This is a genomic window from Blautia stercoris (genome assembly GCF_054657695.1).
In genome coordinates this window covers 1,262,844-1,320,514 of sequence record NZ_BAAHYF010000002.1, presented here as the reverse complement: position 1 = coordinate 1,320,514, position 57,671 = coordinate 1,262,844, and the positions used below count along the sequence as shown (strand labels likewise).

At 39.6% G+C, this 57,671-nt stretch carries 52 protein-coding genes and 1 riboswitch (2 of these 53 cut by a window edge); of the genes, 8 read left to right on the top strand and 44 right to left on the bottom strand.

Features of this window, described 5'->3' with window-relative positions:
• The 13 genes from purD to ACYQ2D_RS15800 form a co-directional block, all read right to left on the bottom strand.
• Nucleotides 1-1,086, bottom strand: partial view of a phosphoribosylamine--glycine ligase gene (purD, locus tag ACYQ2D_RS15860; protein ID WP_459786137.1) — the 5' portion only. 189 nt of this gene lie to the left of the window's left edge; 1,086 of the gene's 1,275 nt are visible here — the first part of the coding sequence; its start codon is at nucleotides 1,084-1,086; the stop codon falls past the left edge of the window.
• Between the two features lie 25 nt (nucleotides 1,087-1,111).
• On the bottom strand, nucleotides 1,112-1,735 hold the full coding sequence (purN, locus tag ACYQ2D_RS15855; protein WP_459786136.1) for a phosphoribosylglycinamide formyltransferase: 624 nt from the start codon (nucleotides 1,733-1,735) through the stop codon (nucleotides 1,112-1,114).
• Between the two features lie 148 nt (nucleotides 1,736-1,883).
• Nucleotides 1,884-2,909, bottom strand: coding sequence for a phosphoribosylformylglycinamidine cyclo-ligase (gene purM, locus ACYQ2D_RS15850; RefSeq protein ID WP_022303654.1), 1,026 nt, complete (start codon nucleotides 2,907-2,909; stop codon nucleotides 1,884-1,886).
• A 15-nt stretch (nucleotides 2,910-2,924) separates the two neighbouring features.
• The gene (gene purE, locus ACYQ2D_RS15845) at nucleotides 2,925-3,431 is read right to left on the bottom strand and encodes a 5-(carboxyamino)imidazole ribonucleotide mutase (protein ID WP_022303653.1); all 507 of its coding nucleotides are present in this window, start codon (nucleotides 3,429-3,431) and stop codon (nucleotides 2,925-2,927) included.
• 88 nt (nucleotides 3,432-3,519) lie between these two features.
• Nucleotides 3,520-5,577 carry an aminopeptidase gene (locus ACYQ2D_RS15840; protein ID WP_459786134.1) on the bottom strand — a complete coding sequence of 686 codons (2,058 nt, stop codon included), beginning with the start codon at nucleotides 5,575-5,577 and terminating at the stop codon, nucleotides 3,520-3,522.
• Nucleotides 5,570-6,160, bottom strand: coding sequence for an HD domain-containing protein (locus ACYQ2D_RS15835; protein ID WP_459786133.1), 591 nt, complete (start codon nucleotides 6,158-6,160; stop codon nucleotides 5,570-5,572). The genes ACYQ2D_RS15840 and ACYQ2D_RS15835 overlap by 8 nt, the downstream gene beginning before the upstream one ends.
• A 10-nt stretch (nucleotides 6,161-6,170) precedes the next feature.
• Nucleotides 6,171-6,491 (bottom strand): DUF6142 family protein, encoded by a 321-nt coding sequence (locus tag ACYQ2D_RS15830; protein WP_117457822.1) that lies wholly within the window; start codon nucleotides 6,489-6,491, stop codon nucleotides 6,171-6,173.
• Entirely contained in the window at nucleotides 6,472-6,960 is a 489-nt protein-coding gene (locus tag ACYQ2D_RS15825; RefSeq protein ID WP_459786132.1) for a VanZ family protein, read from the bottom strand. Before ACYQ2D_RS15825 ends, ACYQ2D_RS15830 begins: the two co-directional genes overlap by 20 nt.
• Before the next feature lie 94 nt (nucleotides 6,961-7,054).
• Nucleotides 7,055-7,207, bottom strand: a complete 153-nt coding sequence (locus ACYQ2D_RS15820) for a hypothetical protein (RefSeq protein ID WP_022303648.1) — start codon at nucleotides 7,205-7,207, stop codon at nucleotides 7,055-7,057.
• A 55-nt stretch (nucleotides 7,208-7,262) separates the two neighbouring features.
• Nucleotides 7,263-7,943: an orotate phosphoribosyltransferase gene (gene pyrE, locus ACYQ2D_RS15815; RefSeq protein ID WP_022303647.1), complete on the bottom strand. Its 681-nt coding sequence runs from the start codon at nucleotides 7,941-7,943 to the stop codon at nucleotides 7,263-7,265.
• A 191-nt stretch (nucleotides 7,944-8,134) separates the two neighbouring features.
• A complete protein-coding gene (locus ACYQ2D_RS15810; protein WP_459786131.1) occupies nucleotides 8,135-14,065 on the bottom strand; it encodes a DUF4430 domain-containing protein in 5,931 nt (1,976 codons plus the stop codon).
• Between the two features lie 90 nt (nucleotides 14,066-14,155).
• A complete protein-coding gene (locus tag ACYQ2D_RS15805) occupies nucleotides 14,156-15,031 on the bottom strand; it encodes a hypothetical protein (protein WP_459786130.1) in 876 nt (291 codons plus the stop codon).
• Between the two features lie 290 nt (nucleotides 15,032-15,321).
• A riboswitch (cobalamin riboswitch) is annotated at nucleotides 15,322-15,518 on the bottom strand.
• Nucleotides 15,486-15,656 (bottom strand): hypothetical protein, encoded by a 171-nt coding sequence (locus ACYQ2D_RS15800; protein WP_459786129.1) that lies wholly within the window; start codon nucleotides 15,654-15,656, stop codon nucleotides 15,486-15,488. (Overlaps the previous riboswitch by 33 nt.)
• A gap of 122 nt (nucleotides 15,657-15,778) precedes the next feature.
• Between ACYQ2D_RS15800 and ACYQ2D_RS15795 the strand changes: the two genes are divergently transcribed.
• Nucleotides 15,779-16,969 carry a tyrosine-type recombinase/integrase gene (locus ACYQ2D_RS15795; RefSeq protein ID WP_459786127.1) on the top strand — a complete coding sequence of 397 codons (1,191 nt, stop codon included), beginning with the start codon at nucleotides 15,779-15,781 and terminating at the stop codon, nucleotides 16,967-16,969.
• 160 nt (nucleotides 16,970-17,129) lie between these two features.
• Here the strand turns inward: ACYQ2D_RS15795 and ACYQ2D_RS15790 are convergent, their stop codons facing one another.
• From ACYQ2D_RS15790 to ACYQ2D_RS15780, 3 genes are read right to left on the bottom strand one after another with little or no spacing between them, the layout of a single operon-like run.
• A complete protein-coding gene (locus ACYQ2D_RS15790; protein WP_022303435.1) occupies nucleotides 17,130-18,818 on the bottom strand; it encodes a [FeFe] hydrogenase, group A in 1,689 nt (562 codons plus the stop codon).
• A 13-nt stretch (nucleotides 18,819-18,831) separates the two neighbouring features.
• Complete coding sequence (locus ACYQ2D_RS15785; RefSeq protein WP_459786126.1) at nucleotides 18,832-20,712, bottom strand: NADH-ubiquinone oxidoreductase-F iron-sulfur binding region domain-containing protein; 1,881 nt, start codon at nucleotides 20,710-20,712, stop codon at nucleotides 18,832-18,834.
• Nucleotides 20,709-21,188, bottom strand: coding sequence for a complex I 24 kDa subunit family protein (locus ACYQ2D_RS15780; protein WP_022303433.1), 480 nt, complete (start codon nucleotides 21,186-21,188; stop codon nucleotides 20,709-20,711). The genes ACYQ2D_RS15785 and ACYQ2D_RS15780 overlap by 4 nt, the downstream gene beginning before the upstream one ends.
• 321 nt (nucleotides 21,189-21,509) lie before the next feature.
• Here ACYQ2D_RS15780 and ACYQ2D_RS15775 point away from each other — a divergent pair, with 321 nt between their 5' ends.
• From ACYQ2D_RS15775 to hydF, 3 genes are all read left to right on the top strand, one after another.
• Entirely contained in the window at nucleotides 21,510-21,758 is a 249-nt protein-coding gene (locus ACYQ2D_RS15775; RefSeq protein WP_022303432.1) for a TM1266 family iron-only hydrogenase system putative regulator, read from the top strand.
• 30 nt (nucleotides 21,759-21,788) lie between these two features.
• A complete protein-coding gene (hydG, locus tag ACYQ2D_RS15770; protein ID WP_117457816.1) occupies nucleotides 21,789-23,216 on the top strand; it encodes a [FeFe] hydrogenase H-cluster radical SAM maturase HydG in 1,428 nt (475 codons plus the stop codon).
• A gap of 136 nt (nucleotides 23,217-23,352) precedes the next feature.
• Nucleotides 23,353-24,567, top strand: coding sequence for a [FeFe] hydrogenase H-cluster maturation GTPase HydF (gene hydF, locus ACYQ2D_RS15765; RefSeq protein WP_459786123.1), 1,215 nt, complete (start codon nucleotides 23,353-23,355; stop codon nucleotides 24,565-24,567).
• A gap of 123 nt (nucleotides 24,568-24,690) precedes the next feature.
• Here the strand turns inward: hydF and ACYQ2D_RS15760 are convergent, their stop codons facing one another.
• The 10 genes from ACYQ2D_RS15760 to ACYQ2D_RS15715 form a co-directional block, all read right to left on the bottom strand.
• Nucleotides 24,691-28,404, bottom strand: coding sequence for a penicillin-binding Tp47 domain C-containing protein (locus ACYQ2D_RS15760; RefSeq protein ID WP_459786121.1), 3,714 nt, complete (start codon nucleotides 28,402-28,404; stop codon nucleotides 24,691-24,693).
• A 68-nt stretch (nucleotides 28,405-28,472) separates the two neighbouring features.
• Nucleotides 28,473-28,982, bottom strand: coding sequence for a Gx transporter family protein (locus ACYQ2D_RS15755; RefSeq protein ID WP_330600472.1), 510 nt, complete (start codon nucleotides 28,980-28,982; stop codon nucleotides 28,473-28,475).
• A gap of 24 nt (nucleotides 28,983-29,006) precedes the next feature.
• Nucleotides 29,007-29,879 carry a 4Fe-4S binding protein gene (locus ACYQ2D_RS15750; protein WP_459786120.1) on the bottom strand — a complete coding sequence of 291 codons (873 nt, stop codon included), beginning with the start codon at nucleotides 29,877-29,879 and terminating at the stop codon, nucleotides 29,007-29,009.
• 5 nt (nucleotides 29,880-29,884) lie between these two features.
• Entirely contained in the window at nucleotides 29,885-30,376 is a 492-nt protein-coding gene (locus tag ACYQ2D_RS15745) for an FMN-binding protein (RefSeq protein WP_117457813.1), read from the bottom strand.
• On the bottom strand, nucleotides 30,373-32,220 hold the full coding sequence (locus ACYQ2D_RS15740) for an FMN-binding protein (RefSeq protein WP_459786118.1): 1,848 nt from the start codon (nucleotides 32,218-32,220) through the stop codon (nucleotides 30,373-30,375). Before ACYQ2D_RS15740 ends, ACYQ2D_RS15745 begins: the two co-directional genes overlap by 4 nt.
• A gap of 9 nt (nucleotides 32,221-32,229) precedes the next feature.
• Entirely contained in the window at nucleotides 32,230-33,336 is a 1,107-nt protein-coding gene (locus ACYQ2D_RS15735) for an FAD:protein FMN transferase (RefSeq protein WP_459786116.1), read from the bottom strand.
• A gap of 197 nt (nucleotides 33,337-33,533) precedes the next feature.
• Nucleotides 33,534-34,436, bottom strand: a complete 903-nt coding sequence (locus tag ACYQ2D_RS15730) for a dihydroorotate dehydrogenase (protein WP_444139237.1) — start codon at nucleotides 34,434-34,436, stop codon at nucleotides 33,534-33,536.
• On the bottom strand, nucleotides 34,436-35,212 hold the full coding sequence (locus ACYQ2D_RS15725; RefSeq protein WP_022303422.1) for a dihydroorotate dehydrogenase electron transfer subunit: 777 nt from the start codon (nucleotides 35,210-35,212) through the stop codon (nucleotides 34,436-34,438). The genes ACYQ2D_RS15730 and ACYQ2D_RS15725 overlap by 1 nt, the downstream gene beginning before the upstream one ends.
• A 12-nt stretch (nucleotides 35,213-35,224) precedes the next feature.
• Nucleotides 35,225-36,154, bottom strand: coding sequence for an orotidine-5'-phosphate decarboxylase (gene pyrF / locus ACYQ2D_RS15720; RefSeq protein WP_022303421.1), 930 nt, complete (start codon nucleotides 36,152-36,154; stop codon nucleotides 35,225-35,227).
• A gap of 39 nt (nucleotides 36,155-36,193) precedes the next feature.
• Nucleotides 36,194-37,498 (bottom strand): dihydroorotase, encoded by a 1,305-nt coding sequence (locus ACYQ2D_RS15715; RefSeq protein WP_459786113.1) that lies wholly within the window; start codon nucleotides 37,496-37,498, stop codon nucleotides 36,194-36,196.
• Between the two features lie 396 nt (nucleotides 37,499-37,894).
• Between ACYQ2D_RS15715 and ACYQ2D_RS15710 the strand changes: the two genes are divergently transcribed.
• Complete coding sequence (locus ACYQ2D_RS15710; RefSeq protein ID WP_022303419.1) at nucleotides 37,895-38,095, top strand: cold-shock protein; 201 nt, start codon at nucleotides 37,895-37,897, stop codon at nucleotides 38,093-38,095.
• A gap of 133 nt (nucleotides 38,096-38,228) precedes the next feature.
• Here the strand turns inward: ACYQ2D_RS15710 and ACYQ2D_RS15705 are convergent, their stop codons facing one another.
• From ACYQ2D_RS15705 to ACYQ2D_RS15635, 15 genes are all read right to left on the bottom strand, one after another.
• Entirely contained in the window at nucleotides 38,229-38,495 is a 267-nt protein-coding gene (locus tag ACYQ2D_RS15705) for a hypothetical protein (protein WP_459786110.1), read from the bottom strand.
• Between the two features lie 103 nt (nucleotides 38,496-38,598).
• The gene (locus tag ACYQ2D_RS15700) at nucleotides 38,599-39,543 is read right to left on the bottom strand and encodes an AEC family transporter (RefSeq protein WP_459786108.1); all 945 of its coding nucleotides are present in this window, start codon (nucleotides 39,541-39,543) and stop codon (nucleotides 38,599-38,601) included.
• 4 nt (nucleotides 39,544-39,547) lie between these two features.
• Nucleotides 39,548-40,057: a flavin reductase family protein gene (locus tag ACYQ2D_RS15695; RefSeq protein ID WP_022303416.1), complete on the bottom strand. Its 510-nt coding sequence runs from the start codon at nucleotides 40,055-40,057 to the stop codon at nucleotides 39,548-39,550.
• A gap of 45 nt (nucleotides 40,058-40,102) precedes the next feature.
• Complete coding sequence (malQ, locus tag ACYQ2D_RS15690) at nucleotides 40,103-41,581, bottom strand: 4-alpha-glucanotransferase (protein WP_459786106.1); 1,479 nt, start codon at nucleotides 41,579-41,581, stop codon at nucleotides 40,103-40,105.
• A 10-nt stretch (nucleotides 41,582-41,591) separates the two neighbouring features.
• Nucleotides 41,592-42,332: a tRNA pseudouridine(38-40) synthase TruA gene (gene truA / locus ACYQ2D_RS15685; protein WP_117457804.1), complete on the bottom strand. Its 741-nt coding sequence runs from the start codon at nucleotides 42,330-42,332 to the stop codon at nucleotides 41,592-41,594.
• 92 nt (nucleotides 42,333-42,424) lie between these two features.
• Entirely contained in the window at nucleotides 42,425-43,225 is an 801-nt protein-coding gene (locus ACYQ2D_RS15680; protein ID WP_459786104.1) for an energy-coupling factor transporter transmembrane component T family protein, read from the bottom strand.
• Complete coding sequence (locus ACYQ2D_RS15675; protein WP_459786102.1) at nucleotides 43,222-44,079, bottom strand: energy-coupling factor transporter ATPase; 858 nt, start codon at nucleotides 44,077-44,079, stop codon at nucleotides 43,222-43,224. The genes ACYQ2D_RS15680 and ACYQ2D_RS15675 overlap by 4 nt, the downstream gene beginning before the upstream one ends.
• Nucleotides 44,070-44,915: an energy-coupling factor transporter ATPase gene (locus ACYQ2D_RS15670; protein WP_022304761.1), complete on the bottom strand. Its 846-nt coding sequence runs from the start codon at nucleotides 44,913-44,915 to the stop codon at nucleotides 44,070-44,072. The genes ACYQ2D_RS15675 and ACYQ2D_RS15670 overlap by 10 nt, the downstream gene beginning before the upstream one ends.
• A gap of 3 nt (nucleotides 44,916-44,918) precedes the next feature.
• Complete coding sequence (locus ACYQ2D_RS15665) at nucleotides 44,919-46,130, bottom strand: GNAT family N-acetyltransferase (RefSeq protein WP_444147541.1); 1,212 nt, start codon at nucleotides 46,128-46,130, stop codon at nucleotides 44,919-44,921.
• A gap of 247 nt (nucleotides 46,131-46,377) precedes the next feature.
• Nucleotides 46,378-46,971 (bottom strand): ribosome biogenesis GTP-binding protein YihA/YsxC, encoded by a 594-nt coding sequence (yihA, locus tag ACYQ2D_RS15660; protein WP_022304759.1) that lies wholly within the window; start codon nucleotides 46,969-46,971, stop codon nucleotides 46,378-46,380.
• Complete coding sequence (gene lon / locus ACYQ2D_RS15655; protein ID WP_459786198.1) at nucleotides 46,968-49,277, bottom strand: endopeptidase La; 2,310 nt, start codon at nucleotides 49,275-49,277, stop codon at nucleotides 46,968-46,970. Before lon ends, yihA begins: the two co-directional genes overlap by 4 nt.
• 50 nt (nucleotides 49,278-49,327) lie before the next feature.
• Nucleotides 49,328-50,623: an ATP-dependent Clp protease ATP-binding subunit ClpX gene (gene clpX / locus ACYQ2D_RS15650; protein ID WP_117457798.1), complete on the bottom strand. Its 1,296-nt coding sequence runs from the start codon at nucleotides 50,621-50,623 to the stop codon at nucleotides 49,328-49,330.
• 80 nt (nucleotides 50,624-50,703) lie between these two features.
• Nucleotides 50,704-51,288 (bottom strand): ATP-dependent Clp endopeptidase proteolytic subunit ClpP, encoded by a 585-nt coding sequence (gene clpP, locus ACYQ2D_RS15645; protein ID WP_022304756.1) that lies wholly within the window; start codon nucleotides 51,286-51,288, stop codon nucleotides 50,704-50,706.
• Between the two features lie 40 nt (nucleotides 51,289-51,328).
• Nucleotides 51,329-52,639 carry a trigger factor gene (gene tig, locus ACYQ2D_RS15640; protein ID WP_444139232.1) on the bottom strand — a complete coding sequence of 437 codons (1,311 nt, stop codon included), beginning with the start codon at nucleotides 52,637-52,639 and terminating at the stop codon, nucleotides 51,329-51,331.
• Nucleotides 52,640-52,780: 141 nt separating this feature from the next.
• Entirely contained in the window at nucleotides 52,781-53,326 is a 546-nt protein-coding gene (locus ACYQ2D_RS15635; protein WP_022304754.1) for a DJ-1 family glyoxalase III, read from the bottom strand.
• Between the two features lie 98 nt (nucleotides 53,327-53,424).
• On the opposite strand from ACYQ2D_RS15635, the gene ACYQ2D_RS15630 reads away from it, so the two are divergent.
• Nucleotides 53,425-53,883, top strand: a complete 459-nt coding sequence (locus tag ACYQ2D_RS15630) for a CYTH domain-containing protein (protein WP_372555620.1) — start codon at nucleotides 53,425-53,427, stop codon at nucleotides 53,881-53,883.
• On the opposite strand, the gene ACYQ2D_RS15625 is transcribed toward ACYQ2D_RS15630, so the two are convergent.
• Nucleotides 53,884-54,057: a hypothetical protein gene (locus ACYQ2D_RS15625; protein ID WP_459786099.1), complete on the bottom strand. Its 174-nt coding sequence runs from the start codon at nucleotides 54,055-54,057 to the stop codon at nucleotides 53,884-53,886.
• Between the two features lie 318 nt (nucleotides 54,058-54,375).
• Entirely contained in the window at nucleotides 54,376-55,170 is a 795-nt protein-coding gene (gene proC / locus ACYQ2D_RS15620; RefSeq protein ID WP_459786097.1) for a pyrroline-5-carboxylate reductase, read from the bottom strand.
• Between the two features lie 419 nt (nucleotides 55,171-55,589).
• On the opposite strand from proC, the gene ACYQ2D_RS15615 reads away from it, so the two are divergent.
• Nucleotides 55,590-55,850 (top strand): toxin PIN, encoded by a 261-nt coding sequence (locus ACYQ2D_RS15615; protein ID WP_372555656.1) that lies wholly within the window; start codon nucleotides 55,590-55,592, stop codon nucleotides 55,848-55,850.
• Nucleotides 55,851-55,888: 38 nt separating this feature from the next.
• Here ACYQ2D_RS15615 and pdxR read toward each other — a convergent pair whose 3' ends face one another.
• Nucleotides 55,889-57,289: a MocR-like pyridoxine biosynthesis transcription factor PdxR gene (gene pdxR / locus ACYQ2D_RS15610; RefSeq protein WP_459786095.1), complete on the bottom strand. Its 1,401-nt coding sequence runs from the start codon at nucleotides 57,287-57,289 to the stop codon at nucleotides 55,889-55,891.
• 124 nt (nucleotides 57,290-57,413) lie between these two features.
• Between pdxR and pdxS the strand changes: the two genes are divergently transcribed.
• Nucleotides 57,414-57,671: the start of a pyridoxal 5'-phosphate synthase lyase subunit PdxS gene (gene pdxS, locus ACYQ2D_RS15605; protein WP_117457990.1), read on the top strand. The gene runs 615 nt beyond the window's last position; 258 of the gene's 873 nt are visible here — the first part of the coding sequence; its start codon is at nucleotides 57,414-57,416; the stop codon falls past the right edge of the window.

Genomic DNA, 57,671 nt, shown 5'->3' with positions numbered 1-57,671 from the left:
ATAATATCCGTCTTTTTCTTTAAATGTCTCCAACCCTTCAATCGGGAATCCTTTTTCATAGGAAACCGGATATCCATCAGAAGCTAAAACCACGCACACTGCTGCATTCTCTTCAAACTGTAAATCTACTTTATCAAGTGTTCCATCAATGCAGGCTTCAAATACTTCCACGATATCATTTTTTAATCTTGGAATCACTACCTGCGCTTCCGGGTCGCCAAATCTTGCATTATATTCTAAGACTCTTGGTCCTTTCTCTGTCAGCATCAGACCAAAGAAAATAATTCCTTTAAATTCCCGTCCCTCTGCTGCCATTGCATCTACCGTTGCCTGATAAACATATTTCTCACAGAACTCATCCACTTCTTTTGTGTAGAATGGGCTTGGAGAGAAAGTGCCCATACCTCCGGTATTTAATCCCTGATCACCATCTTTTGCACGTTTATGGTCCTGTGCGGATGTCATTGTTTTGATTGTTTTTCCATCTACGAAAGAAAGCACAGAAACTTCACGTCCCGTCATAAATTCTTCGATTACCAGAGTATTTCCGGCAGAACCGAATTTCTTATCGAGCATAATGGTTTTTACCCCTTCTTCTGCCTCTTCCAAAGTGTTACAGATTAAAACGCCCTTTCCAAGCGCCAATCCGTCTGCTTTCAACACAATCGGGAAATCTGCTTTTTCTCTTAAGTAAGCAAGTGCCTCATCTGCACTTTCAAAATTTTCATAAGCAGCGGTCGGAATATTGTATTTTTTCATTAAATCTTTTGAAAAAGCCTTTGAACCTTCCAAAATTGCTGCATTTTTTCTCGGTCCAAATACACGCAGACCTTCTTTTTCAAAGGCATCTACTACTCCACCAACCAGTGGGTCATCCATACCTACTACGGTTAAATCAATTTCTTTTTCTTTCGCAAAAGCTACAAGTTTATCAAATTCCATTGCGCCGATTGCTACACATTCTGCATACTCTGCAATTCCCGCATTTCCCGGTGCGCAGTAAATTTTTTCTACTTTCGGACTCTGTGCCACTTTCCACGCAATTGCATGCTCTCTTCCGCCGCTTCCAATAATTAATACTTTCATGTATGTTCCCCTTTCACCGCTCTTGTTATTCTTTTATTTTTACAAGACCGTTTACTACTTCCACTTTACCATTTGCAATTAAATCAATTGCCCTTGGCATAATCTTCCATTCTGCCTCTTCCATGACTCTTCTTTGAAGAACTTCAGGAGTATCTTCCTGTTTCACTTCCACTGCCTTTTGCAAAATAATCGGGCCGGTATCTGTTCCCTCATCTACAAAGTGAACCGTTGCCCCTGTCACTTTCACGCCTCTTTTTAAGACACCTTCATGTACTTTCAAGCCGTAATATCCGGTTCCGCAAAAAGATGGAATCAGAGCCGGATGAATATTAATAATTTTATTTGGATAAGCCTTTACCATAATTTCAGGAATCACAACTAGACAACCTGCAAGCACCACCAAATCTACCTGATAAGACTGGATTGCCTCAAGCAGAGCCTGATTAAATGCTTCCCTCGATTCATAACTTTTTGGTGAAACGCATTTTGACTCAATGTGATGTGCTTTCGCTCTCTCTAACGCATAAGCATTCGGATTATTACTGATTACAACCGCAATTTCCGCATTTGTAATTGTTCCACTTTCAATGGAATCGATAATTGCCTGAAGATTCGTTCCGCCTCCTGACACAAGTACCGCTAATTTCACGTGCCTCTTCCTCCTGTTATTGATGTACCTTTGGAGTTTTTCCTCCACTAATTTCGCAATTGTTCTTTGCCAATCACATCCAAATTTTATCCATTTTTACAGCAAAAGGGCTGCGGCATCCAACATGCCACACCCCCGCTCATTTTATTTATACTAATTTTACGCCTTTTTCACCGGCTTCGATTTTTCCGATTACATAAGGAGTTTCTCCTGCTGCTTTGACTGCTTCTACGGTCTTGTCCACATCTGCAGGGTCTACTGCCATAATCATACCGATACCCATATTATAAGTATTGTACATCATGGTTTCTTCTATCTGACCTTTTTCAGCCATTAATTTAAAAATTGGAGGAATTGGATAACTGTCTTTTTCAATCACTGCACATACATCATCATTTAACATTCTCGGTACGTTTTCATAGAAACCACCGCCTGTGATATGACTACATGCTTTTACACGCACTCCTGCTTCTTTCACGCTTCTGAGCGCTTTTACATAGATTTTTGTCGGTGCAATTAATGCTTCTCCAAGTGTTTTTCCAAGTTCATCATAATAAGTATCCAATGATTCTTTTGTCATATCAAATACTTTACGAACTAAAGAAAATCCATTGCTGTGAACACCTGAAGATGCCATACCCACTAAAACATCCCCTGCTTTTAAGTCTTTTCCTGTAATTAAATCTTTTTCATCTACCACGCCAACTGCAAAACCTGCAAGGTCATACTCATCCTCCGGATAGAAACCTGGCATTTCTGCTGTCTCTCCACCGATTAATGCAGCACTTGACATTTCACATCCTGTTGCAACACCTTTTACGATTTCCGCAATTTTTTCCGGATAGTTCTTTCCACAGGCAATATAGTCAAGGAAAAATAAAGGTTCTCCACCTGCACAGGCAATGTCATTGACACACATTGCAACACAGTCGATTCCTACTGTGTCGTGTTTATCCATAATAAATGCCAGTTTCAGTTTTGTTCCTACTCCATCTGTACCAGATACCAGAGTAGGTTTTTCCATGTCTTTAAATTTTTCCATAGAAAATGCACCTGAAAAGCCACCGATATTTGTCAGTACTTCCGAACGCATTGTCTTTTTGATATGTTCTTTCATTAATTCCACTGATTTGTAACCTGCCTCGATATCTACACCGGCATTCTTGTAATCCATTTTGTTATCCTCCAATTATTTGTTGTAATTTTTATATCCTACTTCCTGAAGCTTTGCATCTTTTGCAACGACCTGGTCTTTTAAGTCCTCTTTGTAGTCTTTCAGCTTCTTGAGAAGCTCAGGGTCTGAAGTTGCCAGAATCTTGGCTGCAAGGATTCCCGCATTTGCGCCTCCATTAATTGCTACTGTTGCTACCGGTATTCCTGACGGCATCTGCACAATTGAATATAAAGAATCTCTTCCTCCTAAAGATGTCGTATGCATTGGGATACCAATAACCGGCATTGGAAAGATTGCCGCACACATACCCGGAAGATGTGCTGCCATACCAGCTCCTGCAATAATCACTTTGAATCCTTTTTCCTCTGCACTTTTCGCATATTCAAAGAACACATCCGGTTCTCTGTGTGCAGAAATAATTGTCATTTCATAGTCAATCCCGAATTTTTCTAACATGTCTGCTGCTTTGCTCATAACAGGCATATCTGAGTCGCTTCCCATAACAATTCCAACTTTTGCCATGATTCAATCTCCTTCTTAAATTAATATACAAAATGTCTGGTCTTACACGGACAATTTTACATAGACTTCCAAAACTTGTCAACAGGTTTCAACAGGTTTCGTCAAGAACACGGTTCAATTCTTCCGTTCCGACAAGAGAAAATCTTCCATTTTCAATAATGGAAGCAATTTCTCTTCCCTCTTTTTCTACACGAATAAACTCAATTTCTTCATAAGGAATGGTAATATCCGTATGACATCCAAAATAAGCCTTTCCCGCATCCTCTTTACGAAGCAGGGAAATTTCATTGTCCCTTGCAATAATCTCTTTTCCATCCGGATTATACACAGCCGTATCCTCCGACCAGCTGTAACAGGTATCTCCCAATGCAAAATGCGGACCCGTTTTCTCTGCAATCAAAATCGGAAGTTTGGCTTCGATTCCATATTTTCTTCCCATCCTATAAGCCGTTGTGTTCGTTCCGATTGCAAATTCTCCGATCGGAAGAAACTCATGATGATATAAAATATTACTTTCGATATAAGATTTATTTTCATCTGCGGTTCCAAAATTTTCACAGGAATATTGAGTTGTTTTTCCATCTTCCAAACAGATTTTTAAATTTTTATAATACAAACCGGAAAGATAAACTCCGCTTACATGAAGCACACCATTTGTTCCCTCTAACTTCGGACTGGTAAATACTTCACCCACCGGAATGTTGACATCGGCAACACAATTTTCAAAGTTCGTTTCTTTCTCTGAATTTTTTAAGGTATGAAGCCTAATTCTTAAATCTGTCTCATTTGCTCCCTTTCCCTTAATATGCACCGAATCTCCCTTATCCAGAACATCAATCATTGTCTGCTGAATGTTTTGATATAAATGATAATCCAGATTATTTAAGCGCACGGTCTCTTTAAAAATTTCACGAAAATCTGCTCCGATTTCACAAACCGGATAGGCGATAATCGTAAAACTGCGTTCTTCCCCGATAATATAACGATTTACAATCTGTCCTGCTTCATTGCTGTAAGTCACCTTTAACTTCTGCTGATGCGGATTTAAACTCCACGCTCCTGCTTTCGTTTCCGGTTCAAATGGTTCTTCACCAAATGTTTCAATCACTGCCGGACCTGCATGCGTATTGGCAAGTTCCTTTACCTGTTCATAAGCGACCTGCATCACCCGCAATTTTCTGCAGACAAATTCCTGATTAAAGAATAGCGCATTGTCTTCTTTATGGTCGTAATCATACTGGCGGTTTGGAACTGCCCCATAATAGCCAATTCTATTCTGACCATTTCGATTAACTGCATGGACTGCACTTCGATAGATAGTCGGACGAAGTCCCATCTTGGCAAACTGTCCAACTGCAGATTTTACCATTCTCTCAAATCCAAGCTGATAACGGATATTGACTGTTTTTTTCTTCGATAAATCTTTTTTACCCACTACAAATCCGATTCGATAGCCCTCACTAAAGGTTCTCGCCATTTTATCAATTTCTTCCTGTGAAAACTCACTTAAAAAGCTTGCCATCTCTTCTTCATTTCGAGTGACATATTCTCCAAACCGATATAAATACCGTACATCGCTTAAATCACTGTTTTCAATAATCTCCACAGCAAAATCCAAATCAGGATCTACTGCTTCACGGATTCTTCTTGAAACCATTTCCTCACTGTAATCACTGACATACCAATATAACGATTCCCTGACTTCTTCTGCCGATACAGACGGCTCTTCTAACAGATTATAAATCTGTACAAACAGTTCTAAAATCACAGTCATATCAAACAGACGATTTTCATAGACAAATACAATAAGCCCTCTTATCTCAGCCTCTAGAAAACAAATCAGCGGTCCAAATTCTTTTCCTAACAGCTTCTCGGCATAAGCAGGATTTGCATAGGAAGTCTCATAGTGTTCCGGCAGAATATCCTGGTACAACCGCTCATTATTTTCCCTTAATTCTTCTAAGGAAGCTGTTTTTAGCCAGCCATCCTGAATTTTTTCATGTAGTCTGATTAAGTATTCAAGAAAATTGGCTGTTTTCTTAAAATATCCTAAAAACTGTTCCGGCAGTTTCTCCTCGTCTTTTATCTCAAAAATTCGGTCCGTAACCAACGAAAAACGTTCTTCTAAATATTCTTCTCTACTCATCTTTTAAATTCCCGTTTTTTACATTTTTTTCAATAATCTGAGTCACCACTTCCATCAGCGTATCCGAACCCATCTTTGTTCTTTTCTGTCTTTCTTCTACCTGAGAACGTTTAATCTGACGCTCTCTCCAGGATTTTCCTCCTGTTTTATCATTTAACAGAATCGGCTGTAAATTGTCCATACAGCGGGCAAACTTTGCTTCCGGCGTCTCGCAGGTCTCAAATTCTTCCCATAAATCTCTCATACTCTTTGCCTGGTCTTTCGGTAAAAGATTAAAAATCCGGTCTGCCGCCTTTACCTCACGTTCCCTCTGGCTTAATTTTCCTTTTTCATCATAAGCATAAGTATCCCCGGCATCAATTTCCACAATGTCATGAATCAACACCATAAGCATTGTCTTTTGTACATCTATTTTCTCTTTTGCATACTCAGACAAAAGTGCTGTCATAAGCGCCAGATGCCAGGAATGTTCTGCATCATTTTCTTTTCGGATTCCATCAGAAAGGTACGTCTGACGCCCGATAAATTTACTTTTATCTGCTTCTAAAATAAATTCAAGCTGTTTTTTCAACCGTTCTTCCATAATTTCTACCTCATCCAATTCCAATCAAAAACATCGTAATCCAAAGTACTGTTAACAGCCCGTTTGCCACTGCGCCTACTTTGCTGTACAATACATTCCTGTTTTCCTCTGAAAAACTCTTTAAGCCAAGAATAAATCCATATACAGAAAATCCGATTGCAATGAATCCTGCTGCTCCGAGATATAATCCGCCTTTTCCACCCATCATCATCGAGCAGATAGCAGAACCTACAAACAAAAGAAACGACGCAAATGCCAAAATAGAGGATAACTTTCCGCCTTTGGTATGTTTCTTTCTGGTAAACGCATATTTATATCTCTTTCTCGCCATATTTCTTCCTCCTGGTCTGGTCATCTATCAAATGGCAGACAGCAAACAGGATATACCCGACTGCCGCTCCCAGTGTATTCAAAATCAAATCATCTACATCAAAACATCCAACTTTCGTTATCAGCTGAACTACTTCCACAAACAAGCTCAAGGCAAATCCTAATAACGTAATCAAGAAAAAGCCTCTCGCCCGACGGACAATTAAAGGAAGTATAAATCCAAAGGGAACGAATCCTACCACATTTCCTAACAGATTCGTAACGACTGCAAATACTCCAAGTTGTTCTCTGTAAATCCAAAATCGTTTTATTTCCCGAAACGGAACCACATTATAATGGTATTCACGCTCTGCGAACCCTGCTCTTCCATATGATTCCGAAAAAAACAGGAAATAAATCAGTGCAGCAATATAAAGCAGAAACGCAACTGTTCCCGCTTTCTTTATTTTATTTTTTATTTCCCTGTTCAATTTATACGCTCCTGTACTGAAATAAAGAGGGCATTTTCTTAAATATGCCCTCTCTTTCTGACACAAGGCATACTCCTGATAAGCCTGTCATGCCTTAAATTGTCAGTTCATATTTCTTTTTTATTAATCTTGCTCCATTAATAATCAGCATAGTGCCACTTACAATTCCGGTCACTAATACCACAATTCCAATTGCCAGTGTACCACCGCCTATGCCTGCCATTGTTTTATATACTTTTTCATTCATAAAATCCTGCGTCCTCTTGATTCATTTCATACAACTGACTTTTTCATTTTCTAATCTATTTTACGCCATATTCCTCATAGTATGCGTCAATTGCGGATTTTAATGTATCATCAATTACAACTTTTCCATTACATTCTTTGTTGTAAAGACATTCCACTACTTCTTCCATTGTTACGATTGCAGCAGTATCAAATCCATAAAGGTCTTTGACTTCATCAAGGGCGCATTTTTCTCCACCCTTTCCGATTTCCATACGGTTTAAAGAAACCATCAGACCAACGATAGTCACATCTGCTGCCCCTCTTACCTTCGGTACCGTCTCTTCCATAGATTTTCCGGATGTCGTAACATCCTCAATCATAATCACACGGTCACCATCTTTTAACTGGCTTCCAAGGAATTTTCCTTTATCTGCACCGTGGTCTTTTTCTTCTTTTCTGTCAGAACAGTAACGTACTTCTTTTCCATATAATTCACTGTATGCGATTGCGGTTACTACCCCAAGCGGAATTCCCTTGTAAGCCGGTCCAAATAATACGTCAAAGTCATCTCCATAAGTATCGTGAATGGCTTTTGCATAATATTCACCTAATTTCTTTAACTGTGAACCGGTTACATAAGCACCTGCATTCATAAAAAACGGAGATTTTCTTCCACTCTTTAAAGTAAACTCTCCAAATTTCAGTACATCACTTTCTACCATAAATTCAATAAACTCTTTCTTGTATGCTTCCATTTTTACCAAAGCCTCCATTATTCTCTATCTTTTACAGGCATCTGCCTTTTTTTCTAACTGTATCATTGATATTTTAGCACACTATTTTCTACTTGACAATTCCTTTCACTTCTTTACCAAACAAAAAGGCCAATGAAAGCCTTGCCTTCATTGACCCTTTCGCATTTCATTTCGAGTATTGATTCAAAATTTTATTTTTCTTCTTTTTTCTCTACTCCTGTGTCTTTTCTTCTCTTCTTGTAATAAAGAACCACTCCTGCAAATACACCAGAAGCACTAATCAGTCCTGCCATTGGAAGAAGGAAATCGGTTTCATCCCCTGTCTTCGCACTCTTTGCACTGCTGCTGCCTGTTGTCTGGCTGCTGCTTGTCTGTGCCTGAGTTCCTGTTGTCTTATTCGTGCTTCCACTTTGCGTTCCTTTGTTGGTTGCTGTACCGGTTGTGGTATTTGAGCCTTTGTTTGTTGTACCAGTTGTTGTGCCAGAACCCTTGTTGTTATTCTTATCGGTCGTTGATGTGTTATTATCTTTGTTGTTATCCTTGTTGTCGTCTTTCTTATTATCATCTTTGTTGCCCGGGTCCGGTTTATCGGTATTATTTGCCAGCTCTTCTAAGCGTTTGATTTCTGCTTCTCGCTCCTCAAGTGCCGTTTTTGCATCTTTAATCATTGCTTTCTGGCTCTCACTTAAAGCATCATACGCTTTTCTTGCCTGTTCCACTGCGGTCTTGTCTGCCAGTTTCAGTTCTTTTACTTCCGGAAGACTGTTAATCTGCTGTGCCACTTTTTCTGCTTCTTCTTTTTCTCTCTCGAGTAAGCTGATCTGGTTTTCAGCGGTTAACAGTGTATCCACTACTCCACTTTCTGTCAACTGACGTTTCTGGTCTGCATTTAATGCATCATAAGCACTTCTTGCCAAAGATACTTTTTCTGCATCCTCCAGTTTCAAATCTCCAACTGCCGGAAGTTCCTGAATCTGTTTTGTTACCGCTTCGGCTTCTGCTTTTAATGCTTCGAGTTTCTGTTCTGCCTTTTCCAGTTTGTCATACGCTTCACCGGAAACAAACTTCTTCTGGTCTTCACTCAGAGCATCGTAAGCTTCTCTTGCCTGTTTCAGTACTGCTTCATCCTGGAACATCACATCCTCTTCGGACGGAAGGGCATTGAGTTTTTCTGTCACTGCATCGGCTGCCGCTTTGTCTGCCGCATCCTTTTTCAGTTTTTCTAACTGCGTTCTTAATTCACCAAGTTTTGCAACACTTTCCGGTGCTTTTCCATTCAGATATTCTTTCTGAGCATCACTTAATGCATTGTAGTGTGCCTCTGCACCTGCAAGAGCCACTTCATCATCCAGCGTCAGATTGTCTTTGGACGGAAGCGCATTCATCTCTTCTAATACCAAATCCGCTGCCTGCTCTTCGAGTAACTGTGCAATCTTCTTCTCTGCACTTTCCAACTTGTCGGTTGTTTCCTTAGAAACCAGTTTCTTCTGGTCATCCGTCAGCTTGCTGTACGCATCTCTTGCAGCGTCAACTGCTTCCTGATGTTCCAGAGTCACATTTTCGGCTGTCGGAAGCGCATCAATCTGAGCAATGACTGCATCCGCTGCTTCTTTGTCTGCCTTTTCTTTCTTAAGGGCTGCCAGTTGTTCCTCTGCTTTTAAGAGCACATCGTAATTGCTTACATATCTCTTTTCCTCACGGGTAAGGGAATCATAAGCCTTACGTGCTGTGGTAATCTTTGCTTCACACTCATCTGTAAGCTCAATGGTTTCATCAATCTGCTTGATCTGATTTTCGACCTTTTCACCACGTTCTCTTGCACCAGGTGTTTCATCCAACGCTTCTAACCATTTATTCCAGGTAGATGCATTGCCACTTGATGCAAATCCGGACTCGTCTTTCATATCAGACTGTTCTACTTTGTAGTCATCGATGTAATGCCATACGATTTCATCACCTGTGGTTACATACCATTCATTTAAGCCTCTGTCCGGGTGTACTCCGTTTACGGTATACATCCAGCCGGAATTTTTACCGTTGTCCATTTCCTTTAATTCATAACCACCATAAATTTCCGGTGCGGTAATGGAACTAATGTAGTTGTTTTCAATTCCTACATAAGAAAGTCCCGCTTCCTCTAATGCAGTCTTAAACACTTCACCAACCGTTACTTCTGACTGGTCAAAACTGTAAGTACCGGTTGCAATCCATGTCGTATAAGCATGAACGGCTTCGTTGTCACTTCCCTCTTCTCCGTGTTTGGTATCACCAATCAGACGGAATGTAACAACTGTCTTGTTCGGGTCTGCGGATGGGTCACTTACTTTATTTACGGTAATCGAACTCATCACTGCAGTTAAGAGATTGTGACCGTCTTTATCTTTCTTGACAGCTGTAAAACGATGCGTTCCTAAAGAAAGGGTATTGGTTTCTACCTGAAGCTGTCCATTTTCATCGGTTGTTCCAATCAGTTTACTTCCTTCATAAATCTCTGCATCGGCAATGGCTTCTGCCTTTGCATCATTTTCGGAAACACCTGCTCCTGCTAATGTCAAGGTCAGGGTTTCTCCACGGTTGACACTCTTTGTTTCCGGTGTCAGATGTGCATCTTTCATGCCATCCCATCCAGAACTATAGAAGAATTCAACCTTATCTCCGTCGGATGCTAATGTATTGGCCGGATCATCACATACCACACCATTTACCTTGCAGATCCAGCTGGCTTTCTTTCCGTTACTTTCTGTAATAGAATCACCGGTAAGTACAAATTTACCTCTGTAACACTCAAAGCCTGCTCTGCTTGCATCGGCTGCATCTAACAATGCATGAAGTACCGTGTAACCGCCATGGTTATATAAGACATAACGATTTGCTGCCAAATCTTTTGCTTCCTGTGAAATGGCTACATCCGTTGTCGGGCAGAATACCGTACTCTGACCTGCAAGCTGTACCGATACGGTTCCAGACTGAGCCGGAACTGCCTCTAAGCTTTCTATACGGATAACCGGATTGGTTTCTTCATCTGTTACTTTGAAGCTGTCTGTCTTGGTCAGGAATCCACTCTTAGATACATAGTAAGTATAAGTTCCGTTTTCAAGCGTGTAAGTTCCATCCTCGTTGGCTTTCATGGTCTTACTGCCCTGCATTACAAGTACGGATGCACCTTCTGGAACCTCAAAAGTTGTCTGTTTTGAAGGAGAACGACGAGTCACGTCGATGGTGTAACTACTGTCTTTTCCGATTGCTGCTTTACAGTTTACGGTTAATTTGTTGACACCAACTTCCAGTGGGATAGCTTCATCGGATTGATATTCTGTTCCATTCAGGGAAATGGTATAACTTTTTATAACTTCTTGATTATTCCATATAGCACCTTCAACATTTACCTGAATCTTGTCTGTCTCATTTGGCACAGATGTATTAAAATGCTCTTCTGTTCCAATAAATCCATATCCCAAATCTTGTGTAACGATATTACCTTCAGAATCCTTGTACTCAACATCATCTGCTTCTAAAATTCCATCCCAACGTCCAAGTGAACCACTTCCTTCTGCTGATGAAATTTTTATGTCATTCAGAATAAATGTTCCTCTTTTTTGTTTTCCACCTTCATATAAATGTCTGGCATAAGTCATCGGACTTCCATTCTCAGGTATTACAATGACTTCTACCTGTATATCTTTTGATTTTACTGCAGATATATCATCACATGAATATATCAATGGATTTCCAACTATTTGCCAAAATTTCCCTCCGAAGCTATTTGTTTTTAGATGCGCTTCAGAAAAATCCATTTCCTGTACAATTGCATTCTCTTTCTCTGTTCCTAACCAATATCTAACCAGCAATTTAGCCTTATCATCTTTTTGAAGTAAATCAGCGCCCACCTGTGCATAGATTTGTCCTGTTCCAAAATCATCATCTAACGATACTCCACAGTTTCCATTTCTCCCAACTTCTTTTGAAGTTGTCGCAAACCATGCTCCTGCACCATCAACTATAGGACTTCCATTTTTATCTACAGTAGCAGCCAAAGCTTTTAACAAACCTGCCGAACGATTTGCACTTTCTTCAGAATCTTCATTAGAATTAACTTCAAAAGAAATTTTTGGAATATATGCCATCTTTCCATAATCAATGTTAGGATTATCTCCACCGTTCCAATATTTTCCCATAGAATTTCTAGTTAATTTACGATGCGCACCATCTACTGTTCCCCAAGCACTTGTTGTCAACGCACCATCTGTAATCTGGTAAGTTCCTACATCTTCATCCTGTAGTCTCACTATAAAACTACTACCTGCCATATATTGTCCAAACGAAGTTGTATAATCCACTCCATTTGTCTTACATACAAACTGCACACCACTCGGATTATAGATTGCCGACATTTTAAATAATGGAGGAATCATATTTTCCATTGTTATCTTTGCAGTATCTCCAACTTCCAGAGTTTTTCCAGGACGATACACGTTATTAATTGTAATGTCCAATCCTCTGGCAAGAATCACATGATAGCTGGTTGCATCTCCTGCTTTTATCTCCACAATATTTCTTCCTTCGGACAATTGAATTGTATAACTCTGCTTTCCATCCTCTGTTTCATTTGCCTGATAAGTTTTCCAGGAACTATCTGCTAACCATTTCGTCGGATTTTCACTGAGTTTACCATCTGTTACAGTAATTGGTTTATGAACACGCACAGAAGTAATCTTTTCTGGATTTTCTCCTGTTGTTGCTGTAGGAGTAAACGTATATTCCACGGAATCACTTATCTCCTGCGTAACGCCATCTGCTCCTGTCTGACTTTTAAGATAATAAACGGTACGTCCCTCTATCATATCGATATTAGAAGTTATCTGTGTTTGTGTCTCCTCTTCTCCAACATGCACAACTGCAATTCCAGTCAATTCCGGCAGTAATGCACTATAAATATAACTTCCTGTTCCACTTGTAATAGAAGCAGTCTCTACCGCATCATAATAAAAAGCAACCAGAACCGTGCCTTCCCCATTTGCATGAATTCGACCAAACTGTCCAATTTTATCATCTTCTGTTACTTCAACAGACGCAACACTTTCATCTCCACCAATTACCACATAATGCCAGTCTGGATCGTTATGAGCATTTGCTACACCATTTTCTACTGCCTGCCATGCACGTAACGGTACTAAATCAAAATATTCACCTACATTCAAATCAATCTCACTATTTTCTGGAAGATTTGTTAACATGCTGGCATAGATTCCCGATTTTTCCTGTTCCCTGTGTATCTGTGTCGGCTTATCTTCAAGTGAAGCAACCGTTACTTCAGTATGGTCATCATTCCATTCACCATTCAGATTCTTGGTATAACGAGTTACTTTTCCTTCCTGACGCATCATATAGGTAAAGCCTTCTGGAATTTTGTAATAATTATACCCATCTTCTGTCCTAAAAGGAGTATAGGACTTCCAGTTTCTAGCTGTATAAAACTTTAATTCCCAGGTAGTATAAACTTCCATATCTACTGGAGCTTTGACTGTGATATAACTCTTTTTTAAATAAGGAATTTTCCCGTTATCTGAAAGATTTAATGGTTCAAATGTTGCCTCTCCATAAACATAAAAATGTCCTTCAATAGGAAGATAATTTTCATCAAAAGGTGTAAATTTAAAATTATAATAACTGTCGCCGCCACAATCAAGAACAATATAATTATACACATCATCCGTGGCATGCCAGTATTCCTTCTGTTGTTTTTCATCATGCAATGTCAATGTACCAAGGTCAGGAAGATATCCCCATCGATATTCTTCATCCAGCCAATGCTGTGGAGATACTTGTTTAAATGTAACAAATGCAAGTTTCAATTCTGTTGTATCTTCTGTTACTGTAAAATATCCGCCAGCTCCATTTGAACTCGTATCCCCAACATATTCATAACAATATTCTCCTGGGGCTACGATAAAACTCTTATCTTTTACCTCAATCTCCTGTTTTTTATCAGCTGTATATATTTTTACATTACTGATACCTGTAAGATTAATTATCCTATCGGTATTTTCTGCTGCATAAACATTTACTCTCAATATTCCCAACAAACACATTACAAATAGTAGATATCGGAGTATTTTTTTCATTTTCATATTCTCCATTTATTTATTTCTAAAAAAAGATGGTTTAGGCGTATTTTCCGCCCAAACCATCTCCGTACCCAATTATTATTTTATTTAGTTTAATTTATCAAAATATGCATTTGCCTGGTTCATTGTTCCAAATGCCCAATAAACACTATCTCCTTCTTCTACTTCAAGAACAGAAGCACTTACGATATCACCCTCTGCTACTTTTTTACCATCACGAACAACACAATAATTCCAGCCATAATAAGTCCAATCTTCAGTTGTATATGCTTTAAGAGTACTTTCATCTGCATTTGTTACTGACTGTACATATCCACCATTTTGTTCAAAGCTCATCTCATTTGCTTCTGCCAGACTATATAACGCATCACCTGCTGTCGGATAACTCTGTGCAGCTCCTTCAGAATCTTTAAATGGATTATCTGCGTCTTTAGATGCAGCTGCTACATTTACATTCTTTGCTGTCTCATTTATAACTTTATCACTTCTCAAATCAATAGCTCTAACTAACGAAGCTTTTACATCCTTCTGCGTCTCTTCTGCCTCTACATACACCGTCATATCGATTCCGGCACTTTCATTATTGGTATTTACGATGTGTAAGCTTGCTGGACCATATTGACCAGCTGCACCAGTAATTGTTACTGTACCAGCCCAACCATCTGCTGTCTCCTTAGCACCATACGCATAATTTTCAATAATTTTACCTTTTCCAGCATTAATACTATCAACTTTCAGTCCGCTTTTTGCCGCATCTTCTGAATCAAAACCAGTTCTCTGATAATAAGCGTTTGCTGGCATTAATCCAAGTGTTACGCTAGAATTAGCTTCGATTGGTGTAGAATACAGAGTATCTGATGTTACTACCAGATTCGGGTCACCATTTGCTGCCAATACCGGCATAGCCATAGACAGTGTTGTTACTCCTGCTAATAATACTGAAACTACTTTTTTTGTTTGCATGGTTTTATACCTCCATTTTTTCTCCCTCTTATTAAGTCATCACAGCGTGGGGAGTATTTTATTTTCCACTGTGCGACTGTAAGGTTTCATTATCACGACTTTTTCACTTTCCTTCCTTTTGCTGTCTGTCATGATAATAAAAAAAGCCCGTACAACCGAAAGGTCATACGAACTGATTTCTCATCATCGAACTACAGATATTCCACCTCTATTCAATCAGATAATAAAGGGTACTGTTTATTCTTATGCTTCAGTCAATTCGTTCCTGGCCTCCGAATTTTCTTAAATATCGGGAATGTTTTATTACGCTCCGTCTTCTGGCTCAGGACCAATTAACCTACTCGATGTGTCTTACCAAATCTGATTCATTCAGTGACTTTTTACATCTTTCGTTGTCCTTACAGCAGGGAAAGGATCTGCTCCGGATTCTAACCGGATTCCGTTCTAAGTATTATCAATACTTATAAGCGTACACATTTTCCAACATTTCTGTATTAAATTCTATCAATCCTGTCATAATACTAATAGGATTGTTGCACGGTAATCTTAGATTCTTTCCATCTAAGATGCCTTTACATGTCTTATAATAACTGTAATTCATAATTTTGTCAATGTTTTCTGACATTTTTCTTAAATTCTTAAGCTATTTGCAAAGTTTTCTTATGCACTTTTAACGATATCTTAACATTCTCACTTCTAATCACCGTCAGAAAGCTTGTCAAATTTTCACAATCAAGGAGGTCTCTTATGAGAACAGGTCAAAACATCTATAAACGAAAAGACGGACGTTGGGAAGCACGAGTCTTTCTTGGAAAAAAGTCTAATGGCCGTCCACATTTCAAGTATCTGTATGCATCGACTTACAGAAAAGTTCTTTTTCTGAAAAACAATTATGAAAAAATGCTTACTTTGTCAAATGAAACAACGATTTCTACTGCTTTATTTTCGGATTCTGCTTACAAATGGTTAGCAGATTCTTCCAGGCGTTGGAAGCCAGCGACCTATATCAAGTATAAAAATTTTCTGGAGAAGTATATTCTTCCTGAATGGAACACGCTCTATGTACATGAAATTCATCAGGATACTTATAATAAACTGGTGGAACATCTGGCTCAAAGTCTTTCTGGAAGTTCTCTGCATACCATCAATACGATTATTAACGGAAGCTTAAAGCATACAAAAAATAGTCTGCCGATTTTATGTAAAAATCCGATTTCTAATCAGGAGAAGCATCCTCTCGATGTTCTTTCTGACAGTGAGTCTTATGATTTTCTCTTATATCTAAAATCTAAGGATTCCTTAACTACTGTCGGAATTCAGCTTGCATTGTTCAGTGGAATTCGTCTTGGTGAGCTGTGTGCTCTTACCTGGGCGGACATTGACTTGAAAGAACAGGTACTTCATATCCGTCACACTCTTCAGCGAATTCAAAATAGAGAACAATATTTCGGAGAACCTAAGACGGTATTATATCTTGGTTCACCCAAAAACAAACGAGAACGGACTATTCCTCTGCATCCTCAGATGATTCCGATTTTAGAAAAACTTGAAAAAAGTTGTTATCCATCAGACTATCTTTTATCCGGAAATTCGTCTCCCATAGAGCCTCGGACGATGACCAGCCGTTTTAAAAAGGTTTTAAAAAGTTGTGGCATCCGGGATTTTCATTTTCATACATTGCGTCACACGTTCGCAACTCGCTGTGTGGAATCCGGGATGCAGATTAAGGCTTTAAGTGAGATGCTTGGACATTCTTCTGTCAAAATCACAATGGACCGCTATGTTCATCTGTCCATGAGTTTCAAGCAAAGCCAAATCACTATCCTGCGGTTTCCGGATTCGGAAATTATAAATCGTCAGGAAACTAGTCAAAATTATCCGAAACGACAGGAAAATATGGTAGAAACAGGGGTAACTTCTTGGATGGAAAGAATCTAAGATGTCTCTTTTTATTAATATATGCAACAGGTCGAATTTTAGAACCAAAAAATACTATTTTCGTCTTTTTTTAGGAGAAAACAAAGAGGCCGACAAAAGCTTTCACTTTCATCGACCTCTTCGCATTTTATCTTACTTCACTTTATTTTATTTTATTTTTTTAATATCCTTCATTATGGAGCAGTTCATGTGTCTTTCCATTTAAGAACTCTGCATACAATTTCTCCATATCCGCATTATCATCGGATACTTTAATCGCAGATTCGGTATCTACTTCATACAGTCCTTCGGTTCTTACAGATTTTACACATTCTCCTGCTTTTACAGGCTGTCCGCCACCCATAACGCATCCGCCTTTACAAGCCATCACTTCAATTAAATGATAGTTTGCTTCTCCTGCTTTCATACGGCGGAATACTTCGTGTGCATTTGCCAGTCCACTTACAACACAGATATTGATATCGGTTCCTTCATATTGAATTGTAAATTCTTTGATTGCTTCTTCTCCACGCATACCAAATTCAGAAATTGCTTTTAAGGTTTCGGTATCGTGTGCCGGTACAAGGTGACGAAGCACTGCTTCTGTTACACCACCGGTAACACCAAAGATTTTACCACCGCCGGAAGCCATTCCAAATGGAATATCCGGTTCTTCGCATTCCATATTTGCAAAGTCGATTCCCGCACTCTTAATCATACGAACGAGTTCGGTTGTAGTCAGCACATGATCGGTATCCTGTTCTCCTTTTGTAAAGCTGTTCGGACGTTTGATTTCCATCTTCTTTGCGGTACAAGGCATGAAAGATACCATCACAGTACGTTTGCCTTCTGCTCTTTCCGGATCACGGTACCATTCTTTTGCAACTGCGGATAACATTCCCTGCGGGGAACGGCAGGTAGAAATATTGTCTTTATAATCCGGATACTGGTCTACCACAAATTTTACCCATGCCGGACAACAGGATGTCATAAGTGGAAGTTTTCCACCGTTTTTCACACGGTTTAAGAACTCTGCGGATTCTTCCATAACCGTTAAGTCAGCAGAAAATCCGGTATCGTAAACTTCGTCAAATCCCATCTGGTGAAGTGCACTTACCACTTTACCCATAGAACTCTTTCCTTTTGGAAGTCCAAATGCGTCTCCTGCTGCCACACGCACTGCCGGTGCAATCTGTGCAATCACTCTGGTATCCGGGTCTTCGAGTGCATCCCATACTGCATCGATATCGGAACGGATGGTAATTGCGCCTGTCGGACAGACTACTCTACACTGACCACAGCCTACGCACATTGTTTCTCCCAGACCTTTGTTAAATGCCGGCATAACCGTTGCTTCTGTTCCACGGAATGCGATTCCAAGTGCTTCCACACCCTGAAGTTCACGGCAGGCACGTACGCAGTTTCCACATAATACGCACTTGTTCGGGTCACGGATAATAGAGTAAGAACTGCAGTCTAACGGCTGTTCTTCTTTTGTATTTTCATAGCGTACTTCTTTTACGCCAAGGCGGTAAGCCAAATCCTGAAGCACACAGTTTCCACTCTTGTCACACAACGTACAATCTCTGCAGTGTGCTCCGAGCAAAAGCTCTACAATCATTTTTCTATATTTTTTTAATCTCTTGGTATTAGTATAAATTACCATACCATCTCTTGGTATTTCTGAACAGGAGGCAAATAATTTACCTCTCTCATCTTCTACTGTACACAAACGGCACGCTCCATAAATGGAAAGCTCCGGCTGATAGCATAAAGTAGGAACATTGATTCCAGCTTTTCGAATGACAGAAAGGACATTTTTCTCGTCGGTAAACTCAACTTTTCTGCCGTCGATTGTCATAATTCCCATATACCTTGTCCTCCTATCTGATTTCAATTGCGTCGAAGCTACAGTTATCTTTACAGCTTCCGCACTTGATACATTTTGCATTGTCGATTACATGTGGTGCTTTCTTTTCTCCTGAAATTGCAGATACCGGACAATTTCTTGCACACTTGGTACAGCCTTTACATTTATCCGGATTAATATAGTAATTCTGCATTGCCTTACAGGTATGGGAAACACATTTCTTATCTACGATATGTTCTACATATTCATCACGGAACATACGAATGGTACTCAGTACCGGAAGTGGTGCACTCTTTCCAAGACCGCAGAGAGACATACTTTTTACCATCTCTGCAAGTTCTTCGAGGCGCTCTAAGTCTTCCATTTCCCCTTTTCCTGCTACAATCTTTTCAAGGATTTCCAACATTCTCTTGGTACCTTCACGACAAGGAGTACATTTACCACAGGATTCACGCTGGGTGAAACTCATAAAGAAACGGGCTACTTCTACCATACAGGTGTCGACGTTCATAACAACCAGACCACCGGAACCTACGATAGCACCGAATTTTTTAACGGAGTCAAAGTCAAGTGGTTCGTCTAAGTGTTTCTCGGTCAGACATCCACCGGATGGTCCACCAATCTGTACCGCTTTAAATTCAGAACCGTTCTTTAATCCACCACCGATATCATAAATGATTTCACGAAGGGTTGTTCCCATCGGTACTTCAATCAGTCCTGTATTTTCGATTGAACCGGTTAAGGAGAAGGTCTTTGTTCCAGGGCTTCCCTCTGTACCGATCGTGCGGAACCATTCATGTCCCTCTAAGATAATCTTCGGTACGTTTGCATAAGTTTCTACATTATTTAATACGGTTGGCTTTGCCCACAAACCTTTATCTACGGTTCTTGGTGGTTTTGTTCTTGGCATACCACGATTTCCCTCGATGGAAGCGGTCAGCGCACTACCTTCACCACAAACGAATGCACCAGCTCCACGGTTGATATGCATGTGGAAGCTGAAGTCTGTGCCTAAGATATGTTCTCCTAACAGATTTTTCTCTTCCATAACATCGATTGCATGATGCAGTCTTGCTACAGAGTTCGGATATTCTGCACGTACATAAATATATCCATCGCTTGAACCAACTGCGTAAGCCGCAATCATCATACCTTCGATTAACTTAAACGGGTCACCTTCCATTACGGAACCATCCATAAATGCTCCAGGGTCACCTTCGTCACCATTACATACGACATAGCGTTCTTTTACTTTCTGATTTGCGACCTGTTTCCATTTTTTACCGGCAGGGAAACCACCGCCTCCACGACCTCTAAGACCGGATAAATCGACTTCTTCTACAACCTGTTCCGGCGTCATTTCAAACAATGCTTTTTCGAGAGCGCTGAAACCGCCGGCTGCCATATATTCATCTAAAGATTCTGCATCAAATTTTCCACAGTTTTCCAAGACGATTCTGGTCTGTTTTGCAATAAACGGAATTTCATCCGGCTGCACATAAGACTGACCTTCTTTTGCATAAAGCAGACGTTCAATCACTTCATCTCCAACAACGGATTTTTCAAAGATTTCTTCACAGTCATCTTCTTTTACTTTTATGTACTGAATGACATGGTCACCTTTCTGGATTCTTACCAGCGGACCAAATTCACAGAAGCCCTGACATCCGGTTCTTTTTACGCCCACATGTTCTTTCTCATCATGTGGTCCAAATTCAATGGTAACACCCGGTGCGCCTTCTGCGATTCCCAGCATTTTTTTATAAATTTTTTCGGAACCGGTTGCAATACAGCCGGTGCCTGAACAGACTAAAATACGGCAGTCATAAGCATTTAACTGCTTTTCTGCTGATTCTCTGCATTTATCAAGTTCCGCTCTATTCGTAATTGTCATGCGCCTTCACCTCTCAATTCTTCCAACAGCTCAATCACTTTTTCAGGTGACATTTTTGGATGAACATCTTCGTTTACCATCAAAGTAGGAGCAAGTCCACAAGCTCCGAGACAGGAAACGGTTTCAACTGTAAACATCATATCTTCGGTGGTGTGTTTCTTTTTGCCTAATCCTAACTGCTTATACAGTTCTTCCAGAATTGGCATGGATTTACGCACATGACAGGCGGTTCCGTCACAGACTTTAATCACATATTTTCCTTTTGGTTCAAAAGAGAAGTTCTCATAGAAAGTTGCAACACTGTAAGCCTTTGCTTCGGTTACTCCAATCTGTTTTGCGGTATAAGTAAGAAGTTCTCCCGGCAGATAGCGGTACTCTGCCTGAATATCCTGCATAACAGGAATGAGTGATGACGGTTTTTTACCATATTTTTCAATGATTTTGTCCGCCACTTCGTAGTATGACTGGTCTAACATACAATACCTCCTTGTTTTTTATATTTTTAAATTTATTATTTCCACCTCTTCTGTGTTACAATGATTATATTATACACCATTTTCACATTTTGCACAATTATTTTCTTAAAATTTATCAATTTGTATTTATTTTCACAATATCATTTACTTTTTCACCAGTTTTGTGTTATACTACTTCTGACATTATTACTGATTGTTAAGGTTTTTCCTGCGCAAGAAGGCATCAATGTGTATAATTCTGTATCATTGACTCGTCTGTCTGCGCTTTTGCGCAGATTTTTTTTTGTTCTTTTATTGTCAAAGAAAGGAGGATTTTTTAACATGCAGGACACCAGAATTGCTTTACTTGGAATTATTCTTACTTCTCATGATTCTGTTGAAAAACTCAATCATCTGCTCAGCCAGTATAGTTCTTATATCATTGGACGAATGGGAGTCCCTTACCGGGAAAAAAATATTTCCATTATCAGTGTCGCCCTTGATGCTCCAAATGATATCATTAGTTCTCTTTCCGGAAAAATCGGAATGTTGCCCGGCGTCAGTAGTAAAACAATCTACACCAAAAGTTAATCACTATCATTTTATATGGAGGAATTAAAAATGTATACTTACAATCCGGCATCCACAATTGCGGATGAATTTATTAACCATGAGGAAATTTTAGAAACTCTTGCTTATGCAGACGAGAATAAAAATAATGAAGCATTAATCGACTCGATTCTTGAAAAAGCGAAACTAAGAAAAGGTCTGACTCACCGTGAAGCTTCTGTTTTACTTGCCTGTCAATCTGAGGAAAAAAACCAGGAAATCTATCACCTGGCAGAGCAAATCAAAAAAGACTTCTATGGAAACCGTATTGTTATGTTTGCTCCGCTTTATCTTTCCAACTATTGTATCAATGGATGTACTTACTGTCCTTATCATGCAAAGAATAAACATATTCCGAGAAAGAAACTGACTCAGGATGAAATCCGAAAAGAAGTTATCGCTTTACAGGATTTGGGTCACAAACGTCTTGCCCTTGAGGCCGGTGAAGACCCAAAAAATAACCCGATTGAATATATTCTGGAATGTATCAAAACCATTTACAGCATCAAACATAAAAACGGAGCCATCCGCCGTGTCAATGTCAACATTGCCGCTACAACCGTAGAAAATTATCGTAAATTAAAAGAAGCCGGTATCGGAACTTATATTTTATTCCAGGAAACCTACCACAAAGAAAGTTATCTGGAACTTCATCCAACCGGACCAAAACATGACTACAACTATCATACTGAAGCGATGGATCGTGCAATGGAAGGTGGAATTGACGATGTCGGTCTTGGTGTCTTATTCGGTCTTGATAAATACCGTTATGAATTTGCCGGACTGTTAATGCATGCTGAACATCTTGAAGCAAGATTCGGTGTCGGTCCTCATACCATCAGTGTGCCTCGTCTGCGTAACGCGGATGATATCGACGCTTCTTCTTTTACAAATGGAATCAGTGATGATACCTTTGCAAAAATCGTAGCCTGTATCCGTATCGCAGTCCCTTATACCGGAATGATTGTCTCCACAAGAGAAAGCCAGAAATGCAGAGAGCGTGTGCTTCACCTTGGTATCTCTCAGATTAGTGGCGGTTCCCGTACCAGTGTCGGCGGTTATGCGGAAGAAGAACCGGAGGATGAAAGCTCCGCACAGTTTGATGTCAGCGATACCAGAAGTCTTGATGAAGTTGTCAAATGGCTGATGGATATGGAATATATTCCAAGTTTCTGTACTGCCTGTTATAGAGAAGGCCGTACCGGAGACCGTTTTATGTCGCTTTGTAAGAACCAGCAGATTCAAAACTGCTGTCATCCAAATGCCTTAATGACCTTAAAAGAATATCTGGTAGACTACGCTTCTCCAGAAACCAAAGCAGTTGGTGATGCCTTAATTGAAAAAGAACTGGTCAATATTCCAAAAGAAAAAATCCGCAATCTCGTAGTGGAACACTTAAAGGATATTGAAAATGGAACAGGAAATGATTTCCGATTCTAACTTTACGTATTTTCCATTTTATTGACGTAGGATGATTCTTCCTATACAAGGCAGCGGAACGAAGCGTAGTGGGTTCTACGGTGAGCGACGCTAACGTATTAGATGGAGAATCAGACACGTCTACAAAGGAGATTTTATGACAACTAATTTAAATCAAACCCCTTCGGCAAATCGTACTCATATCGGCATTTTCGGGAAACGAAATGCAGGAAAATCAAGCCTGATCAATGCCATTACCGGACAAAATTATGCGATTGTATCCGATGTACTTGGCACAACTACCGACCCTGTTTTAAAATCAATGGAGCTGCTTCCTTTAGGTCCGGTCGTTATCATTGATACTCCGGGACTTGACGATGAAGGAGAACTCGGGGCACTGCGTATTCAAAAGGCATATCAGATTTTAAACAAAACGGATATTGCCGTACTTGTAATTGATGCCTCCTTTGGTGTCACAAAAGAAGATTCTGAGATTTTAAAAAGAATCCACGAAAAAGAAATTCCTTGCGTAATTGTAGTAAATAAATCCGATATCTGTCCAAACTGTAACTTAGAAGATTTACCGCTTCCAGATTCAGATTCTGCCATTTTAGTCAGTTCCAAAACCGGGGAGCACATTCATGACTTAAAAGAACTGCTTGCACAACAAGCGTCACAAGATACCATTCAAAAATCTATCGTCGCAGACTTATTAAACCCTCTGGATTTTGTTGTACTTGTTGTTCCGATTGATTCTGCCGCACCAAAAGGGCGGCTGATTCTTCCTCAGCAGCAGACCATTCGTGATGTCTTAGAAGCAAAGGCAAGTGCAATCGTTGTACAGGAAACCGAGCTGGCAGAGACATTAAACTCACTTGGAAAGAAGCCTAAAATGGTGATTACAGACAGTCAGGTCTTTAAAAAAGTATCTGCAGTTACACCGGATGATATTTTACTGACCTCGTTCTCTATTTTATTTGCGCGCTACAAGGGAAATTTAAAGACTTTAGTTGATGGAGCTTCTGCACTGGATTCTTTAAAGAACGGAGACCGCATTTTGATCTCAGAAGGCTGTACCCATCACCGCCAGTGCGATGATATCGGAACAGTAAAACTTCCGAACTGGATTCGCAGTTATACGAAAAAAGAAGTCGAATTTGAATTTACCAGCGGAACAGAATTTCCTCTGGATTTATCTTCCTATAAAATGATTGTTCACTGTGGAGGATGCATGTTAAATGAACGGGAAATGAAATACCGCTTAAAATGTGCCGAAGATGCCAAAATTCCAATTACCAATTATGGAACTTGTATTGCTTATATCAATGGAATCTTAAATCGAAGTCTTGAGCCTGTGAAAGATTTCCTTTAAAATTTTTTTATCTCAAAAGAAAAAGCCGAATGCTCTCTTATCGAGAAAACATCCGGCTTTTTCCTTTACAGAGGTTATTTTATTTGGAGTAGAACAACCTTGCATTTTTAACCGTGTTCTTTTTTACTTTTCTTCTTCATCCTTTCTTGATTTTTTTCTTGCTTTCCAGGAAAATCCGCCAACTCCCATAGAAGTTACTGCAAGACTAATCCATCCCCAGATACTTGTCGGGTCACCAGTCTTTGCATTGCTGCTTGTAGAAGTAGTTCCGGTAGATTTACTTCCTGTTGTTCCTGTGCTTGTTGTGCCTTTGTTTGTTGTAGCAGTTGTACCTGTAGTTCCTTTATTGGTTGTAGATGTTCCTGTTGTAGTACCTTTATTGGTTGTACTGGTATTTGTGGTGTTATTGTTTTTATTGTTATTGTTTTTATTGTTATTATCTTTGTTGTCGTCACCTTTATTAGAATTATCTACTTTTTTCAGTCCATCAATCGCTGTCTGTAAGTCTTTTGCTGCATTATCTACTGCTTCCTGAGACTCTTTCTTTTCCAGTGCACTTTCTGCTGTTTCCAGTGCTGTTTTTAATGCACTCCAGGTTTCGCTTGTGTAATCTGCTTCTTTTAATGCTTTTGCAGATGCAATTACTTTTTCAAGCTCTGTTGTGTTAACTTCTGCCGGTGTTTCTGCTTTTACAAGTGCTTCAATTGCTGCATTTAAGTGGCTGGTTGCTTCGTCAACAGTTGCCTGGCTGTGTTTTGCTGCCAGTTCCTCTTTTGCTTCCTGTAATTCTGTCTGCATGGATGCCCAGGATTCGCTTGTGTAATCACTTTCGTTTAATGCTTCTGCTTTTGCAATTGCTGCCTCTAATTCCGTTGTTGAGATCTCGCCTGCTTCTGGTTTTACAATGTTTTCTTCGGTTGCCTGGAATTTGTAAGTGTAATCTTCATATCCCATTGCGTATACGGTTAATTCCCAGTATCCGGTTCCGTCTGTTCCTGACGGTAACTGGCAACGAAGAGAATCGGTTAAACCAAGCTGGATTCCCATGGATTTATGCATCCAGTTATCTGCTGCAAATTTGGTTCCATAGCTTGCAAGGGCTGTTGTATAAGTACTGTCATTTCCATAATATGTCCAACGGGTTGCATACATTCCTGCTCCCAGTCCACCATAGTTTCTATTTAAGTCTACTCGTAAGAATTCACCATAAGAACCATTTGCTTTTTTTACTTCTGGTTCGATTCCTTCTGCAACTTTTAATGCGTTATCTTTTAATCCGGATTCACTTCCGGTTACTCTTGCACCAAAGCTGAAGCTTCCGTCAGCGTTTTTCGTTGCTTCTTTTAAGCCATTCGTCTTATCAGTTACTTCTGCTGTTTCTGTATAAGCCTGCAAATTCTTTTCAGAGAAACCACCTGCTAATGTTCCGGCATTTTCGACTACCTGATACTGTTTGCTAAATTCTGCATAATCAGAAGCTTTTACTTTTACCGGTACATACTTGATTCCTTTGACTTCATAGTCTTTCATGGTTGCAGTTTTTTCTACACCATTTTCGGTATAAGTAATTGTTCCTTTGCTAAATGTAATCACTCTGCCATCTGTTAAAACTGCTTCAGAAGAACTATTCCAGTAAGATACCGGATATTCTTTTCCGTCTGTATCATAGATAACGGCTGTGCACTGATAACTTCCTCTGTGCAGACCGTGGTTTGTTGTTGCTCTTGATACAGTATCAAATGCACCTTTATCTAATTCACCTTTTTTGTCTGCTACATCAGATGAAGAGGTAAGACTGTTTCCAGCTGCAAGGTAGACTCCTTCAGATGCCCAGTACTCTGCCCAGCTTAATCCTGCATATACATATTTGTATTCCTCTTCAGAAGCTGCTACTGTATAAGTAAACTCTAAATCTTTGTATCCGGTTGCACTTACTACAATCTGATAATCTCCTGTTCCGTTTGCAAATGGTGCTGCATCTGTCTTAATGCTTCCATCTTCATTTACAATGACAGTTGCGCCACGTCCGCTTGCTGCATAGCTTGTTCCATTTACAGATACACTTGTAATACTCTTTACATATTCCTGTAAGTCTTCTGCTTTAAATCCTTCTGCTGTTACAAGCGCTGTCTTTTCTGCATCATAAGTTGCAGGCATGTCTTCTGTCTGAAGCATAAAGTCCGCACTCATATCTGCATATTTTCCTTTTTTATCTTTTACAACTAAAGTGTATTTTCCTTTTGCTGCATTGTTGAATTTCAGCACTCCATTTTCAACTTTGGCATCCAGTCCTTCTACACTGTATTCTGCATCAAAATCAGACGGCAGATTTTCAAAATTCACTTTTGTTTCTCCGCTCTTTACAAAAGCATTATCTACAGATAAAGTGGCAGATGTTTTTACCGGAACATAAATGTCATCTAAATCCATTTCATAGATACCATTTGTTGTATAATAAGTTACTTTATCGATGGTTTCTCCCATCATCTGTGCATAATGTGCAGAGGAAGTCGGGCAGCCATGTACACTTGTAGTAAATCCGGTGCACCATGCAATTTTGTGTCCTTTCCATACATTTTCCAGATGACGCATACCATAGTCATGACCTTCTTTCGTGCTGAATACAACGGCACTGATTTCATCGGTATCAAATGTAATTCCATCTAAATTCAGCTGATAATCCCCATATTTGCTTGTTGTCTTAAATTCTCCTGTTACACCACTTACTTTATTTACGGTGCCCTGTACTTTTCTAAAGCTTACATTTCCGCTTGCATCTACCGTTGCTTCTTTGTAGTAAGCCGGTGCTTCGGAAAGTACATAATAAGAATAGCTTGCATTTTCAAATAATGCATCTTTTCCTGTATAAGTTGTTTCTTTTGTCTGTCCACGGTTTGTTACGGAAATGGTTACAGAGTCAGAATCTGTTACCTGTTTAAATTTAGATAAATCCATTCCTTCCGGAACTTTAACCGGGAATACAATACCCGTAATATCTTCTCCGCCCTGGCTTACATGATAAGAACCGCCTACCATACTGCTTGTTCTTGTCTTGTTTAAGGTTGCGGAAGAAACGGAGTCAACTGCTACACTGTTATTTAATTCGGATGCATAGAAATCAGCATACGGAATGTTCATTAAAACATATTCTACTTTTTCTGTTGGAGTAACCGGTGCTGCTTCCAATCCTGAAATTGCTGTCTCTAATTCACTTACTGCTGTTGTCACTGCATCCTGCGATTCCTTCTTTGTCAGTGCATCTTTTGCTGCTGTTAACTTAGTCTGCATTGCATTCCAGGAAGCCTCTGTATAGCTGTCTTTTTGTAATGCCTCTGCTTTTGCAATTGCACTTTCCAGCGCTGTTGTATCAATCTTTACTTCCGCATCCGCTGCCGGTGCACTCTTAATTGCTGCAAGTGCCGCTTCTTTGATTGCCTTTGAAGTATATGTCGCTCCCGATACAGTGTCCCAGCTGTTAATAGTGCTTTCTGTTGCACTCTGATTCAATAGTTTGGTACGGATTCCCACACGTTTCGATGTATTCGCATCTACTGCCCAGTTTAAGTAAGTTTTACTTTCATCATTGTAAGATGCTGACGGAGTTACAGTAATATCTTTAAATTTTCCGTTCTCTACTGTAAGACTTACATTGACATCATACTCTGACCATCCATCCTCATCACCGTCTTTTACATGTGTTGTCTGAGTATAAGTACCATCCTTTGCCACCTGTTCTCCACTTGCTGCATAAACAGATGCCGGTGCCATTCCTGTTACCATAGATGCCGTCATCACAGCTGCCAGTGCTTTAGTTTGAAATTCATTTTTTTTGCTCATAGGTTCCTCCTTTTAATGTTATAGCATCTATCAAAAGTTAGCATTTTCTAACTTTTAATCAAAAAAAATTAGTGATTAATGGGAACTATTTTTCCTGATAAGCGCAAACATTCCCAGATTTTTGCTGCCGTAATTCCAATTAAAGTGCCGGTGACAGCCCCGCCAATTAATAGTGCCGGTAAATAATAAATCAAATGAACGTTGCTCACTACAAGCATTGCCGCTGCAAGCTGTGCGATATTGTGAGCCACACCTCCGGCAACACTGATTCCTAAAATGGAAAATCCACCGGCTTTTTTCAAAATCAGCATCACTGCCAGACTAAACATTCCACCGGCAATACTGTAAATCAAAGACATTCCATTTCCAAATAAGGTTCCCACAAGAAGGATTCTTAAAACAGAAACCAAGAATACTTCGTGTGGTTTCAAAAAACATAAACCGACTACAATTACCAGATTCGCAATTCCAAGTTTGATTCCGGGAATTCCAAAATTAAATGGAATTAATACTTCCACATAACTAAAAATCATAGCCAGTGCAATTAACATGGCACAAAGTGAAATTTTTTTACTCACAAATTTCCTCCTGTCATCGATCGGTTAAATTCCAAGCCACATGAAAAGGCAAAGTAAAAGAACTGCCTTAAATACAGTAAATCCAATTTCATTTCCTTTTAATATGCCAACACCACAGGTTACATTTCCTTTCGGACAGCCATCAATACATTTCTGGCACTGGAAACATTCACCCTGTACGATACTTGTTTTTGCTTCTCTTAACTCAATCCTTGCAGGACAGCTTCTTGTACATTTACTGCATCCTTTTATACAACTTTCTCTTTTTCTCTCAAGAGAAAAGAACGGTAAAATCGGAAGCAGAGAAAAAATTGCTCCCATCGGACAAAAGAAACGACAGAAAAAGCGTTCTATGAATGCCATTCCAATCATAAGAAGAATCAGCACCGCAATTCCGATTTTATAAGCCGAAAGCCGGAAGTTTCCTGCATGAATCATGGAAAATACATCCCATGGACTTGTTCCTCTTGCATTTCCATAGACGCCAAAGAAGCACGCAAGCACAATCCCTGCCAGTAGTACATATTTTAGTAAAATCAGCCATTGCTCCCATTCTTTTTTCAGGGAAACCGGTTTTTTCTTAAGTTTTTTACAGATTTTTAAATACATCGCATGCAGTGCGTCTCCCAAACTTCCAAATGCACAGGCAAATCCACAAAAGAAACGCCCAAATACAATTGTATACGCACATAAGACAAGTAAAACTGCCACAAAGGAAGTCAACTCAATCTTTGCTTCCACTCCAATCTGCGTAAACATATATTTTACGCCACCAAACGCTGCAGTAAAGGCTGATGGTAAAAACAGGAAATATAACAACTGAATCACTGCCCGAAGCCAGGTATTTAATTGTTTTTTTTGTTTTTTTGAAAGGTTTTTTACATCTATCTTTTTCATTCTACCTACACCGCCTCTTCTAATGCTGCTTCCACCGCATTGATGATTCCGGTAGAACTAAATGTTGCTCCGCTTATCGTATCGACATCGGCTGACTGAGCCTCAATTAAATTTGGAATCACATCCATTGCCATTGTCAGATAAGCTCCATCTTCTTTTTCCGCAGATACCACTTCAATATCCGTAATTTCACCATTTTCCACAGTTACTTTTACTTGAATCGGTCCGCCAAATCCATCCGCTTCTCCTTCATAAGTGCCGTCTTTATAAGCACCTTCGCTTTCCTCTGAAGCATCTGCATCCGCCTGTGTATCTTTTGATTTTCCCTGCGCAACCTGTTCTTCTGCATTTTTTCTTGCAAGTTTCTCACTTTCTAACTGCGCATCTAATTTTGCAATTTCATCAGTTTTCTCTCTGTTCGTTAAAATCCCGTTATAACCGACAATTGCTACGGCAATCACTGCCACATTGATAAATCTGACTAAAAGTGATTTCATGGTGTTTCGTCTCCTGTATTTTCTTCTGTATTCTGATTGGAGTCATCCTGACCCGAATCCTCTCCAGTATCTTCACCGGACTGTACTTTTTTTGCTGTCTCTAATGCAAGGTTACAGCCCTCTAAAATGGAGTTTGAAGAACAGGTTGCTCTTGAAACCGTATCAATCTCTTCCAGCGTTCCTTTTTTAAGGATCTGTGTTACTACTCCAGGAAGTTTGGAAGTTCCCTGTACTGCCCGTTTTATGTAAGCGTCATTGTCTGAACTTCCATCACCTTTAATTTCGGAAATATCTGTAATCTTATCTTTTGAAATCGTAACTTTCATTGTAAGACTATATGCTTCAAAATCTCCATCTTCATTTGGAAGGCACGGTACAATTACGGTATACTCTCCATCGGCATAAATATATTTCGTTTCATCTGGATTTTCATTATCTCCATTATTTCCGCCATTGGTATTGCCGTTATTATCGTTTCCGTTATTGGTATTTCCGTTATTGTTACTGTTGTTTCCGTTATTATTATTGCCGTTGTTATTGTTGCTTCCGCTATTATTGTTGTTGTTATTCTCGCCTTTTGTCGCTTTCTCAGCCTCTTTTAGTGCTTCTTTTACCGCACCGATAATTCCTTTTGAGCTATAAGTTGCTCCCGATACGACATCCACATCTACCGTCTGTTTCTTCACCATATTTTCTGCAACTGCTCTTGCACGCTTAAAGAAGGTCTCATCGTCATTTTCTTCTACAATCACAACTGCTTTTAAGGTCTTATCCTGAATGACAATTGCTACCTTAATATCATCGAGATACCCTTCCGCTGTTCCATAATAAACGCCCTCTTTATATGGGAATTTTCCGGTTACTGCTGTCGTATTATCACTGCTGTTATTATTACTGTTCTGTCCATTTCCGTTTGAAGAGGAATTGGTATTCTGTGAATTTGAATTTCCATCAGAAGAAATTGCTGCCTGACTTAACGCATTTCTGACCGCTTCAATGATTCCCACCGAACTGTAGGTTGCTCCTGATACGGTATCTACATTTGTACTTTGAGTTGCAATAATATTGGAAATCAATCCCGAAGCGCTCTGAATATAACTATCTCCATCGGAAGTATCAATAATCTGTATGGAAGAAATCTTTCCTCCGCTTATCACTACTTCTACTGTAAGTGCTCCGGAAAATCCGGTTCCTGTTCCATAATATGTTCCATCTGCGTAGGCAGATGCATCCTGTACTGTTGAGACAGAAGAAGAACCACCTGCCGGTGAAGAACTTCCACCTGAAGCACCTGCTGATGTTGATGCCGGTGTTCCGCTGTCTGCTGCCCCTGTCAGGGCATTTTTTACTGCACTGATAATTCCATTTGAACTGTAAGTTGCACCGGATACGACATCTACCTCTAACGTCTGTCCGGAGATAATCTTATCAATGACTCCTTTTGCACGACTGAAGAACGCATCATCATCGGCTTCATTTTCAACGATTTCAATTGCTGTAATCTGCTTATCTTTTACGGTAACCGCAACTTTGATTTTTCCCGCAAATCCGGTTCCTGTTCCGTAATACGTTCCATCTGATACATCAAATGAACCTTTTGCCGTACTTTTCTGCTCTTCTTTTTTGTCCTCGTCTTTTTTCTTATCCTCTTTTTTCTCTTTTTCAGCTGTATCTGCACTCTCCTGTTCAGATGCATCTTCATCTGTCTGATTTTTCGTTTTTTCCGGAATATCAACCGCATAAACCGGTGTGGAATATCCATGAAGAGAAACGCCGATACAGGCAGCTACAACAACTGCTGATAATGCCGGTGCCAGACTTTTTAGTTTCTTCAGTATGCTCATAAACTTTTGTTACTCCTTCTTTATCACCTCTGTATCAAAGTCAGAAGTAAAATCTTCTGCAATACCCTCTGATACATAAACTTTATTTTCTTTATCATATAAAATCATATCAAATTCATCACTGTGTGCTCTCCAATACTCAATTGCCTTATCTTTTCCCATAATAAACAGAGAAGTGGACAACGCATCACACATCGTACCATCTGCACTCACAATTGACACCGATAATAATCCGCTGTCTGCCGGATATCCGGTAGTCGGGTCAATAATGTGATGATAAGTAACCCCGTCCTGTTCAAAATAACGCTCATAACCGCCAGAAGTAATGACTGCTTTGTCTGAAATCGAAAGCACACCAAGATAGCTGTCATCATCCTCTACACCCTGAATGGCAACTCTCCATTTACTTCCATCTGTTTTTGTGCCAAGTGCCTGTACATTTCCGCCCAGATTCACCAGACCGCTTTTTACTCCACATTCCCGATAGATATCCATAATTCTGGTAGAAGTATATCCTTTTGCAATTCCGCCTAAATCGATCGCCATTCCATCGGTTTTAAAAGATATGGTACTTGTCTCTTTATCAAACACAACATCCGATAATTTCGTTTTTTCCAAAAGACCATCCAATGTTTCTTTAGAAGGAACTTTGAAATCTCCTGTGGTAAATCCCCATTCTTTCATAATCGGATAGATGGCAATGTCAAATGCTCCACCTGTGGATTTTCCAAACTCCAATGCACGTTCCACCAGATAAGAGGCATCTTTTCCCAAGGTCCCACCGCCATTGGCATTGACTTGTGCAATTTCACTTGACTCTTCTCCTGTGGAAAGCAGTCCATCCAGACGCTCAATTTCCGCAGCCGCCTTTTCCACTGCTTCCTCTCCATGACTTCCATAAGCAGTTACCGTCATGTAAGTATCCATGGCAAAAACATCCTTACTTGCCTCCTGGCTTTCATCAGCTTCACCATCGGTACTTTCCTCACTGATGCCCTGATTTTTCGCCTCTTGTGCCTCTTCTTTTTGACTGCTGCTATCGGTGATTTTTTGTGTACTACACCCTCCTAAAATCATTGTGCTTAATAAAAATAATACAAGTATCTTTTTTTTCACGTTTTTTCTCCTTACTGACGTTAGAGCCTCCTAACTTCGGATAGCTTATCATCACTTTTATTGTTTGTCAATTATACTCTATGCTTATTGAGAATTTTTCTCATTTTATCATATAGCCACTGTTTCATATATTAAACAGAAAAACGGTATGCTGTCCTCTCTCGACTCACATACCGTCTCTTTTATTTCTTATTTTTTTATTTTACCGCACCAATTAATGTATTAATATCATCAATCTGGTTTTTCTTTAAATACTCTTCGATTCCTTTAACCGTCTCAACTGTTGCATAAGGGTTTGCAAAATTTGCTGTTCCAATGGAAACTGCTGTTGCACCGGCTAAGATAAATTCCAGAGCGTCTTCTGCATTTGAGATTCCACCCATTCCGATAATCGGAACATTGACTGTCTGAGCCACCTGATAAACCATACGCACAGCCACAGGTTTGACACATGGACCGGACATTCCGCCGGTTTTATTTGCCAGCGCAAAGGTACGACGGTTAATATCAATCTTCATTCCTGTTAAGGTGTTAATTAAAGAAAGAATATCTGCACCGCCTGCTTCTGCTGCTCTTGCCATCTCTGTAATATCGGTTACATTCGGACTTAACTTCATGATAACCGGCTGTTTTGCATATTTTTTCACTTCTTTTGTGATTGCCTCTACCGCTTTTGGATTCTGTCCAAAGGCAATTCCGCCTTCTTTTACATTTGGGCAGGAAATATTAATTTCTAATAAATCAACCGGTTCATCTGCCAGACGTTCTACTACTTCACAATAATCTTCTGTACTTTTTCCACATACATTTACAATAATTTTCGTATCAAACTGTTTTAAGAACGGAATATCTCTTTTGCAAAATACATCAATTCCCGGATTTTGGAGTCCAATTGCATTGAGCATGCCGCCGTAAGTTTCTGCAATACGTGGGGTTGGGTTTCCCGGCCACGGTACATTCGCCACACCTTTTGTTACAACTGCACCTAACTCGTTTAAATCTACAAATTCACTGTATTCTGCGCCAGAACCAAATGTTCCGGAAGCGGTCATAACCGGATTTTTGAGTTCTACACCGGCAAGATTTACTTTTGTATTCATTATAATTCTACCTCCGTACTTAAGAACACCGGTCCATCTTTACAAATTCGTTTGTTGTGTACATGAGAATGAGAATCCACGTCTTTAGACTGACATACACAGGCAAGACAGGCTCCAACTCCACATGCCATCTTCTCTTCCATGGAAATCCAACAAGGGATTCCTTTTTCCAGTGCATAATTTTTTAATGCACGAAGCATCGGTTTTGGTCCACAGGCAAACATCATATCTGCTTCGATTTGATTTTCACGAATTGCGTCTACTACATTTCCTTTTGTTCCAACACTGCCGTCTTCCGTTGCAATAAAAAGTGTTCCTGCTGATTCAAGTTCTTCTTTTAAGAATAAATCCTGATTGCGGTATCCGGATACAATAATCGCTTCTCCTTCGATTTCTTTTGCAGTCTGAAGCATTGGAGGAACGCCAATTCCTCCTCCAATCATCAGCACTTTTTTACCTTTTGCTTCTTCAATCGGAAATCCGTTTCCAAGCGGACCTAAGATTTCAAAAGAATCTCCTGCTTCTGCTTTGGAAAATTCTTCTGTTCCTTTTCCCACTACACGATACACAATACGGAGTGTGCCCTTTTCGCGGTCAATTTCACAGATACTGATTGGTCTTGGAAGCACACGGCTTTTATCATTGCTATAGACAGAGATAAACTGCCCCGGTTTTGCCTGTACTGCAACTTCTTTTGCATCAAGCCACATACTGCAGATTCCATCTGCTATCATCTTCTGCTCGATTACAGTACTTTTCATCTTTAACTTTGCCATGATTTTCTCCCCTTATTTTAATGCTGTTAATGCACCATCAATATCTGCCACCATAGTTTCTACGGCTTTTCTGGATGCATCTGCAAAATTTGCCTCTCCAAACTCTGCATACTGTTCCTGTTTATAAGCTGCAATAATTCCGCGGGAAGAGTTTACCACTGCACCAAGTCCGTCTTCATTAAAGAAATGAACCAGGTCTTTTCCTTTTCCACCCTGTGCACCGTAACCCGGTACTAAAATATAAGATTTTGGCATAATTTTACGAAGCACTTTTCCCATTTCCGGATAAGTTGCACCGACAACTGCCCCGATATAACTGTATTCATCGCCCATGCAGTCAGCGCCCCACTGAGCAACTTTCTCTCCGACTAATTCATATAATGGTCTTCCGTTAATTAACTGGTCCTGAAATTCTCCACTGGACGGATTGGAAGTCTTAACTAAAATAAACAGACCTTTTTTCTCTTTTTTGCAGATATCGATAAACGGATTGACACCATCTGAACCAAGATATGGATTCACTGTTGCAAAATCTTCATCAAAGCCTGCATACTCTTTTGTTCCAACCTGAACTTTTCCAAGATGTCCTACTGCATAAGCAGAAGACGTAGAGCCAATGTCTCCTCGTTTGATATCTCCGATTACAACCAAATCTTTTTCTTTACAGTAATCTACGGTCTTTTTAAATGCAACCAGCCCAGGAATTCCAAACTGTTCATACATTGCAATCTGCGGTTTTACTGCCGGAATCAAATCATAAGTCGCATCAATAATTGCTTTATTAAACTGCCAGATTGCTTCTGCGGCACCCTCTAAGGTTTCTCCATATTCTTTAAATGCAGTCTCCTGTACCTGTTTTGGCACATAAGAAAGCATTGGGTCTAAACCTACGCAAATCGGCGCATGAGTCTTTTTTATTTTTTCTGTCAGTTTGTTAATCATTTTTCTTCCTCCATCTTTTTGTGTCTTATATTGTTCTATTTATTTAAAATTTTTTGCTGCTTCCTGATTCATATAAGCAATCTTGCCATCGCAGATAGTCGCTTTTACCATTCCTTTTACTTTCCAGCCGTTAAACGGTGTATTTTTCCCGCGGGAAAGGAAAGTCATAGAATCAATGACATACTCTTTTTCAGGGTCAATAATTGTAACATCCGCAGGAGCTCCCACTTTTAAAGTACCTTTATTCGAATGAATTACCTGTGCCGGATTATAGCTCATCTTTTCTGCCATCTGCATTGGAGTTATGATTCCTTTTTCTACCAGTTCTGTAATTGTAAGTGCAACAGAAGTCTCCAATCCGACAATTCCAAATGGTGCATCTTCCATAGATTGATTTTTTTCATCTCTGCTGTGCGGTGCATGGTCTGTACTGATTACATCAATAATATCGTTTTTTAGTCCTTCTAATAATGCTTCTTTATCCTCTTTGGTACGAAGCGGAGGATTCATTTTATAGTTTGAATCATCTTTATCAATTTCATCAGAAGTCAAAGTAAAATGATGCGGGCAGACTTCCCCCGTCACATCCAGCCCTTCTTCTTTTGCAAGGCGAATCATTTCTACGCTGTCTTTTGTAGAGCAATGACAAAGATGCAGTTTTGCTCCTGCTTCTTTTGCCAATAAGATATCTCTTGCGACAATGACATCTTCCACTGCATTGCTGATTCCCGGTAATCCCAGTTCTTTTGTATATTCATCGGAATTGACACAGCCCTTTGCTTCTATCAGGCTTTTATCTTCACAGTGTGCAAATACCGGAATGTTGCACTCAGCGGCAATCTTCATTGCCTCTTTGTATAATCCTGCATTCATTACACTCTTTCCATCTTCACTGATTGCCGGAATCCCGGCATCTGCCATTTCTTTAATTTCGGCAAGTTCTTCTCCTGCCTGTCCTTTTGTAACCGCTCCAATCTGAAGTACATGAATCGGTGCCATCTCTTTTGCTTTATTATGCACGTATTTTACGCGGTCTGCACAGTCAATGACCGGCTTGGTATTTGGCATGGCAAGAATTGTGGTAAACCCACCCTTTGCCGCTGCTTTGGAGCCTGACACAATATCCTCTTTGTACGTAAGTCCAGGGTCACGCAGATGTACATGAAGGTCAATCAGACCAGGCATTACATAACAGCCTTTTGCATCAATTACCTTATCCTGTTTTGACGGAGTGATTTCATCTTTTATTTCTTTAATCTTTCCTGCTTCGATATACAAATCACTTATCTTATCTGTCTTTGTTGCGGGGTCAATTACCCGTCCGTTTTTAATTAAAATGTTCATGGACTCTCCTCTCCTCCAGCGCCTTCTCTGCACTCTCATCTTCTTACAAAATCAAGTACAGAAAGATTTTGAGAATACATTTTATTCTCTTTTGGTTTTAATAGTAACATACACAAATTCTTTCGTCAATTATACTTTTTTCCTTGACTTTTAAGGCATTTTTGCATATACTGAATCTTGTAATGAAATATTGGATATAAATAATGAAGTGCATTTCACAAGCTTCTGATTATTGTAAATTAAGCGGTTTTTAGAGATTGTATTATTTTATTTATAATGAATATACTCTCTAAAGACCGCTTTTTATTCATATAAGGAGATTTTGAAAGTCCTGCTTTCTTTTGTTTCTATCCGAAATTCAACTACTTATTTTTTTTATTTTATGGAGGTAACATTATGAACAAGGGAACTGTTAAATGGTTCAACGCAGAAAAAGGTTATGGATTTATCACAGGAGAAGACGGACAGGATGTATTCGTACATTTCTCTGCTATCACAGGTGAAGGATTCAAAACTTTGGAAGAAGGACAGGCTGTATCTTATGATTTAACAGAAGGTGCTCGTGGAATGCAGGCAGCTAATGTTGTTAAATTATAATTTATAAGGTATCTGAATCATTTGATTTTCTTATAAACAGCACAAAAAGCGGCTGTCACATGAACCATGTGGCAACCGCTTTTTCTTCACCATGAATTGTTCTTTGAATCAAATGTATCTGAGACTCCACTCATTATTCTGCATCTGTTGTATTTAAAGAACTTAAATAATCTGTGATTGCAGTTACATCCATCTGAGTAGTTACAACTTCTGCATCTTCATCCGGTGTTGTGATAACCTGATATGCAGAATATCCAATCCAGCCGACTAAGAGCAGAGAAACAATTGTAATTCCCAGCTTTTCAACGAGTGTCATACTCTCATCATTTTTATTTTTTCTCTTATTTTTTCCACGGACTGCTTTATTTTTTTTATACTGGTCTACTTTTTCCTGACTCATGTTTTGATTCCTCAACTTTCTACTGTCTATTCGCTATGTACTTTCTACCGTCATCCATTTTTGCGACGTCTGCGCTCATTATAGCACGTTTTCTTTTTTCTGGCTACACCAAACCCAGCGTTTTCAAAAGAAAGAGCCATCCGGTCAGGGTAAATGCCGAGCACAGTGTTGTCACCATAACAATACTCGAAGTCAGTATCCCTTCATGTCCCATATTTCTTGCCATAACAAAACTGCTGACGGTTGTAGCTGAACCAAGCATCACTAAGATTGCAACCAACTCTGATTCACGATATCCAAGCCAGACTGCAATCGGCAAAAAAATGGCTGCAAGCACCACTAATTTTAAAGCACTTGCAATGAGAGTCGGTTTTAATTTTCCAAGCGCCTTTTTTCCCTCGAAAGAAGCTCCCATCGCCATAAGACCAAGCGGAGTTGCAAGCACTGCCATATTTTTCACTGTTTTTTGCAGAATCTCCGGCTGTGGAATTTTTAAAATCGCCCACACAAAACCTGCTGCAATTCCAAGAATAATCGGATTCGTAACAATTCCCTTTAAAGTTTTTTGTAACAGGGCTTTATCCATTTTTCTCTGTCCCGGTTTTAATAAAGACAGGACGATTACCGCAAACGCATTGTAAAGCGGTACCGTTCCGATAATCATAAGCGGTGCCATTCCGGATGTACCATAGATATTCTGGATAAATGCAATTCCAAGAATTGCCGCACTGCTTCGATATGCTCCCTGCACAAATTCTCCACGTTCTTCTCTTTTTACGACAAAGAATGACAAAACCGTCACTCCTGTAATACTTAAAAACGTTGCAATAAAACAGAACAATACAAACCCGCCATTCCAGCTTTCACGAATATCAACTGCTGAAATATCCTGAAACAAAAGAGCCGGAAGTGCCACAGCAAAGGCGAATTTATTCATCTTTGCCGAAAATGCTTCATCTATCAGCCCGACTCTTTTAAAAAAGCTTCCAAGAAGCATTGTAAAAAAGATAGGAAGGGTTGCATTTAAACTAAAAATCAGATTATCCAACGTCTTAGTCTTCCTTTACCAGCACTTTCAGGATTTCTGAAATATACATGGTATGATAATCTTTCTGTGGATACCATTTTGTATCAATTGTTTCATCTTCAAAGTTTTCCGGAAGAATGTCTCCATGATACATTTTCTTGCACACTAAAATCAGATTTGCTTCTTCAAATGCAGCTGTTCCATCCACAAAGTATGGAGTTAAACCAGCTTCTTTGATTTTATCTTTGTCACGTCCGGAAACACTTCCACAGATATTTAATGCTTTTCTGTAAGATTCATCAAAAAATGAAATCGTAAACGTATCATTTGCATCTACAAATTCTTTTGTATAGCGCTGTGGGCGAATATAAGTCGTTACTGCATTTTTTCCCCACATAATACCGACGCCACCCCAGCTTGCGGTCATTGTATTGCATTTTTCTTCATTGCCTGCGGTAATTAACATCCATTCTTTTCCAATTTTTGTAAATGGATTCATCTGCAATTCTTCTGCTTTTACTTCTTTAAATGCCATGATTTGATTCTCCTTGTCATTAAATTTTTATTGTCAAAAACATATTTATCTGCCGTATAATTTTGTCATACGGCGGATTTTCTCTTTTAATTCTTCGGAAAATGCCCCTTTTGTCATTCTCCATTTCCAGTTGTCTCCAAGCGTGGACGGCATATTGATTCTTGCCTCACTTCCAAGTCCCAGGAAATCCTGAACCGGAATAATACAGGTATCTGCTGTACTTCTCATCGCAAGTGCAATTAAATCCCAGTGCTGTTCTTCCTTTGGAGTGTAAAAGCTATTCATGTAACGCAGGGCAACCTCTCTGTCTCCATCGGAAAGTTTCTCAAACCAGCCCGCTGTTGTATCGTTATCATGTGTTCCTGTATAAACCACACAGTTTCTCTGATATTTATAAGTCAGATAATCACTGTCCTCACTCGGGTCAAAAGCAAACTGCAGAACTTTCATTCCCGGATATCCGCTGTCTTTTAAGAGTTGAAATACACTCTCTGTCAAAAATCCCAAGTCCTCTGCAATAATGTCAAGTTCACCAAGCTTTTCTTTGACCGTGTTAAATAAATCCATACCCGGACCTTTTTCCCAGTGTCCGTTTACGGCTGTCTCATCTCCATAAGGAATCGAATAATATTCGTCAAATCCACGGAAATGGTCGATTCTTACAATATCATATAAATCAAAGCAGTAAGCAATTCTCTTCAACCACCAGTCATATCCTGTTTTCTTATGATATGCCCAGTTATATAATGGGTTTCCCCAAAGCTGTCCTGTTGCAGAAAAAGCATCCGGCGGGCATCCGGCCACACCAAGCGGAAGATTTTTCTCATCTAACTGGAATAACTCCGGATTTGCCCAGGTATCTGCACTGTCAAATGCAACATAAATCGGAACATCACCTACAATCTGAATTCCCTTTTTGTGTGCATACTCTTTTACTTTTGTCCACTGCTCATGAAACTCATACTGCAAAAATTCATAAAAATTACATTCTTCTTCCAGTTCTCTTTTATAACACTCTACCGCTTCCGGTTTTCTAAGACGGATCTCTTCTTCCCACTCAATCCAGCTTTTTCCATCATTTTGATTTTTAAGTGCCATATACAGTGCATAATCCGGGAGCCAGTGTTGATTATCTTTACAAAATTCTGTGAATTTTTCATCGGATAATATATCAGAATTTAAAAATGCCTGTTTTAATAATACAAATCTGGAATTATAAATTCTTCCATAATCAATGTAGGATTCATTGTCTCCATAATCAGAAGCTTCGCAGGCTTCTTTTGTCAGCCAGCCTTTTTCTGCCAGTGTATCCAGATCAATAAAATACGGATTTCCTGCAAACGTAGAAAAGGATTGATATGGGGAATCTCCATAGCTGGTAGGACCAAGTGGCAGAATCTGCCATAATTTTTGTCCCGTCTCTTCTAACAAGTCAATAAATTCATAAGCTTCTTTTGAAAATCCACCAATTCCATAAGGAGATGGCAGGCTCGCAATCGGAAGCAGCATTCCGTTTCTTCTCATTTCAATTCCCTCATTCTTCATATTGTATTTTTATTAATGTAAGCCCTCTTGCCGGTGCCGTTGCTCCGGCTTTTTTTCTGTCTTTCGCCTCTATGATTTCCAACATATCCTCCGGTTTTCTTGCCCCGCTTCCTACTTCGATTAATGTTCCTGCAAGAATCCGTACCATATTATAAAGAAAACCACTTCCTGTAATCCGCATACAGATTTCGTCGTCCTCTTTTTTTATCTGAAAATCATAAATGGTCCGCACTGTCGTTTTGACCTGTGCCCCTGCTCCGCAGAAACTCTTAAAATCATGTTCTCCAAGCAGATATTCTCCGGCTTTTCGCATTTTTTCCACGTCTAACGGAAGATAGGTAAAATGAGAATACAGCCGTTTTGTCGGAACCGGAAATTTTTTATTTAAAATCCGATATTCATACGTTTTCCTGCTGTTTCGATAACGAGGATGAAAATCCGGTTCAACTTCTTTTGACATCTGAATCCGAATGTCTTCCGGCAGTCTTTGATTTAAGGCATAAGAAATTTTTTCTCCCGGCATCCTTGCACTTGTATCAAACACAGCTACATTTCCAAGTGCATGTACTCCTGCATCCGTACGGCTTGCTCCGATGGTTTCAATCGGCTCTTTTAGTAACTCCGATAACTTTTGGTTAATCACTTCCTGAACTGTAATTCCATTTGGCTGTACCTGCCATCCACAATAATTTGTTCCGTCATAGGCAATTTCAAGCATGACCCGTTTCATGTTCTATTCCTCCTCTGACTACTCTCACAGGCAAGCCTGTGGGTTTTTGCCACTAATTTATAACAATATACTCAAAAAATTCCGAGAGTACATTATACTATAATACGCAATACAATGTCGGCAATCAGATAAACCAGTAAAACCAGATATGCCATAATATCATGCTTCTGATATTTTAATGGTTTCATGGATGTACGATGATCTCCTCCATGATAACAGCGGGCTTCCATTGCCATTGCCAAATCATCTGCTCTTCGAAATGCTGAAATAAAAAGCGGAACTAACAGAGGAATTAAATTTTTCGCTTTTTTGATTAAATTTCCCGATTCAAAATCTGCCCCTCTGGCAATCTGTGCTTTCATAATTTTATCCGTTTCTTCCATTAAAATCGGAATAAAACGCAGTGCAATCGACATCATCATTGCGATTTCATGAACCGGAACTTTAATTTTGTTGAGCGGACGCATTAATTTTTCCAGACCGTCGGTCAACTGGTTTGGTGTCGTTGTCAATGTCATAACAGAAGAACCCATCACCAGATAAATCAGTCGGATTCCGATTTTTATCGCCTGACGGATTCCTTCTTCTGTAATCTTTAAAATCCAAATCTGTACAACCACTTTTCCGGGAACTAAGAACAGGTTAAATGCCACTGTAAGGATAAAAATAAAAAACAATGGCTTTAAACCTTTCATCATAAATTTAACCGGAACTTTGGAAAGTACAATCACCACCGCTAAAAATGCTGTGGCCAGCAGATACCCCCATAAAGAATCTGCAACAAACAGTGAGATTAAAAATGCAATTGTTCCTACAAATTTCACTCTCGGGTCTAAGCGATGCAAAATTGATTTTGCCGGATAATACTGGCCAATTGTGATATCTTTTATCATAGTATCTGTTTCTCCAGTGCTCTTAAAATACTTCTCTTTGCTTCCTCAATCGTTGTCGCATTTGTATCAACCGTAAGACCTTTTGCCTGCAGATCATGCATGATATAGGTAATCTGCGGTGCTGCAAGCCCCATTGATTCCAGTTCTTTATAATGAGAAAAGACTTCTTTTGGCGTTCCGTCAAATGCTTTTTCCCCTTTATTCATCACAATCATGCGCTCTACATATTTTGCGATATCTTCCATACTGTGTGAAACCAGTACCACCGAAATTTTTCGTTCTTCGTGAAGCATTGCAATCTGGTCTAAGATTTCATCTCTGCCTCTTGGGTCAAGACCCGCTGTCGGCTCGTCTAAAATCAATACTTCCGGTTCCATTGCTAAAACTCCGGCAATTGCCACTCTTCTTTTTTGTCCTCCGGAAAGTTCAAATGGCGAACTTTTATAAGATTTCTCTGGAAATCCAACATGCGCAAGTGCCATTCTTGCCCTTTCTTCTGCTTCTTCCTGACTTGCTCCAAGATTTTTTGGACCAAAGCAGACATCAGTAAGCACATCTGTTTCAAACAGCTGATGTTCCGGATACTGAAAGACCAATCCGACTTTACTGCGAAGGTTTCGAAGCGGATATCCTTCTTTCCAGATATCTTCCCCATTATAAGAAACAACTCCTGAAGTCGGACGGATGAGTCCGTTTAAATGCTGAATTAACGTTAATTTTCCACTGCCGGTATGTCCGATAACTCCCATAAACTGTCCCTGTGGAATCTCCAGACTGACGTCTTTTAATGCATGCATCTCATAAGCGGTTCCCGGACTGTAAGTATAGGTTACATTTTCTAATTTTATCGACATAATGCACTCACCAGTTCCTCTCTTGTCAATATTCCATCCGGTAGCGGCACACCTGCCTGTTTCAGTTCATGCGCCAACAAAGTAACCTGCGGTACATCCAGACGATAGGATTTTAACTCTTCTACTTTTGAAAATACTTCCCTTGGTGTTCCCTGCATGACAATTTTTCCTTTATCCATAACAAATACTTTATCCGCCAAAGTCACCTCTTCCATGTAATGGGTAATCAAAACGACTGTGATGCCTTTCTTTTCGTTTAATTCCTTTACCGCCTGCAGCACTTCTTTTCGTCCGTTTGGATCAAGCATCGCCGTAGGCTCATCCAAAATAATGCACTTTGGCTCCATTGCCATCACACCGGCAATTGCCACTCTCTGTTTTTGTCCTCCGGAAAGTTTATTCGGAGAATGACTTCTATATGCCGTCATACCGGTTGCCTCTAAACTTTTATTGACTCTTCTCCAGATTTCATCCGTTTCCACACCCATATTTTCCGGACCAAATCCGACATCTTCTTCCACAATCGAACCAATAATCTGATTATCGGGATTCTGAAATACCATGCCGGCTTTCTGACGTACTTTCCAGATTTCTTCCTCCGTAGAAGTATTGATTCCATCTACTACCATTGCACCCTCTGTTGGATATAAAAGCGCATTGATATGCTTTGCCAGCGTCGATTTCCCGGAACCATTATGTCCAAGAACTGCAATAAACTGTCCCTGTTCAATATCCAGATTAATGTCATCGAGCGCACGATGTGTTTCTTCTATATGTCCATTTTCATCATATTTATAATAATCATGCATTAACTTTAATGCTTTAATGATTCCCATCGTCTATCCTCTCTCTTGTAACACTCTGTCATTTCCACATACATACCGATAAACTTCTATTTCTTTTGCATCCTGTTCCACATGATAATCGATTTTTAAAAATCCCAGTTTTTTTGCCAGCGCAATGGATGATTTGTTCTCCGAATGAATCCGGCAGTAAAGATACTTTGCGCCTCGCTCTTTGGCTTCTAAAAGAATTGCATGGCAGGCTTCATATCCATATCCCTGTCTTTGATAAGCTTCATCAATCAAATAACCCAGTTCCACAACAGAACGACCCTGATTCCAGATTTTCGGTTCGATTCCCACTCGTCCGATAATTTTACCACTTTGTTTTTCTATCACTGCCCAATAGCCCATATCACACAATTCATACATATATCTTCGGTAACTTGGGAAGTTTTCGATTTCTTCTTCTAATGTCTTTTCCTTTCCCTCAACCGCATTTTCTGTTGAATTCTGCTCATTTAAAGCAAGCATTTGTGGTAAATCCGCTTCTGACATTTCCCGAACTAAAAGTCGTGGGGTCTCACATACCACTGCTGGAAGATGGTGATTGTGGCAATAAACTTTTTCCACAAATTTGGCATCAATCTCTTCATAGCCTTCGATTATCATTGCCGCCTGACTTAAGTCCTGCTTTCCTGAATCCGGATTAAAATATCCCATACAGGTTATATTTGCCGCTTTTGCCGCACGGCATCCATTGGTAGAATCTTCCACAACCAGACATTCACTTACGTCTAATTCAAGTTCCCCTGCTGCTGCCAAAAAGACGTCCGGTGCCGGTTTCGGATGCTTTACATTCTCTCCACTTAATATTTTATCAAAGTAGTGCCGAATATTTAAACGTTTTGTAACCATTTGAATATAAGAAAGCGGTGAAGAAGAAGCAATCGCCATTTTGTATCCCGCATTTTTTAAGCGTTCCAGCAACTGTGGCACGCCCTCTATCATCGGGATACCCTCCCGTTCTACCGTTTCCGCTTTAATCTTTTTCATGGTATCCACTAATGCCTTATCTTCTCTGTCAATTCCATAGGTTTCATGAAGAAGATTCATAAGAAATCCAAGTGTAGAACCAATACAAGGTTTATAGACCTCATAATCCAATTCAATTCCACGTGTTAAAAGTGCTTCTTTCCAGATACGGTAATGTACTGGTTCACTGTTGATCAGCACTCCGTCCATATCAAATATAATTCCCTTTAACATCCTTTTTCTCCAAACTTTAAAAGGGTACTGCTTTTTCACAGCACCCTTTCTATTTTTTCAGGCATTGCACGGTGTAAAGCGTTGGAGTGCTTAGCTGCTATAAAGCGGACATTCGCAATCCGCTTTGCTACTTGCTCATGAACGCAGTCGCTTCGCGCTCTGTCAGTGGGAGCTTTCAACTCCCACTGACAGAAGCATCCCCCTCACTCGCCGCTTAGTGCTCCGCGCACTTGAAGCAGGGGAATGCTTAGCTGCATTCAAACAGCAATTCATCCATAATTTTCCAGATTTCTTCCCTTCCCTGCTTGGTTTCGGCAGAGAATGGAATGACCTGTGTGCCCGCAAGCAGCTCGAGTCCTTGTTTCAATGCCTTCACGTGTTTCTGTACCTGGCTGCGTTTTAATTTATCTACTTTTGTTGCAATAATAATTGGCTGATAACCATTGTGTACAATCCAGTCATACATCATTTTGTCATTTGCTGACGGGTCATGCCGAATATCAATCAGCAAAAAGACCGCTTTTAACTGCTTTGATTTTTGGAGATAACGTTCAATTAATTTTCCCCACTGTTCTTTTACTGACTGCGAAACCTTTGCATATCCATATCCCGGCAAATCCACCAGATACATGGCATCATTAATATTATAAAAATTAATGGTCTGTGTCTTACCCGGGGAAGCACTGGTTCTTGCCAGTGCTTTACGATTCATTAATGCATTAATCAAAGAAGATTTTCCCACATTTGATTTTCCCGCAAATGCAACCTCAGGTAACTCAGTATCAGGAAGTGTGCTGGTAATTCCACACACAATGTCCAGTGACACATTTTTTATAATCATACCTGACCTCCCGTAAATGCTTCTTTTATTACTTCTTCCATAGAGCTTACAAAGATAATATTCAGTCCGTCTGTAATTTCTTTTTCTAATTCCTCTACATCCGGTTTATTTTCTTTCGGAACAAGTACCGTTGTAATTCCGGCATTTTTTGCCGCAAGCAGTTTTTCTTTTAATCCTCCGATCGGAAGGACACGACCTCTTAAAGTAATTTCACCGGTCATTGCAAGATTTGCTTTTACCGGAATTTTTGTAATTGCAGAAAGCATTGCTGTCGCCATGGTAATTCCGGCTGATGGACCATCCTTTGGAACCGCTCCTTCCGGAATATGGATATGTATGTCATTGTTTTTAAAAAATTCTGCATCAATCTGATAGTTCTCTGCAATTGAGCGGATATAGCTGATTCCGATCTGTGCAGATTCCTTCATGACATCTCCCATCTGTCCGGTCAATACAAACTCACCCTGACCCGGCATCAGATTCACCTCGATTTGAAGCGTATCCCCACCAACACTGGTCCATGCAAGTCCACGTACAATCCCTATCTGATCTTCTTCATTTTTCTTCTGGAACGTATAACGCGCTCTTCCTAAAAATTCTTCCAGATTCTCTTTTTCTACTCTTACACAGCTTTCTTTTTCTTCTAAGATTTTTCTGGCTGATTTTCTACAGATTGTTCCAATCTTTCGCTCCAGACTTCTGACACCTGCTTCTCTTGTATAAGCAGTAATCATTTCTCTTAAAGCTTCATCGGAAATTTCAAGCTGCGCTGATTTTAATCCGTGTGCCTTAATCTGCTTTGGAATCAGATGTTCTTTTGCAATATGCCATTTTTCATTTTCGGTATAGCTACTGACTTCAATGATTTCCATACGGTCTAAAAGCGGACCCGGAATGGTCTGTAAATCATTTGCAGTTGCAATGAAAAGCACTTCTGATAAATCCAGAGGAATTTCCACATAGTGGTCACGGAATTTATGATTCTGCTCAGAATCCAGCACCTCCAGAAGAGCGGAAGAAGTATCCCCTTTGTAATCACTGCTGACTTTATCTATTTCATCTAACAGCATCAGAGGATTTTTGACTCCCGCCTGAATCATTCCATTTGCAATACGACCCGGCATTGCGCCCACATAAGTTCTCCTATGTCCACGGATTTCTGCCTCGTCACGCACTCCGCCAAGACTGATTCTGACATATTCTTTATTCAACGCATGTGCTACCGACTTTGCAATGGAGGTTTTTCCGGTTCCGGGCGGTCCTACCAGACAGAGAATCGGACTTTCGCCTTTTTTCGTCAATGTCCGTACTGCAAGGAATTCTATGATACGCTCTTTTACTTTTTCCAGGCCATAGTGTTCCTCTTCAAGAATCTGATACGCTCCCTGCAGGTTCTTATTATCGCGACTGGTCTTGTCCCATGGAAGAGACAATAACGTTTCAATATAGGTACGTATTACCCCTGACTCTGCCGGACTTCCCACAGTATTTTTAAACCGGTTGATTTCTTTTGTAATACGTTCTTTGACTTCTTTTTTTGCCTTTAATTTCTTTACGGTTTCTAAAAACTGTTCCGCTTCCGTTGCAGAATTATCTTCGCCTAATTCCTCACGGATTACTTTTAACTGTTCCCGTAAAATATATTCACGCTGATTCTTATCGACACGCTCTTTCACTTTAGATTGAAGTCTTGCTCCGATTTCCATAATCTGGATTTCGTTTGTAAGAATCATTCCTACAATTTCATAGCGTCCCTCAAGGCTGACTGCCTCTAAAATCTTCTGTCGTTCTTCGTAGCGAATCTGAATGTGAATCGAAATCTGGTCTAAAACTTTTTCCACGTCCTCTAATTCTAAAATCTGACCGGCAAGTTCTTTGCTGACCTGCTTATTGGAATTACAATAACGTACAAATAATTCTTTGATACTGCGAAGCATTGCTTCTTTTACTGTTTCATCCAAGTCTTCTTCCGGCTCAAAAACCGCTATCTGTGCCTCAAGATAATTTGGATTTTCTTCTAAAGAAACCAGCTGTGCTCTCTCGATTCCTTCTACTAAAACCCGAACAATGTTCTTTGGAAGTTTTACCAATTGTTTAATTTCTGCAATTGTTCCAATTGGATATAAATCCTCCTGAACCGGTTCTTCTGTCTCAGGATTTTTTTGTGTAATCAAGAGAATCCTCTGGTCCTGCACCATCGCCTGTTCAATCGCCTGAATCGATTTTTCTCTGCTTACATCAAAGTGAACAATCATATCAGGAAGAATGGTCGTTCCTCTGAGGGCAACCGCCGGTAAATGATACATTATGTCACTCAATTCCCACACCTCCTTATTTTCATTGATGTATACCTCTTTTATGCCGTTTCCGGTTTATTGCGTTTGCGTCCGCCTTTGCTTCTTCTTGTCGGAGGCTGCATCTCTCCATGTTCAAGTTCGGCACTTCCTGTTCCCTCTACCACTTCTTTGGTAATCTTGCAGGAACGGATGGTCTCATCGGATGGAATTTCATACATTAAATCCATCATGGTATTCTCCATGATAGCGCGAAGTCCTCTCGCTCCGGTTTTTCTTGTCATAGATTTTTCTGCAATGGCATTAATTGCGGATTCATCAAACTCTAATTTCACGCCATCTAATTCAAACAGTTTTTCGTACTGTTTTACTAAAGAGTTTTTCGGCTCTTTTAAGATACGAACCAGAGCTTCTTTATCCAACGCATCTAAAGAGACAACAACCGGTACTCGTCCGACAAATTCCGGAATCATACCAAATTTCACAAGGTCATGCGGCATAACCTCTTTTAACACATCACCGATATTTCGTTCTTTTTTATCTGCAATCTCAGTATTAAATCCGATTGATTTTGTATCCATACGGGTTTCAATAATTTTATTTAAGCCCTCAAATGCACCACCACAGATAAATAAAATATTGCTGGTATCAATCTGGATAAATTCCTGCTGCGGGTGTTTTCTTCCTCCCTGAGGCGGAACACTTGCAACTGTTCCTTCAATAATTTTCAGCAGTGCCTGCTGTACCCCTTCACCGGATACATCACGGGTAATGGAAGTATTTTCTGATTTTCTGGTAATCTTATCAATTTCATCAATGTAGATAATACCATACTGTGCACGTTCTACATCATAATCTGCTGCCTGAATAATCTTAAGCAGAATATTTTCTACGTCCTCTCCTACATAACCTGCTTCTGTCAGTGTTGTCGCATCTGCGATTGCAAATGGAACATTTAACAGTTTTGCAAGTGTCTGTGCAAGCAGAGTTTTTCCGGAACCTGTCGGTCCTAACATCAAAATATTACTCTTCTGAAGTTCTACATCTGAATTACTGCCTGCCAATACTCTTTTATAATGATTATAAACTGCTACGGAAAGTACTTTTTTGGCTTCATCCTGTCCGATTACATAGTCATCCAGAAATGACTTAATCTCCTGTGGTTTCAGCAGATTAATTTCATCGTTCATCGGTTCTGCATAATCTGCACTTTCTTCCGCACAGATTTCTGCACAGATTTCCACACACTCATCACAAATATAAGTTCCGTTTGGTCCGGCGATCAATTTACGCACCTGCTCCTGTGTTTTTCCACAAAATGAGCAGCGGACTTTCGGTTCATTTCCTTTCATTGCCATTTCTTTTCCTTTCTGTTTTACTTCTCTTTTTAATGGCGAAAAGACCCCCGAGCCAAAGCGCAGGAGTCTTATCTTTTGTCTTACTTTTTATACTCAATTATGCTGTCAATCAGACCATAAGCCTTTGCCTCTTCTGCGGACATATAATAATCTCTTTCCGTATCTCTGGCAACGACTTCATAAGGCTGACCAGTATTTGCAGCCAGAGTCTCATTCAGTTTCTTTTTGGTTTTCAGAATCATATTTGCAACGATTTCAATCTCTGTTGCCTGACCCTTTGCACCGCCAGATGGCTGATGAATCATGATTTCTGCATTCGGAAGAGCAAAACGTTTTCCTTTTGCACCACCTGCAAGAAGGAATGCTCCCATACTTGCAGCCATACCTACGCAGATTGTTGATACATCACATTTAATATAATGCATGGTATCATAAATTCCCCATCCTGCTGAAACTGAACCACCCGGGCTGTTAATGTATAACTGAATATCTTTTCCAGGATCTTCTGATTCCAAGAACAGAAGCTGAGCAATAATAAGACTTGCAGTTGTATCATTTACTTCTTCTCCTAAAAAGATAATTCTGTCTTTCAGCAAGCGGGAATAGATATCATAACTTCTCTCACCCCTGCTTGTCTGTTCAATCACATATGGTACTAAACTCATGAAACTCCTCCTATTCTGTCAAACAGGTTCAAAGGACTGATTAAGCCTCTTTATTTTCTACGACTTCTGTTACTTTTGCAGCATCTGCAAGTAAAGTAACTGCTTCCTGAACAGCTAAATCTTTCTTCATCTGTTCTTTTTCGTAGTCACCCATTAATTCATTTAATTTTTCAGCTGTCATTTTATATGCTTCAGCCATTTTTGCAATTTCTTCATTGACTTTTTCATCAGAAATCTGGATATCTTCTACTTCTGCAACTTTTTCAAGTACCAGACGTGTCTGGATCGTCTTCATAGCCTGTGGTCTTAACTGTTCTTCCATTGCTGCACGGTCAGAACCTGTGAACTGATAGTACTGGTCAATGGAAAGTCCCTGCTGCTGAAGTCTTGAGATAAAGTTGTTTAACAGCTCCTCAATCTGAAGCTGAACCATAGCTTCCGGAATATCCATCTGTGCATTTTCAATTACTTTATCTACTACTTTATCTTCTTTTTCACGTTTTGCAGCTGCTTCTTTTCTTTCTTTTAAGTTCTTTTCGATATCAGCTTTGTATTCTGCAAATGTTTCAAATTCAGAAACATCTTTTGCGAATTCATCATCTAATTCCGGAAGTTCTTTTACTTTAATTGCTTTTACTGTGCATTTAAATACAGCAGCTTTTCCTTTGAGGTCTTCTGCATGATAATCTTCCGGGAAAGTAACGTTTACTTCTTTTTCTTCTCCGATTACTGCACCAACCAACTGATCTTCAAATCCCGGGATGAAAGAGTTAGAACCAATTGTCAGCGGATAATCGGTTCCTTTTCCGCCTTCAAAAGCAACTCCGTCAACGAATCCTTCAAAGTCAAGTGTTACCATGTCTCCATCAGCAACTGCTCTGTCGTCTACGTCGATTGTTCTGGAGTTCTTTTCCTGTTCTTTTTTCAGTTCTGCTGCAACTTCTTCTTCTGTTACGTCTGCTGCGGATACTTCTACTTCTACACCTTTATATTCACCTAAAGTAACTTCCGGTTTTACAGCAACTTCTGCTGTAAAGATGAAAGATTTTCCTTTTTCAATCTGTACAATGTCAATTGTTGGTCTGGAAACGATGTCTAATTCGCTTTCCTGTGCTGCCTTTGGATATTCTGTATTAATCAGAAGATTTGCTGCATCTTCAAAAAATACACCTGCTCCATACATTTTTTCAATCATAACACGTGGAGCTTTTCCTTTACGGAATCCTGGAATGTTGATGCTTTTTTTGTTTCTGTTGTAAACAGTGTTTACTGCTTTTTCAAAATCTTCTGCTGATACTTCAACTGTCAGCTTTGCCATGTTTTTTTCGAGTTTTTCTACCTGTACGCTCATTTTAAATGATTCCTCCTTGAATTCTATATGTATTGATGCATATTAGGTATTCATGCATTTCTGCCCATAAATAGACCATTTTTCATACTTACAGTCATTATCACAGTATAGCACAAGGTTTTTTAAAATACCAGCATTTTTTTAATAAACGATTGATTTTTTTATCTGATGTGCCTTTACTTCACCTTCTAACTGACTAATCAGCTCCAGCGCAAACGCAATTGCCGTTCCAACCCCTCTGCTTGTTGTCACATTCTTATCACGTACCACTGCTTCTTCCGAAAGAACTGCCCCTTTTAATTTTTCCTCGCATCCTGGATAGCAGGTTGCTTTTCTGCCTTTTAAAATTCCATTTGCTCCAAATACTCCTGGTGCGGCACAGATTGCTGCTACTTTTTTGTCTGCTTCATTAAATTTTATCAACAGTTCGGTTAAACCTTTGTGTTCTCCTAAATGCAGAGTTCCCGGCATCCCGCCCGGCAGTACAAGCATATCTGCATCACTGTAATCTGCCTCTTCAAATAACCGGTCTGCACTCACTTTAATCCCGTGGGAGCCCGTCACTTCAAGACTTGTTCCAATCGAAACCATAAGCACTTCTTCTCCGGCTCTTCTTAACAAATCAACAACGGTCAATCCTTCTACTTCTTCAAATCCCTCTGCTAAAAACACACATACTTTTGCCATGTGACATTCCTCCTGTTTGCTTTTTTCTCAAATTATGATACGATACTGGTAAATGATATTTCAATCATCATATAAAAATCAAAGGAGCATTTTATTTTATGGAAATCGAAAGAAAATATCTGATTAAAAACCTGCCATTTTCCCTAAATGAATATTCTTTTCACAAAATTGAACAGGCCTATCTAAACACCGACCCTGTTATCCGAATCCGAAAACAGGATGACGATTATATCTTTACTTATAAAGGTCGTGGACTTATGGTAAGAGAAGAATACAATCTGCCGTTAAATGAACAGGCTTACTATCATCTTAGAGAAAAAGCCGACGGCATTATTTTATCCAAAACCCGCTATCTTATTCCTTTTAAAACTTATACCATCGAATTAGATGTATTTGACGCCCCTTATGAAGGACTGATTCTCGCAGAAGTTGAATTTCCTGACGAATCTTCGGCTAATTCTTTTACTGCACCGGACTGGTTCGGAGAAGATGTCACCTTTTCCAAAATTTATCATAACAGTACCTTGTCAGCCGGTAAAACACAGGAGCCCATTTAACTAAGGCTCCTGCTTTTTTCCCTTTTGTTTCATCTGTTGTCTTTGTATCCGTCTCCAGGTTTCTTCCTGCCTTTTATCCAGTTCTTTTTCAAATTGTATCCCATACTTTCTCTCTAATTTCCAGAGATAACATTCTAAAATCACTCCACAAAAAACACCTGCTAGCTTTGCCACTGGATTCTTACTCTTCCGGAAGTGTTTTCTTAATCGAAAAATTCGTTCCATTTTCATCCCTTCTGTCAAAATAAAAACTATTCCATGATTCCTTTTCTTTTATTTTAACAGGAGAGCTTTTCTTTTGCAATGTTATATATTGCAAAATCATCTCAATCTCCGACTGAGATAACACTCCGTGGGGCGCACATTGTCCAGTGGACGATGGTTCTGCGCGGACCGTAACGAAGTGTAGACCGCAGCGATCCTAAGAAGAATTTGTCAGCTTGTGCTGACTAGAATTGTGCGCCAAGTCTCACGAATGTTCGACTTGAATTTTTATAACTGTTTTGTTTTCTTTACACAGGCACGAATACTTTCGGAAACTGCACTTCGCATGCCTCTTTCTTCTAACACACCAACTCCCTCTATTGTTGTTCCCGCCGGTGAGCAGACCATATCTTTTAACTCACCCGGATGCATACCTGTTTCTAATACCATCTTTGCACTTCCATATACAGCCTGTGCCGCAAATTCATATGCCTGTTTTCTTGGCATGCCCTCTGCAACTGCTCCATCTGCCATTGCTTCGATAAACATAAACACAAATGCCGGTGAACTTCCGCTGACTGCGCCAACCACATCCAGAATTTTTTCTGTCACGGTATCTGCACGTCCAAAAGAACGAAGCAGCACCAGCGCATCTTCGAGTTCTCTTTCTGTAACCTCTTTATTCGGGCAGACACCTGTAATGCCTTCTCCAACCAGCGCCGGTGTATTTGGCATGGTACGGATAATTTTATGACCTGCTCCAAACTGTGCTTCCAACCATTCCAGTTTCTTTCCCGCTACAATCGAAATAATCACCTGTTCTGATTTTATTTCTGATTTTATTTCCTGAATTACTTCTTCACAAAACTGAGGTTTTACTGCTAAAAAGATTACATCTGCATCCTGTACCGCCTCCTTATTATCGGTTGTACATTCGATTCCAAGTGTTTCCTGTACTTTTTTAGCAGAGTTTTCTGTTTTCGTAGATGCCTTGATATCCTCTTTTTTTAAGATTCCTTTTTCTAATATCCCGCCAATAATTGCGGTTGCCATATTTCCACAGCCTACAAATCCTATTTTCATGTCTGTCAAACCTCCTGTATTGTTTTACAAACTCTCAAATTCTTTAAATCAAGTGTAGTAAGAATTCTGAGAATACATTTTTTCTTATTATCCAACGTTTTTTTCTTTTTTGCAAGTATTGGCTGTGTTTTTTCTCTTCTCATGGTATAATATGATGTAAGTGTCAAAAGTATAAATTGCGGTTGTGCTTGCACAAAAAGCAATTTATACTTAATTGACACGCCGAACAACGAAAACGCAATAAAATGGGGCGAATACGCCGTTTTATGGAAGTTTGAGGTGTTCGAGGATTGCAGGAATTGCGTAGCAATGGAGCAATCCGGTTCATCAGTGAGTGGCAAAATTTACTTTTGACACTCACATCATAATATATTTCAAGACTAATAAAAAAACTAAGACTACTAAAGGAGTTATCAACTATGAACAATGAATTATTTTCTGTTTATCACTGCAAATCCTGCAATAAAATCGAAGTCACCCAGTATATCTCTCCGGAACAAATCAAAGAATTTGGATTTACCGCAGAAGAATTAAAACCAAGCTGTCCAGCCACCGGAAGCTATGACTTAGAAGAACTTGGCCAGATGACAGACAAAGAACTGCGTCATTTTTCCTACAGCGATGTAGAGGGTGTAAAAGAATACTTAAAAAATCGCAGTCAGTCTGGTCCGAAACTATAATAAAAGCCATCCGGCATGCTTCTTGTATGCCGGATGTTTTATTCACAACATTTTGCTAAGCGAGTCACTACCATTTCTATCTTCTCCAATTCAATCGAAGAATAATTCATGACATAAGTGTTTTGGATTTCTTCCCGATTTTCCTTATAGTACGCAGACAATGGAGACAGTTTAATTCCCTGCGCTTTTGCGTTCTCCATTAATTGTTCCTGTGGCTTTTTCGTTTCAATCTTCATCAGAAAATGAACTCCTGCCTCTTCTCCGGAAATGGAAACATATTGGTTCAAACGACTTTTTTTAATGGTCTCTACAATGGTATTTCGTTTATTATGATAATAATTTCGCAGCCGGTTAATGTGCTTTTCAAAATAACCTTCTTCAATAAATTTTGCCAGCGTATACTGTTCAAAATTAGAAACCGTACAAGAATAAAAAGACAGTTTTTTATAATACTGCTGAAAAAGTTCTCTTGGAAGGATCATATAGCTGATACGCACGGTGGACGCAAGTGTTTTTGTAAAGGTATTCATATAAATCACTTTGTCAGACACATCCATGCTTTGCAGCGTTGGAATCGGCTGACCACTTAAGCGCAGTTCACTGTCATAGTCATCTTCAATAATATAACGATTTTCTGATTTTGAAGCCCAGCCGAGCAGTTCATAGCGTCTGCTGACCGGCATCACAATTCCTGTCGGATAATGATGAGATGGCGAAATGTGTGCAATATCGACTTGATTTTCTTCCAGCTTAGAAATTTCCACGCCTTCCTTATCCATATCAATATACTTACAGAGCACTTTATAACTTTGATAGATTTTTCCAATTTTCCGATATCCCGGATTTTCCACAGCATAAATCTTTTCATTTCCCAAAAGCTGGATTAACAAGCCATATAAATATTCTGTTCCGGCACCTACAATAATCTGTTCCGGTAACACCGCCATGCCACGGAACTCTTTTAAATGCTTTGCAATAGCTTCTCTTAGAAAAAACACACCGCCGCAGGGGGGATTAATCATAAGCTGCATCTGATTTTCATTTAAAACTTCCCGGATTGTTCTGGTCCAGATGGTAAATGGAAACAATTCACTCTCTGTCTGATTACTTGTAAAATCTGCCAGATATGCATTTTCCCCTCCGGTAAGCGGTACCATTTCCTTTACAAATGTTTTCTTTTCAATTTCAATGACCTGTTTAAAATCCGTAACATAAAATCCTTTTTTTGGAATGGAATAAATATAACCTTCTGCAATCAGCTGTTCATAAGCATTTTCCACCGTAATGACACTGATACCCAGATTTTTTGCAAAACTTCTCTTAGACGGCAGTTTCTCCCCTGCCTTAATACTTCCCAGTAAAATATCATTTTTGATGCATTTATACAGATATTCATAAAGGGAATCTGACCCTATATTTGTAAAATTATAAGTAAGCATATTGTCTTATCTCTCCAATCTGACCTTACTGAATATATTTATTTTGGCAATTTAAATAGACTCACTTTAGAATTATAATCTACCCATGCGATTTCGTAAATGATTTTTTAGGAGGCTTTTCAAAATGGAAAACAGATATGAATTAAATAAAGAACTGGCACAGATGTTAAAAGGTGGCGTTATCATGGATGTTACTACACCGGAACAGGCAAAAATTGCAGAAGAGGCAGGTGCCTGTGCCGTTATGGCACTGGAAAGAATTCCGGCAGACATCCGTGCAGCAGGCGGTGTCTCAAGAATGAGTGACCCAAAAATGATTCGCGGAATTCAGGAAGCTGTTTCTATTCCGGTTATGGCAAAATGCCGTATTGGACATTTCGTA

Coding starts and splice junctions, on each gene's coding strand:
- purM (WP_022303654.1), bottom strand. CDS start 2,909: ATGGATTACAAGAATGCCGGTGTAGATATCGAGGCAGGTTACAAATCA.
- purE (WP_022303653.1), bottom strand. CDS start 3,431: ATGGCAAAAGTTGGAATTGTTATGGGAAGCGACTCAGATATGCCTGTT.
- ACYQ2D_RS15840 (WP_459786134.1), bottom strand. CDS start 5,577: ATGAGTAGAGAAGAATATTTAGAAGAACGTTTTTCGTTGGTTACGGAC.
- ACYQ2D_RS15835 (WP_459786133.1), bottom strand. CDS start 6,160: ATGGAAGAACGGTTGAAAAAACAGCTTGAATTTATTTTAGAAGCAGAT.
- ACYQ2D_RS15830 (WP_117457822.1), bottom strand. CDS start 6,491: ATGGCGAGAAAGAGATATAAATATGCGTTTACCAGAAAGAAACATACC.
- ACYQ2D_RS15820 (WP_022303648.1), bottom strand. CDS start 7,207: ATGAATGAAAAAGTATATAAAACAATGGCAGGCATAGGCGGTGGTACA.
- pyrE (WP_022303647.1), bottom strand. CDS start 7,943: ATGGAAGCATACAAGAAAGAGTTTATTGAATTTATGGTAGAAAGTGAT.
- ACYQ2D_RS15810 (WP_459786131.1), bottom strand. CDS start 14,065: ATGAAAAAAATACTCCGATATCTACTATTTGTAATGTGTTTGTTGGGA.
- ACYQ2D_RS15805 (WP_459786130.1), bottom strand. CDS start 15,031: ATGCAAACAAAAAAAGTAGTTTCAGTATTATTAGCAGGAGTAACAACA.
- ACYQ2D_RS15800 (WP_459786129.1), bottom strand. CDS start 15,656: ATGTCAGAAAACATTGACAAAATTATGAATTACAGTTATTATAAGACA.
- ACYQ2D_RS15795 (WP_459786127.1), top strand. CDS start 15,779: ATGAGAACAGGTCAAAACATCTATAAACGAAAAGACGGACGTTGGGAA.
- ACYQ2D_RS15790 (WP_022303435.1), bottom strand. CDS start 18,818: ATGGGAATTATGACAATCGACGGCAGAAAAGTTGAGTTTACCGACGAG.
- ACYQ2D_RS15785 (WP_459786126.1), bottom strand. CDS start 20,712: ATGACAATTACGAATAGAGCGGAACTTGATAAATGCAGAGAATCAGCA.
- ACYQ2D_RS15780 (WP_022303433.1), bottom strand. CDS start 21,188: ATGTTAGACCAGTCATACTACGAAGTGGCGGACAAAATCATTGAAAAA.
- ACYQ2D_RS15775 (WP_022303432.1), top strand. CDS start 21,510: ATGCAGGACACCAGAATTGCTTTACTTGGAATTATTCTTACTTCTCAT.
- hydG (WP_117457816.1), top strand. CDS start 21,789: ATGTATACTTACAATCCGGCATCCACAATTGCGGATGAATTTATTAAC.
- hydF (WP_459786123.1), top strand. CDS start 23,353: ATGACAACTAATTTAAATCAAACCCCTTCGGCAAATCGTACTCATATC.
- ACYQ2D_RS15760 (WP_459786121.1), bottom strand. CDS start 28,404: ATGAGCAAAAAAAATGAATTTCAAACTAAAGCACTGGCAGCTGTGATG.
- ACYQ2D_RS15750 (WP_459786120.1), bottom strand. CDS start 29,879: ATGAAAAAGATAGATGTAAAAAACCTTTCAAAAAAACAAAAAAAACAA.
- ACYQ2D_RS15745 (WP_117457813.1), bottom strand. CDS start 30,376: ATGAAATCACTTTTAGTCAGATTTATCAATGTGGCAGTGATTGCCGTA.
- ACYQ2D_RS15740 (WP_459786118.1), bottom strand. CDS start 32,220: ATGAGCATACTGAAGAAACTAAAAAGTCTGGCACCGGCATTATCAGCA.
- ACYQ2D_RS15730 (WP_444139237.1), bottom strand. CDS start 34,436: ATGAATACAAAAGTAAATCTTGCCGGTGTAGAACTCAAAAATCCGGTT.
- ACYQ2D_RS15725 (WP_022303422.1), bottom strand. CDS start 35,212: ATGGCAAAGTTAAAGATGAAAAGTACTGTAATCGAGCAGAAGATGATA.
- pyrF (WP_022303421.1), bottom strand. CDS start 36,154: ATGATTAACAAACTGACAGAAAAAATAAAAAAGACTCATGCGCCGATT.
- ACYQ2D_RS15715 (WP_459786113.1), bottom strand. CDS start 37,498: ATGAACATTTTAATTAAAAACGGACGGGTAATTGACCCCGCAACAAAG.
- ACYQ2D_RS15710 (WP_022303419.1), top strand. CDS start 37,895: ATGAACAAGGGAACTGTTAAATGGTTCAACGCAGAAAAAGGTTATGGA.
- ACYQ2D_RS15705 (WP_459786110.1), bottom strand. CDS start 38,495: ATGAGTCAGGAAAAAGTAGACCAGTATAAAAAAAATAAAGCAGTCCGT.
- ACYQ2D_RS15695 (WP_022303416.1), bottom strand. CDS start 40,057: ATGGCATTTAAAGAAGTAAAAGCAGAAGAATTGCAGATGAATCCATTT.
- malQ (WP_459786106.1), bottom strand. CDS start 41,581: ATGAGAAGAAACGGAATGCTGCTTCCGATTGCGAGCCTGCCATCTCCT.
- truA (WP_117457804.1), bottom strand. CDS start 42,332: ATGAAACGGGTCATGCTTGAAATTGCCTATGACGGAACAAATTATTGT.
- ACYQ2D_RS15680 (WP_459786104.1), bottom strand. CDS start 43,225: ATGATAAAAGATATCACAATTGGCCAGTATTATCCGGCAAAATCAATT.
- ACYQ2D_RS15675 (WP_459786102.1), bottom strand. CDS start 44,079: ATGTCGATAAAATTAGAAAATGTAACCTATACTTACAGTCCGGGAACC.
- ACYQ2D_RS15670 (WP_022304761.1), bottom strand. CDS start 44,915: ATGGGAATCATTAAAGCATTAAAGTTAATGCATGATTATTATAAATAT.
- ACYQ2D_RS15665 (WP_444147541.1), bottom strand. CDS start 46,130: ATGTTAAAGGGAATTATATTTGATATGGACGGAGTGCTGATCAACAGT.
- yihA (WP_022304759.1), bottom strand. CDS start 46,971: ATGATTATAAAAAATGTGTCACTGGACATTGTGTGTGGAATTACCAGC.
- lon (WP_459786198.1), bottom strand. CDS start 49,277: ATGTATCATTTACCGGCGGTTGCCCTCAGAGGAACGACCATTCTTCCT.
- clpX (WP_117457798.1), bottom strand. CDS start 50,623: ATGGCAATGAAAGGAAATGAACCGAAAGTCCGCTGCTCATTTTGTGGA.
- clpP (WP_022304756.1), bottom strand. CDS start 51,288: ATGAGTTTAGTACCATATGTGATTGAACAGACAAGCAGGGGTGAGAGA.
- tig (WP_444139232.1), bottom strand. CDS start 52,639: ATGAGCGTACAGGTAGAAAAACTCGAAAAAAACATGGCAAAGCTGACA.
- ACYQ2D_RS15635 (WP_022304754.1), bottom strand. CDS start 53,326: ATGGCAAAAGTATGTGTGTTTTTAGCAGAGGGATTTGAAGAAGTAGAA.
- ACYQ2D_RS15630 (WP_372555620.1), top strand. CDS start 53,425: ATGGAAATCGAAAGAAAATATCTGATTAAAAACCTGCCATTTTCCCTA.
- proC (WP_459786097.1), bottom strand. CDS start 55,170: ATGAAAATAGGATTTGTAGGCTGTGGAAATATGGCAACCGCAATTATT.
- ACYQ2D_RS15615 (WP_372555656.1), top strand. CDS start 55,590: ATGAACAATGAATTATTTTCTGTTTATCACTGCAAATCCTGCAATAAA.
- pdxR (WP_459786095.1), bottom strand. CDS start 57,289: ATGCTTACTTATAATTTTACAAATATAGGGTCAGATTCCCTTTATGAA.